This is a genomic window from Calditrichia bacterium, assembly GCA_020634975.1.
GTDB lineage: Bacteria > Calditrichota > Calditrichia > RBG-13-44-9 > J075 > JACKAQ01.
Genome location: JACKAQ010000003.1, coordinates 346,028 through 403,698, shown reverse-complemented (window position 1 = coordinate 403,698; position 57,671 = coordinate 346,028). Strand labels below are relative to the sequence as shown.

General features: G+C 47.7%; 50 protein-coding genes, 2 tRNA genes and 2 pseudogenes (2 of these 54 running past the window's edge). 33 read left to right on the top strand and 21 right to left on the bottom strand.

The features are described from left to right. The 6 genes from H6629_19330 to H6629_19305 form a co-directional block, all read right to left on the bottom strand. Window positions 1-353, bottom strand: the beginning of a protein-coding gene (locus H6629_19330) for an AMP-binding protein (GenBank protein MCB9069930.1). It extends 931 nt beyond the left edge of the window; only the first 353 of its 1,284 coding nucleotides appear in the window; its start codon is at window positions 351-353; the stop codon falls past the left edge of the window. Next, window positions 353-901: a hypothetical protein gene (locus tag H6629_19325; protein ID MCB9069929.1), complete on the bottom strand. Its 549-nt coding sequence runs from the start codon at window positions 899-901 to the stop codon at window positions 353-355. Before H6629_19325 ends, H6629_19330 begins: the two co-directional genes overlap by 1 nt. A 12-nt stretch (window positions 902-913) precedes the next feature. Further along, a complete protein-coding gene (locus H6629_19320) occupies window positions 914-1,627 on the bottom strand; it encodes a hypothetical protein (protein ID MCB9069928.1) in 714 nt (237 codons plus the stop codon). A gap of 281 nt (window positions 1,628-1,908) precedes the next feature. Then, entirely contained in the window at window positions 1,909-2,961 is a 1,053-nt protein-coding gene (locus tag H6629_19315; protein MCB9069927.1) for an alkaline phosphatase, read from the bottom strand. 219 nt (window positions 2,962-3,180) lie between these two features. Then, on the bottom strand, window positions 3,181-3,657 hold the full coding sequence (locus H6629_19310; GenBank protein ID MCB9069926.1) for a response regulator: 477 nt from the start codon (window positions 3,655-3,657) through the stop codon (window positions 3,181-3,183). Window positions 3,658-3,733: 76 nt separating this feature from the next. Next, on the bottom strand, window positions 3,734-4,564 hold the full coding sequence (locus H6629_19305; protein ID MCB9069925.1) for a hypothetical protein: 831 nt from the start codon (window positions 4,562-4,564) through the stop codon (window positions 3,734-3,736). 222 nt (window positions 4,565-4,786) lie between these two features. Here H6629_19305 and H6629_19300 point away from each other — a divergent pair, with 222 nt between their 5' ends. The 3 genes from H6629_19300 (at window position 4,787) to H6629_19290 (ending at window position 6,104) form a co-directional block, all read left to right on the top strand. Continuing rightward, a complete protein-coding gene (locus H6629_19300; protein MCB9069924.1) occupies window positions 4,787-4,990 on the top strand; it encodes a hypothetical protein in 204 nt (67 codons plus the stop codon). A gap of 369 nt (window positions 4,991-5,359) precedes the next feature. Next, on the top strand, window positions 5,360-5,764 hold the full coding sequence (locus H6629_19295) for a hypothetical protein (GenBank protein MCB9069923.1): 405 nt from the start codon (window positions 5,360-5,362) through the stop codon (window positions 5,762-5,764). A 76-nt stretch (window positions 5,765-5,840) separates the two neighbouring features. Next, window positions 5,841-6,104, top strand: coding sequence for a hypothetical protein (locus H6629_19290; GenBank protein MCB9069922.1), 264 nt, complete (start codon window positions 5,841-5,843; stop codon window positions 6,102-6,104). Window positions 6,105-6,114: 10 nt separating this feature from the next. On the opposite strand, the gene H6629_19285 is transcribed toward H6629_19290, so the two are convergent. The 4 genes from H6629_19285 to H6629_19270 all read right to left on the bottom strand — a co-directional run bounded on the left by H6629_19285 (window position 6,115) and on the right by H6629_19270 (window position 9,697). Next, the gene (locus H6629_19285) at window positions 6,115-6,405 is read right to left on the bottom strand and encodes a hypothetical protein (protein ID MCB9069921.1); all 291 of its coding nucleotides are present in this window, start codon (window positions 6,403-6,405) and stop codon (window positions 6,115-6,117) included. 395 nt (window positions 6,406-6,800) lie between these two features. Next, entirely contained in the window at window positions 6,801-7,244 is a 444-nt protein-coding gene (locus tag H6629_19280) for a cyclic nucleotide-binding domain-containing protein (GenBank protein ID MCB9069920.1), read from the bottom strand. Between the two features lie 72 nt (window positions 7,245-7,316). Next, window positions 7,317-8,036 carry a metal-dependent hydrolase gene (locus H6629_19275; protein ID MCB9069919.1) on the bottom strand — a complete coding sequence of 240 codons (720 nt, stop codon included), beginning with the start codon at window positions 8,034-8,036 and terminating at the stop codon, window positions 7,317-7,319. 467 nt (window positions 8,037-8,503) lie between these two features. Next, complete coding sequence (locus H6629_19270; GenBank protein ID MCB9069918.1) at window positions 8,504-9,697, bottom strand: amidohydrolase; 1,194 nt, start codon at window positions 9,695-9,697, stop codon at window positions 8,504-8,506. 96 nt (window positions 9,698-9,793) lie between these two features. Here H6629_19270 and H6629_19265 point away from each other — a divergent pair, with 96 nt between their 5' ends. Then, window positions 9,794-10,039: a hypothetical protein gene (locus tag H6629_19265; protein MCB9069917.1), complete on the top strand. Its 246-nt coding sequence runs from the start codon at window positions 9,794-9,796 to the stop codon at window positions 10,037-10,039. A 6-nt stretch (window positions 10,040-10,045) separates the two neighbouring features. Here H6629_19265 and H6629_19260 read toward each other — a convergent pair whose 3' ends face one another. The 3 genes from H6629_19260 to H6629_19250 form a co-directional block, all read right to left on the bottom strand. Next, the gene (locus H6629_19260; protein MCB9069916.1) at window positions 10,046-10,345 is read right to left on the bottom strand and encodes a hypothetical protein; all 300 of its coding nucleotides are present in this window, start codon (window positions 10,343-10,345) and stop codon (window positions 10,046-10,048) included. 142 nt (window positions 10,346-10,487) lie between these two features. Further along, window positions 10,488-11,618 (bottom strand): TRAP transporter substrate-binding protein DctP, encoded by a 1,131-nt coding sequence (gene dctP / locus H6629_19255; protein MCB9069915.1) that lies wholly within the window; start codon window positions 11,616-11,618, stop codon window positions 10,488-10,490. 148 nt (window positions 11,619-11,766) lie between these two features. Then, on the bottom strand, window positions 11,767-12,150 hold the full coding sequence (locus H6629_19250) for a GxxExxY protein (GenBank protein ID MCB9069914.1): 384 nt from the start codon (window positions 12,148-12,150) through the stop codon (window positions 11,767-11,769). A 188-nt stretch (window positions 12,151-12,338) separates the two neighbouring features. On the opposite strand from H6629_19250, the gene mutY reads away from it, so the two are divergent. The 5 genes from mutY to H6629_19225 all read left to right on the top strand — a co-directional run bounded on the left by mutY (window position 12,339) and on the right by H6629_19225 (window position 17,989). Beyond that, window positions 12,339-13,457, top strand: coding sequence for an A/G-specific adenine glycosylase (gene mutY / locus H6629_19245; protein ID MCB9069913.1), 1,119 nt, complete (start codon window positions 12,339-12,341; stop codon window positions 13,455-13,457). Window positions 13,458-13,584: 127 nt separating this feature from the next. Then, window positions 13,585-15,381: a VCBS repeat-containing protein gene (locus tag H6629_19240; GenBank protein ID MCB9069912.1), complete on the top strand. Its 1,797-nt coding sequence runs from the start codon at window positions 13,585-13,587 to the stop codon at window positions 15,379-15,381. 70 nt (window positions 15,382-15,451) lie between these two features. After that, window positions 15,452-15,994 carry a DUF1579 family protein gene (locus H6629_19235; protein ID MCB9069911.1) on the top strand — a complete coding sequence of 181 codons (543 nt, stop codon included), beginning with the start codon at window positions 15,452-15,454 and terminating at the stop codon, window positions 15,992-15,994. A 115-nt stretch (window positions 15,995-16,109) separates the two neighbouring features. Next, entirely contained in the window at window positions 16,110-17,048 is a 939-nt protein-coding gene (locus tag H6629_19230; protein MCB9069910.1) for a TerC family protein, read from the top strand. Window positions 17,049-17,089: 41 nt separating this feature from the next. After that, window positions 17,090-17,989, top strand: a complete 900-nt coding sequence (locus H6629_19225) for a DMT family transporter (GenBank protein ID MCB9069909.1) — start codon at window positions 17,090-17,092, stop codon at window positions 17,987-17,989. A 77-nt stretch (window positions 17,990-18,066) separates the two neighbouring features. Here the strand turns inward: H6629_19225 and H6629_19220 are convergent, their stop codons facing one another. Beyond that, window positions 18,067-18,693 carry a response regulator transcription factor gene (locus H6629_19220; GenBank protein ID MCB9069908.1) on the bottom strand — a complete coding sequence of 209 codons (627 nt, stop codon included), beginning with the start codon at window positions 18,691-18,693 and terminating at the stop codon, window positions 18,067-18,069. After that, window positions 18,690-22,181, bottom strand: a complete 3,492-nt coding sequence (locus H6629_19215) for a hypothetical protein (protein ID MCB9069907.1) — start codon at window positions 22,179-22,181, stop codon at window positions 18,690-18,692. The genes H6629_19220 and H6629_19215 overlap by 4 nt, the downstream gene beginning before the upstream one ends. A 196-nt stretch (window positions 22,182-22,377) precedes the next feature. Here H6629_19215 and H6629_19210 point away from each other — a divergent pair, with 196 nt between their 5' ends. The 5 genes from H6629_19210 (at window position 22,378) to H6629_19190 (ending at window position 24,715) form a co-directional block, all read left to right on the top strand. After that, the gene (locus tag H6629_19210; protein MCB9069906.1) at window positions 22,378-22,974 is read left to right on the top strand and encodes a hypothetical protein; all 597 of its coding nucleotides are present in this window, start codon (window positions 22,378-22,380) and stop codon (window positions 22,972-22,974) included. A gap of 43 nt (window positions 22,975-23,017) precedes the next feature. Continuing rightward, the gene (locus H6629_19205; protein ID MCB9069905.1) at window positions 23,018-24,028 is read left to right on the top strand and encodes an HPr kinase/phosphorylase; all 1,011 of its coding nucleotides are present in this window, start codon (window positions 23,018-23,020) and stop codon (window positions 24,026-24,028) included. Continuing rightward, complete coding sequence (locus H6629_19200; protein MCB9069904.1) at window positions 24,028-24,414, top strand: hypothetical protein; 387 nt, start codon at window positions 24,028-24,030, stop codon at window positions 24,412-24,414. The genes H6629_19205 and H6629_19200 overlap by 1 nt, the downstream gene beginning before the upstream one ends. A gap of 90 nt (window positions 24,415-24,504) precedes the next feature. Next, a tRNA-Gly gene (locus H6629_19195) sits at window positions 24,505-24,577 on the top strand. 49 nt (window positions 24,578-24,626) lie between these two features. Further along, a tRNA-Leu gene (locus H6629_19190) sits at window positions 24,627-24,715 on the top strand. Window positions 24,716-24,960: 245 nt separating this feature from the next. On the opposite strand, the gene H6629_19185 is transcribed toward H6629_19190, so the two are convergent. The 5 genes from H6629_19185 to H6629_19165 form a co-directional block, all read right to left on the bottom strand. Next, on the bottom strand, window positions 24,961-26,697 hold the full coding sequence (locus H6629_19185; protein MCB9069903.1) for a DUF4832 domain-containing protein: 1,737 nt from the start codon (window positions 26,695-26,697) through the stop codon (window positions 24,961-24,963). Between the two features lie 57 nt (window positions 26,698-26,754). Next, complete coding sequence (locus H6629_19180) at window positions 26,755-28,251, bottom strand: hypothetical protein (GenBank protein MCB9069902.1); 1,497 nt, start codon at window positions 28,249-28,251, stop codon at window positions 26,755-26,757. Between the two features lie 304 nt (window positions 28,252-28,555). After that, a complete protein-coding gene (locus H6629_19175) occupies window positions 28,556-30,769 on the bottom strand; it encodes a DUF4832 domain-containing protein (GenBank protein MCB9069901.1) in 2,214 nt (737 codons plus the stop codon). 587 nt (window positions 30,770-31,356) lie between these two features. Further along, entirely contained in the window at window positions 31,357-32,298 is a 942-nt protein-coding gene (locus H6629_19170) for a serine/threonine-protein phosphatase (GenBank protein MCB9069900.1), read from the bottom strand. 248 nt (window positions 32,299-32,546) lie between these two features. Beyond that, a complete protein-coding gene (locus tag H6629_19165; protein MCB9069899.1) occupies window positions 32,547-32,879 on the bottom strand; it encodes a hypothetical protein in 333 nt (110 codons plus the stop codon). Window positions 32,880-33,435: 556 nt separating this feature from the next. Here H6629_19165 and H6629_19160 point away from each other — a divergent pair. The 13 genes and pseudogenes from H6629_19160 (at window position 33,436) to H6629_19100 (ending at window position 49,671) form a co-directional block, all read left to right on the top strand. Continuing rightward, window positions 33,436-34,368: a carboxypeptidase-like regulatory domain-containing protein gene (locus tag H6629_19160; protein MCB9069898.1), complete on the top strand. Its 933-nt coding sequence runs from the start codon at window positions 33,436-33,438 to the stop codon at window positions 34,366-34,368. A 56-nt stretch (window positions 34,369-34,424) separates the two neighbouring features. Beyond that, the gene (locus H6629_19155) at window positions 34,425-36,455 is read left to right on the top strand and encodes a TonB-dependent receptor (protein MCB9069897.1); all 2,031 of its coding nucleotides are present in this window, start codon (window positions 34,425-34,427) and stop codon (window positions 36,453-36,455) included. Between the two features lie 101 nt (window positions 36,456-36,556). Then, window positions 36,557-38,230: a T9SS type A sorting domain-containing protein gene (locus tag H6629_19150; GenBank protein MCB9069896.1), complete on the top strand. Its 1,674-nt coding sequence runs from the start codon at window positions 36,557-36,559 to the stop codon at window positions 38,228-38,230. A 117-nt stretch (window positions 38,231-38,347) separates the two neighbouring features. Then, entirely contained in the window at window positions 38,348-39,550 is a 1,203-nt protein-coding gene (locus tag H6629_19145) for a glycoside hydrolase family 88 protein (GenBank protein ID MCB9069895.1), read from the top strand. Window positions 39,551-39,562: 12 nt separating this feature from the next. Next, window positions 39,563-40,999, top strand: a complete 1,437-nt coding sequence (locus H6629_19140) for a glycoside hydrolase family 28 protein (GenBank protein ID MCB9069894.1) — start codon at window positions 39,563-39,565, stop codon at window positions 40,997-40,999. Window positions 41,000-41,103: 104 nt separating this feature from the next. Further along, window positions 41,104-42,402 carry a pectate lyase gene (locus H6629_19135; protein MCB9069893.1) on the top strand — a complete coding sequence of 433 codons (1,299 nt, stop codon included), beginning with the start codon at window positions 41,104-41,106 and terminating at the stop codon, window positions 42,400-42,402. 183 nt (window positions 42,403-42,585) lie between these two features. Further along, window positions 42,586-43,302 (top strand): pectate lyase, encoded by a 717-nt coding sequence (locus tag H6629_19130; protein ID MCB9069892.1) that lies wholly within the window; start codon window positions 42,586-42,588, stop codon window positions 43,300-43,302. Between the two features lie 481 nt (window positions 43,303-43,783). After that, on the top strand, window positions 43,784-44,446 hold the full coding sequence (locus H6629_19125; protein MCB9069891.1) for a T9SS type A sorting domain-containing protein: 663 nt from the start codon (window positions 43,784-43,786) through the stop codon (window positions 44,444-44,446). Window positions 44,447-44,662: 216 nt separating this feature from the next. Next, on the top strand, window positions 44,663-45,799 hold the full coding sequence (locus H6629_19120; GenBank protein MCB9069890.1) for a pectin esterase: 1,137 nt from the start codon (window positions 44,663-44,665) through the stop codon (window positions 45,797-45,799). Window positions 45,800-45,823: 24 nt separating this feature from the next. Next, complete coding sequence (locus tag H6629_19115; protein ID MCB9069889.1) at window positions 45,824-47,092, top strand: DUF4861 domain-containing protein; 1,269 nt, start codon at window positions 45,824-45,826, stop codon at window positions 47,090-47,092. Between the two features lie 17 nt (window positions 47,093-47,109). Continuing rightward, window positions 47,110-48,086: pseudogene (locus tag H6629_19110) on the top strand (alpha/beta hydrolase). A 58-nt stretch (window positions 48,087-48,144) separates the two neighbouring features. Further along, a complete protein-coding gene (gene kduD / locus H6629_19105) occupies window positions 48,145-48,906 on the top strand; it encodes a 2-dehydro-3-deoxy-D-gluconate 5-dehydrogenase KduD (GenBank protein ID MCB9069888.1) in 762 nt (253 codons plus the stop codon). Window positions 48,907-48,918: 12 nt separating this feature from the next. Beyond that, a pseudogene (locus H6629_19100) lies at window positions 48,919-49,671 on the top strand (rhamnogalacturonan acetylesterase). On the opposite strand, the gene H6629_19095 reads toward H6629_19100, so the two are convergent. Next, window positions 49,668-50,906 carry a hypothetical protein gene (locus H6629_19095; GenBank protein MCB9069887.1) on the bottom strand — a complete coding sequence of 413 codons (1,239 nt, stop codon included), beginning with the start codon at window positions 50,904-50,906 and terminating at the stop codon, window positions 49,668-49,670. The pseudogene H6629_19100 and the gene H6629_19095 overlap by 4 nt on opposite strands. A 340-nt stretch (window positions 50,907-51,246) precedes the next feature. On the opposite strand from H6629_19095, the gene kduI reads away from it, so the two are divergent. The 6 genes from kduI to H6629_19065 form a co-directional block, all read left to right on the top strand. Continuing rightward, window positions 51,247-52,077 (top strand): 5-dehydro-4-deoxy-D-glucuronate isomerase, encoded by an 831-nt coding sequence (kduI, locus tag H6629_19090; GenBank protein ID MCB9069886.1) that lies wholly within the window; start codon window positions 51,247-51,249, stop codon window positions 52,075-52,077. Between the two features lie 89 nt (window positions 52,078-52,166). After that, the gene (locus H6629_19085; protein MCB9069885.1) at window positions 52,167-53,099 is read left to right on the top strand and encodes a TRAP transporter substrate-binding protein; all 933 of its coding nucleotides are present in this window, start codon (window positions 52,167-52,169) and stop codon (window positions 53,097-53,099) included. A gap of 2 nt (window positions 53,100-53,101) precedes the next feature. Then, entirely contained in the window at window positions 53,102-53,599 is a 498-nt protein-coding gene (locus H6629_19080) for a TRAP transporter small permease (GenBank protein ID MCB9069884.1), read from the top strand. 9 nt (window positions 53,600-53,608) lie between these two features. Then, window positions 53,609-54,904: a TRAP transporter large permease gene (locus H6629_19075; protein ID MCB9069883.1), complete on the top strand. Its 1,296-nt coding sequence runs from the start codon at window positions 53,609-53,611 to the stop codon at window positions 54,902-54,904. Window positions 54,905-55,034: 130 nt separating this feature from the next. Then, entirely contained in the window at window positions 55,035-56,447 is a 1,413-nt protein-coding gene (gene uxaC / locus H6629_19070; protein ID MCB9069882.1) for a glucuronate isomerase, read from the top strand. 50 nt (window positions 56,448-56,497) lie between these two features. Continuing rightward, window positions 56,498-57,671 carry the 5' portion of an altronate dehydratase gene (locus H6629_19065; GenBank protein ID MCB9069881.1) on the top strand. Its footprint extends 326 nt past the window's final position, so 1,174 of the gene's 1,500 nt are visible here — the first part of the coding sequence; it begins with the start codon at window positions 56,498-56,500; its stop codon lies beyond the right edge, outside the window.

Below are 57,671 nucleotides of genomic sequence, written 5' to 3'. Positions count from 1 at the left end.
ATGGTGTCCCAACTATTGAGCATCCACGCCCAGCTTTCGGGCGTATCCAGCCAGCGCAGCGGAACGCCGGTAGTGGCGCTGGTTTGGCAAAAACGGGTGTAGCTGTTAATCGGAAAAGTGAGGTTGGTGCCGTACGGCGGGTGGGCAATTTGATCTGCCACCAGTTCCGTTTTTCGGGTGAACGGAAATTTTTCGAGAAAATCTTCGATGGTTGCGGGTAGCGATAAACAACCCGCTTCCCGGAATTTGGATTGGTAAAACCGGTTTTCCCGCATCACCAGCGTGAGCATTTGCCGCAAATCCCGGAGTTGGCGAAAGCGCAGTTGCTCGTGCAAGTTGGCATCCGGATACATCAGCTGCCGCTCCGGTTCATCGTTTGTTGCTGATGAACGGCAGCTTTCGCAGGAGCGGGTCCAGGTTTATATTTTACAACCAGATAGCCGCCAAACGCAGCCAACAAAATGCCGAGGATAAATTGCCAGCGCAAACCGGAAAACCCGCCTGCCGGGGGATGTAAAATCATCGCTGCGATGGCATTGACAATCGGTGCGCCGGCAAATACCAGCGACATTACCACTGCCGGCGTGCCTTTCGCGCCGAACGCCAGCAGTACACAAAACGCGCCAATCGCCCCGACAATCCCTGCCAGTAAAGACCAGCCCATGCCTTTTACGGGAAAACTCCAACTGACATCATTCGCAAGCATCACCAAAATCGGTCCGATGATCGCTGTCAGCATATAGGCAATTCCCACAAACAAAAAAGCTTTATAACGACCGTTCACCGGATCCGCCATGCCAATTTGCCCGCTGTGTAAAAACACGCCGTACAAGCCCCACGAAAAAATAGTCATCACTACAAAAACCAGCCAGGTCATGCCGGATGAGGACGGTTCTGCCATAATATACTCCATTTATTTTTTGCCGTAGCCACCCAGCCAATCGCCATAAACGGGATTGGGGAGCATGAAAAATGTCACACCCCAGTTTGGATGATTCCGGTAATGTTCAACAAGTGCTGCGCTGGAAGTTGCCGAAACGGCTTCGTAATCGTCCATATCGCCAAGCTGGTCGCCGATAAGCGCCAGAATTTTGCGGGTGCCGTTGCCGTCGCAACGGCCGCTGCCGTTGATCACTTCCTGCCGGCGGATTTCTTTGGTATCTTTTTTGTCGATTTGGCAGAGCAGCACATCGCCATCGCCCCACAAATTTTCTTTTTTGAGATTTGCGATTGTCGATGCCTCAAAAACAGCTTTCCGGTTGGTGATAAACGCAACATGCGCCCGATCCAGCGTGCGAACGCTGTCCAAAAATGCTTTGACACCGGGAACCGGCGGGCAGGTGCCCTGATTCACCCAATCCGCCCAAAAATACGGATAGCTTTTTCCGTGGCGAATTAAAGTGTCTTCATAGCTGGCATTGGTGAGCACTGTTTCGTCAATATCCAAAACCACAGCCCAGTTTTCATTCGTAAGGGAAGCCTGTTGTTTTACCGATTCCCAGGCTTTTTGGTAAACAATGTTACAAATAGCTTCGTATTCCGCCGATTGCAGCACCCATTTCAATTCGCGCGGCAAAGTTTTTTCGGCAATCGGGAGCATCGGCGCTTCCGGTTGTGTGACTTGCACCACCGGAGCCAATTGTTTTGGGGAGCGCAATTGCTCAAAAAAATGTCAAAACCAGCATTGAGAAAATGCCAAATCGTTGCGTCAGATGTTTTGTTTTCATAACTGTTCCGGGGAAAATGGTTTATTTTTTATTTCAGCGCATCATTGATTTTGAGTAGAAATTCGGAGATTCCTGAATTTGCAGAAAAGACACTTGATCGGTCATTCCTGCGAAGGCAGGAATCCCCCGAAGGTCACGAAAGTTTATCGCAGATACCCAAATACCAATTGAATTAACACATCTATTTTTTAACACTCGGGAAATCAGAAAAATTCCAGATCTTGGCAAATATTTGAGGGATGGCGGTATTGTCGTAAACCCCGCTGAATTTGGCAGCATTCGGTCCAAACGCAAAAATCGGGACGGGAACGCCGGTATGACCGCCGGTTGTCCAATCGGTTTTCAGTTCGCCGCCGGTAAAGCTGCCGCCTTCGATGGTCAATCCGCCGGTTTCATGATCGGCCGTTACAACCACCAGCGTGTGTTTGTCTTTCATCGCAAATTGAATTCCGGCTTCGACAGCTTCGTCAAACGAAAGCATTTCCCGAACGGTGTACTCCTGGTTGTTATCGTGAGCGCCCCAATCAATTTGGCTGCCTTCAACCATCAGGAAAAAGCCTTTGTTGTTTTTGCTGAGTAATTCGAGTGATTTTTCAGTCAATTCTTTGAGCGTCGGTTCCGGGCGTTCGTTTTTGAGCGAAACATCGGCGAACAATCCGAGCACTTTTCCGCTGTTGATGGCGGCTAGGGCTTCCCGGGTTTGCACAACGGAATAACCGGCTTGCTGCGCTTCGACCAGCAAATTGCGCTCGTCTTCGCGACGGCTTTCTGCACTGTCTTTGGGAACAAAAAAACTTTTTCCGGCACCCAACAGCACATCCACACCGGATTGCACCAGTTGATCAGCGATTTCCGGTTCTTTTTTGCGATAATCAACATGCGATGCAAAACAGGCTGGCGTTGCATGAGTAATGGAAGATGTTGCAACCAGTCCGGTAGATTTACCGGCAGTTTGGGCCAATTCCAGAATTGTCGTCATTGCGACGGAATCCGGGTTCATGCCGATCATGCCGTTCTTTGTTTTTACGCCGGAAGCCAGCGCAGTTGCACCAGCAGCTGAATCCGTTATGAGATTGTCTGAAGAATTGGTGTGAACGATACCGGTAACAGGCATCCGCTCAACGTGCAGTCGTCCGTTTGCGCCGTATTTATAGATGCGTCCGGCGGTGATTTGCGCAATGCCCATGCCATCGCCGATAAAGAAAATAATATTTTTGATCTCGCCGTCGGGCATCAACGGATAAGTTTTTCCGTAATTGGCATCATTATTAATAGGTATTATTTGCGAATTGGAATTGCAGGACAATATCAATAATACACAAACAAAAACATTCAATTGAACAAACCGGCGTAAAAGGAAAGGTTTCTTTCTCATTAACGGCTCCATAAAAAATTGATTAAAGTATTAAATAAACAGCGTCTTAGAGGTCTTTCGTAAACGGGAAGTACCGGGCTAAACAAAGGTTTTGACAATCTCTTTGTGAATGCCCTGCAACTCGGAATAGGCGCGATTAATCTCATCGATTTTCTGTTGCAACTTGTTCATCAGCGTCTTTTTCTCCAACCCGTTGCGGAGGATAATCAGCAGATCGTCGTTTTCCCACGGCTTTTCGATGTATTGATACAACCCGACTTCGTTGATCGCTTTGATGGCGTTTTCTTTATCCGCATATCCGGTTAAAATGATGCGGGGAATTTCCGGCTTCACATCGCGCACTTTTCCCAAAAAAGAAATGCCGTCCATTTCGGGCATCAGGTAATCGGAAATGACAATATCCACCGGATTTTTTTTGATAAAATCCAGCGCTTCTTTTGCGGATGTAAAGGTATGCACCTCGTACTCGGTTTCCAGCATCAAAAATGAACTCAGGCTGGTTAGCACCATTTCTTCGTCGTCAACTAAAACCACGTTTGCGGTTTCTGATTGCATTACTGTTCTCCTGTCATGCTTCGAATAGCTTTGAATTTAATACGTAATTGCCCGCTTAACAAGCCGATTGATAAGCTCAACAGTCCGGTTGATGAACGGGCAAAACCACCCGGAACGTAGCGCCTTTTCCGGGTTCGCTGGTTACGGAAATGCTGCCGCAATGCGCTTCAACAATTTGTTTGACCAACGCGAGCCCCAATCCCATACCTGCACCAATGCCTTTGGTGGTGTACCCTAATTCAAAAATCTGGTCCTGGTTTTCGGGTGCAATGCCTTTTCCGGTATCGCGAATGTCGATAATTACCGTATCATTTTCACAAAATGTATCAATAAAAATGTCGCCTTTACCCGTGATTGCCTGACTGGCATTGACCAAAATATTCAGGAAAACCTGGCTGATTTGATTGGGATTACAGCCTACGGGGGGAATTTGGCCAAAGTTACGATGTATTTCAACCCGGTTTTTGATCTCGTGTTGCAGCAGCGGCAGCGTATCCGCGATCAACGCATTTAAATCGATGTCCAGACGTTTGTCCACATCCTGACGGGCGTAGCTGCGAACGCCATTTACAATATTTACAATACGTTGCGATGCGGTTTTGTTCACCGCATTCAACTGATCCATGGTTTCAAGCAGCTTTTTTAGCTCCGTTTCATTTGGCGATTGACCGGATTCATCCAGCACCATTTTCCGGATTTTTGCGAGACAGCGGATGAATAAATCGTTATTGCTGCGCAACGCGCCCAATGGCGTGTTTATCTCGTGGGCAATCCCGGCGGTGAGGCGTCCCAACAGCACAAATTTATCCAGTTCCGCTAACTGATCCAGCGCAACAGCCAGCTTGTTTTCCAAATCGGATTTATTCTGTTCCAGAACATCGATTTGTTTTTTGAGTGAATCGGTCAAATGGCTAAACCTGATGTTTTAGGTGTTTTATCGCTTATTTTTTATCCCGTCAATATATGAAATGTCGTTAAATAAACACCTGTTTGTTGCAATTTTAAATGACATTTCGAAAAATTTTATAATACATGTTTGCCCGATTTGAATCAATACATTTTCCAAAAATTTGATCCGCGTTGAAAACGCCTGCTGTGAACGCATTTTTTCAAAAAGCGCCCGATTTGCTTGATTGTTGCCATCATTCCCGATGCAAACTGGAATCCCGACATCAAAACCCGTATTTGCATTTTGCAAACCGGATTCCCGACATCAAAACCCGTATTTGCGTTTTGCAAACTGGATTCCCGATATCAAAACCCGTATTTGCGTTTTGCAAACTGGATTCCTGATATCAAAACCCGTATTTGCGTTTTGAAACTGGATTCCTGATATCAAAACCCGTATTTGCACTTTGCAAACTGGATTCCCGATATCAAAACCCGTATTTTCGTTTTGCAAAACGGATTCTCGACATCAAAACCCGTATTTGCACTTTGCAAACTGGATTTTAGACATCTGAAATGGAGTATGCATATTTGACAGTAGAGGCAATTCATGAATTGCCTCTACCATCTTTTTCCTTTTCACTTTTTCTTTTGCCTTTTTCTTTTCCATCGCCAGCTCTCAATAAACCCCTAACCTACTCTAGTGACTTTTTCTTTTTACATTGCATTTTTTTAAATGTATTATCTTATCAGTGAGCAAGGAAATAGAGTTGCAAAAGTATTGGCTTACCCGTAATATTTTCATACAATTTTGGTGAACACCGGACTGCGTCAGGCAAAATATATTGTTAATGGATATAGCCGTAAAACCAATTTTATGTTTGGCAGCGCTGTTGCCAAAGTAAACGAAAAACCGGGATTCGGAGCTACAATGAAGCATTCTTCCCTTCTGTTTTTATTGGCTTTAGCCGCCCTGCTGCTCTGGCAGTGCAGCAAAAATACCAGCGAACCGCCCTTGCCCGCGGGACCGGACACCACCAGCCACAGCTTTACCTGGACACTCGACACGATTGGCACGCGCAGCTCCTATTTGCTGGATGTTGCGATTGTGAACGAAAACGACATCTGGGCGGTGGGGAAATTCACACAGCAGAAACAGACACCGTTGACAGCCTGGGTAACTGGGTGCCACCTTATAACGCGTATACTGGAATGGTAGTGAATGGGAGTTCCAACGGATATTTGTAAATTTTCGTGGACAGCCGACCTGGGTAGCTTTACAAGGTGTATTTGCCTTGAAAGATGGAAATGTTATCTTTTCCAGTGGTTTACCTTATCTTCCGGAAGCTAATGGTTGGAAACTCTATCATCTTTGGGATATGGGTGTTTTAGATGATGAAGATGGTAGCGTCTATCGGATATGGGGAACTTCCCTGTCCAATCTTTATTTTGCCGGAAGTAAAGGCACCATTGTTCACTACAACGGCAGCAGTTGGCAGAAGCTGGACAGTGTACGGAAGCCACCATTCAGGATATCTGGGGAGCGCAAGACCCAATAAGCAATGAATATTATATCCTTTGTGCTGTTGCCAATACTACCTCATCGGGCGATCGGAAGATTGTCAGAATTTTTAACAATGGTATGGTGGACACGTTGAATTGGAAACCAGAACGACGCGCATTATCAATCTGGTTTAATGAACCCAATACTATTTTTGCCTCTGGTGATGGTGTGTTTTTCGCCACCAACAGGAACCCTGGCAACTTGATGAAACTCTTCCATCCTATACCAAAGAACGGATTCGCGGAACAGATATCAACGACATCTTCGTGGTCGGTCACTTCGGTCTGGTGGGTCATTTTAATGGACTGAACTGGCGGCATTACCTGAGGTTGCTGCAGCGCTTTATTATAGCTGTAGCTACAAAAATCAAACAATGGCTGCGGTGGGTGAACGAAACGCCCGTGGCGTTATTTTACGGATGCAAAGGTAACCCACTCTCATAAATCTATGAAACGTAGTATCCAATTCGGAAGATCACCTCCAATTTCTGGTTGGGGTGAAAATAATGAGCGGCAGTGTTAGCCCCACTGCCGCTCCGTTACACCTCGTTCCAGGCTCCTGCCTGGAACACCTTTATCCGGTTTAAGGTAAATTCTGTTTTGCAATTCAAAAAATAACCGGCAGTTTTGGACGAGAGTATAACGATAAGGTTTTCCCCGCTCAAAGTTTAACGATTATCAACGTTACCATTTTACCGCTGAACCGATGGGCTGGGGCGCAAATTTTCCATCAACATCCTCAGCCGTTGCACCACCGATTTGAACACATCCTGAGTGATTTGGGTGTGATCTGCCAGCAGATCAAAAAAATCTTCGCGGTCGATGCGCAGCAGCTTGCAATCGGAAAGCGCCGTTGCTGTGGAAACACGCGGCGCAGTGTCCAGTAATGCCCATGCACCAAAGGCCTCTTTCGGGTTGTTTACGGTAATTTCCTGCCCGTTGCGATGCTGGCGAACCTGCCCCTCCAAAACCAGATACAGCGCGTTGGATGGTTCGTTTTCATGATAAATGATGTCATCTGCGGCGGTGGTTACCTCCTCTGCAATGGCCGCGAGATAGGCGAGGTTTTCGGTGGAAACATCCGAAAACACTTCAACATTTTGCAAAAAAATCACTTTTTCAATAACTGTCAGCATCGTCGTGTGTTACTCCTGAAATAAATAGTTGCCCTGCATCAGAACATTGATCCGAAATTACATGCTATCGAATTACCGCAGTTGTATAAACCAACTGTTTGCCGGCAGCAGCCGTTCCTTAAATGTGGCAATCAATGCCGGATTAAAAATGGTATCTACAAACGGTTGTGCCGGAGGCAGCAAAAAAAAGCCGACCAATATGATCGAATAAACGATAACCGTGCCGGGAATATTGTCCGATTGCCATAATTTCACCGCAGAACCGAATGAACGCTTGATTTTTTGATTGGCCAAATCGACACTGTAAATTTCGTCCAAAATAAGGTGAACCAGATAGCCAATCATCACAAAAAAACCGGTCATCCATGCGCTAAGCGACGGAAAATAAAGCACTTCCGAAAATACAAAAATAATGATAAAACCAAATAAAACCCCCGCCGGGATAGAGTGAAAAATGCCCCGGTGAACGGTAAAACGTTTAAAAATGCCAAACCCGATAAAATAGACAACGATAAACGCTGCCAGCCATGCCAGCATCATTTCCGCAATAAACAAAATCGTTGATAATCGGAACACCGTCATAAATGCGATAATTACCGCAATAACACTGAACATGGCTTTTACAATAATTGAATTATCAGAATCCAGATCGGGCAACAAACCACCGACAGAGCCGAGCGCAAAATTGAGCAACGCTTCTTCGCCACTCAGCACGCCCACACCGAAAAGTGCCGTTGCAGCAATCCCGCTGATGGTTGATGCCGTAATTAAATGCGTGTTAAAATTTGCCATATCACCCGTAACACCTGTTCGTCATCCATTACGAAAAACCGGCATCTTTAAACTATTGGAAATCAATGGCTTAGTGAATAGTGTGTATAATGCCGGCGCCATTTTCCCGAACACCTTTCCCGCAACTATTTAACAAAGAAATCGCACAAATCCAAATGACAAAAGCGCAGAAAACGGTTGCCATAAATTACGTTTTGCATCTCGACAGCGGCGGTATTATATTAAAAACTGTTTGTATGAAAAAAAATCATCAAAAACCATAAAAGGAGATCGTAATGGGAAAACAATTAGCTGCCCGTGAAAAACGCGCCCGTCGCAAGCGTTATGTGAAGCGTAAAAAAGCTGAAGTGCGTCAGGTAATCGCAGCAAAAAAGAAGTAAGCTGTTGTTGATTGCAGCGCCGGGATACTGGAACGCAACTGTCGTTTCAGTATCCGGTAAGCTGCTGATATTGTTTAACTTGCCCGTTCAATTCCCTACAGACAAATGTATCAGTTGACAAACGAAAAACGCCATGCCGTTTTTCAACGATTCCGCAGGTATATCAAATGTGCCTTCGTGCAGGCTGGCGGTTGTGCGTTCCGTTCGGACACCAACACGAACCATGCTGCCGGGCACGTGATTTAAATAATAACTGAAATCATCGCCGCCGGGCGTGCGGAATTCGGTGTTCATTTCCGCAGCCAGCCAAAAATGGTTTTCGACATTGCGGATTAGTTGACCGGTGAGTTCGGGGTCGTTATAAATAGCCGGTGCACCATTTTTAACGCGAAGCTCAATCTCGCAACGATTTTCCGCAGCGAGGCTGTCGAGATAGGGACGGAACCGCGCCAAAAACTTTTCCTGTTTTTCCGGATTCGCGAAACGCAACGTGCCGGTCATGTTCAGTTCGCGCGGGATAATATTGTAACCCTGCCCGGAGTGAATTTCGGTGAAAGTGAGAATGACCGGCGAGTCCCGCAAATCCATTCCGCGATAGATCATGCTGTAGCCATCCTGAATAATGCGGCTGGCGATCCACAGCAAATCCGCCGTTTCGTTCGGTCGCGCGGAATGTCCGCCGGCACCGCTCAGTTTGATGTCCACCCGGTCGCTGCGCATGTTCACCCAACCGGATGCCAGCCCAAACGTGCCCAACGGCAATCGCGGTTCCAGATGCATGCCGAGCGCCAGTTTGACGCCGTCCAGCACATTTTTTTCAATCATTTTCGGAGCGCCGCTGTCCGATGGTTCTTCCGCCGGTTGAAACACAAATCGCAAATTGTGCGGCAGTTTCACCCCGGATTTGTGGATGGCTAACAGCGTTCCCAACACCATCGCTGTGTGTCCGTCGTGTCCGCAGGCGTGACAAACACCGGCATTTTGGGAGCGATACGGCTGATCAATTTCATCCTGAATGGGCAGCGCATCCACATCCGCCCGCAACATGATAAACGGTGCGTCCGGCTGAAATTCGAGATCCACCACCAGCGATGTGTCCAGCGGTTTGCGCATAGCGGTGATGCCGTGTTCGCGCAGTTTGCGTTCAATCCGCCCGATGGTTTCGTGTTCCTGCCAGCTCAGCTCGGGAAAGCGGTGCAGCTCTTCGCGGAACGCGACGATTTCGGGGTATAAATCTTCCACAATGTTGGCAATTGCGGTCATTTCTGTCTGATTTTGCATGATTTCGATCCTGTTTTATCTTGTTCGATGACGGATTCAAATTTAAATTGCCCGTTCAAATTACGCACTGAAAAAAATAAATGATGGTAGAATTTGATGGAAAACCGGAATCTGGTTGGCAGGCGATACGAAGATTTTTTGCGGCACGACATTGTGATAAATTTGACGGACGAAGAGCGGCTGTGGCGGGCGATTTACGCTGATCCGCGATTTAATTCGCTGGTTGAGCGGCGCACAACGATTCGACGGAAAACGGATATTCCCGAAGATAATTCAACGCCGCTGTTCCATGCGGAAAGCAGTTTTGTATTCACCGATGATGCCGGAGATGATTGGCAATAGGGCAGGTTATTCGCGCAAACCATAGCGGAAGGCGATTATTTCCAGTTCGCGGTTGAATTGCAGCATATCGTCCTGATCGTCGCAAAGCATGGTAATTTCGATCACGTTGCCATCGCTGGCCTGGGTAATGACCGGCGGTTCGGCAATCGCATCCAGATATTTCTGCATAAATTCCTGGACAGCCGCTTCCACTCTGGCGCGATTATCCAGCACACGGGCGCATTCAAAAATAATTTTCGCAGCAAACGGTTCCGCAGGAATCAGGTCAGACCGGTTGCGCCCCAATAGTCGATTCAACATTTTCATCTATTTAAAAGCTCCTTCGCTCCAAGCTAACGTTAATCCCTAATAAAATAATCGCTTTTTCAGATTTTCGGTGACAACCATCACGTAATCAAAAAGAATTCGTTCGTTTTGCGGGAATATGCAAAATTTTTGCATATTTTGGCTATAATTCACCCAAATCTGAATAATACACTTTTTCGGAAATCGCAGACCATTTGGCGATTTGCTTCCGGAAATTTTGATACGATTGGTAAACTTTTTGGCTGAACGGGTCATTTTCCAGCACTTCGGCAATGGCTTCATCGGAAAATTTTTTCAATCCGGCGAGCACGTCATCGGGAAATTTGAGGAGCTTTGTGTCAAATTCCGTCAATATTTTTTGGAGATATTGGTTGTTCTTCGATTCAAATTCCGCCAGTATCCAGCTGTTTGCCCGCATTGCCGCTGCGCGGATGATGTTTTGCAAATCCGTTGGCAAGCCATCAAACGCGGTTTTGTTGACAAACATTTCCAGCACAGCCGATGGTTCCTGCCAGCCCGGATAATAATAGTATGCGGCAACTTTTGGAAATCCCATCAAATAATCGTGATATGGCCCGATCCATTCGGTTGCGTCGATGACATTCCGCTCCAGATTGGTGAAAATCTCGCCGCCGGCAGAGAGCACGGCAGAGCCGCCGGCTTTGCTGATGACTTTTCCGCCCAAACCGGGGATGCGCATTTTCAATCCTTTAATGTCCGCCATCGAATCGATTTTTTTGCGAAACCAGCCGCCCATTTGTACGCCGGTGTTGCCGCAGGGGAACGGCACCAGATTGAATTGGGCATAAAGTTCTTCCCAAAGCTGCATCCCGCCGCCGGCGATCAGCCAGGCGTTCATTTGCTGGGCATTCATCCCGAACGGAACGGCACAGAAAAATTGTGCTGCCGGCGATTTTCCAGCCCAATAATACGCCGCACCGTGACCCATTTCCGCTGCGCCCTGGCTCACGGAGTCGAACGCTTCCAGTGGCGGAACGAGTTCGCCGCCGCCGTAAACGCGGATTTTCAGCCGTCCGCCGGACATTTCGTCGACCCATTTTGCAAACAGATCCGCGCCTTCGCCGAGCGCCGGAAATTTTGGCGGCCAGGTTGTTACCATTTTCCAGTGATAGGTTTTGCCGGTTTGCACCGCGGGTGCGCCGTTTGCTGCGGTTTCTTCTTTGTTGCCGCAGGCTGCCAATATTCCGGCGCTGCCGGCTGCGGTAACAACGGCTGCTTTTTTGATAAAATCGCGACGATTAATATTGGACATTGCAGACCTCCGGCAGTTGCTATTTTTTTGTTTTTTTCCTACGAAATATACGAAAGAAACGAAATAAAATTTAATGCTACATACTCAATGTTCCGGTTTTCAATTTACTCGATATCCAATTTTTGAGATTTGTATAGTAATGATACTTTCATGGCTGCTTTATTTGATTTAAAAAGTATGCTGCCTTGTTTTCCGCCATAACAAATCTTTCATATTCGAGTTTTGGGTAATGTCCGAAATTTATGAGTAATCCCAATTTCATTTCTGTCGCATTCAAATAGTTTAAGATTTGTGCTCTGTGTTCATCAACTAAAGTTGAAACAGATTTTATCTCCAAAATTATTTTATCATAACAAATAAAATCGGGTTTAAACAATTGTTTTAATTCATGATTACGATATGTTAATTTTACCTCTTGTTGGGATCTAAAAGGGATATTTTTTACCTTAAACTCAATTTCCAGACATTCCTGATAGACGGCTTCTAAAAAGCCACAGCCTTTTTCTTTGTAAACATTAAAGCATGCACCCATAATTGCATAACTTTCATCAGGATAGATTATTCCGGGCAACTTTAACGCCTTTTCGTTTCTTTCGTGCTTTTCGTAGGGTAACTCTTTTGAATTCAGATAATTAAACAAAGATGAGGCAAATCCGCAAGTGCAGGTGCCGGAAAAAATTTCGCTTGAAATGCAATCGGAACGAAGATAAACTGTGCACCATGAAAAAAACGGCGTCAGAAATTACATTTGATGAAACACAGCGACAGCAATTCCGGCAGCAATTGCTGGATTGGTACGCTGCTGAACAACGCGATTTGCCCTGGCGAAGCAGCGGATTGCCGTATCAGATTTGGGTGTCCGAAGCGATGTTGCAGCAAACGCAGGTTGCTACAGTGATCCCGTATTTTTATCGTTTCTTGGCGGCGTTTCCCAATATTGCGTCACTTGCGGATGCGGAGCCGCAGCAGGTGCTCAAATTGTGGGAAGGATTGGGCTATTATTCCCGTGCCCGGAATTTGCAAAAAGCAGCGCAGCAAATGGTCGAAAAATTTGGCGGGGAAATTCCGGCGGATTACGAAGCGTTCCGGCAATTGCCGGGCGTTGGTCCGTACATCGCGGCGGCGGTGCAGAGCATCGCGTTTGACCAACCGTATGCAGTTGTCGATGGCAATGTGAAGCGTGTTTTGGCGCGATTGCTGGGCATCGACGCGCCGGTGAATGACCCAAAATCGCTGATAATTTTCCAGCAATTTGCGGATGAACTGCTCGAAAAATCCCGTCCCGGCGATTACAATCAGGCGATGATGGAGCTTGGTGCGCTGATTTGCCGACCGAAACAGCCGCTCTGCGGCAACTGTCCGGTTCGCGAAAACTGTTTCGCTGTTGCGAAAAATATGCAGCCGGAATTGCCAAAACGACTGGTTCGCGAAGCAACGCCGGTGCAACACTGGCTGATCGCTATCGTTGAAAAAAACGATGCGGTGCTGCTCGTTCGTCGCCCGGAAAATGGTTTGCTCGGCGGTTTGTGGGAGTTCCCGACTGTCGAAAACGTTTCCGGAACGATGGATGAAAAAACGGTTATCCAAAGTATTCGTGATGTTTGTGGTGTATCTGTTTCTGGCATCGAATCACTGGAACCGGTTCGCCACGCATTTACCCATTTCAAAATTATATGCCATGTGTTTCGCTGCGAATACGTTTCCGGAGATATCGCGGTTGCCAATTCCCGCGATTTTGTTTGGGTGAAATGGTCGCAAATCAGCGATTATCCGCTCCCGAAAACCCACCACAAAATTCTCGATCAACTTGGCGATCGCCAAACCCGCCTTTCGATATGACAGGTGATCATATTTACCCCGAATTTCCTCAAAATCAGCAAAAATATCTCCACAATTGGGTATGTTCCGACAACGCCGGAAACCGTAGTTTGGTGCAGTAACTTTAACCAAACTATGGAGGTTAGCTATGTTTTTTCTTTTACTGATTCAGCGATTACAGTTGTCTTGCGCGATTGCAATCATTGGCATTTGTTCGTCGTTGGCAGTTGCGCAGTCGTTTGAGCCATTGTCCGGGCTGGAATATCCTTTTGTGGGGAACGGTCCCGGTGGATATCAGGGTGCCAGTTTTGTGGATTACGATGGCGATGGCGATCTGGATGTGTTTATCGGCGTGGTTGGGTTGTTTCGCAACGATGGCGGCGTTTTTGTGCAATTGACAAATTCCGGCATCGGCGGCAGCGTCGGGCATAGCTGGGCGGATTACGATAACGATGGCGATCTCGACCTGTTCACCGTTGGTGCTTTTGGCTTCCTTTATCACAACAACGGCGATGATACGTTTTCCAAAAAATATGCCGGCGCATTGATCGATTCGGTTTTGCATCGGGCGTGGTCGTGTGCATGGGCGGATATTAATAATGACGGGTTTGTTGATATTGCCACCAATCATCCGGCCGGATTTATCCCGCCAACCAACAATCCGACGATAAACCATTTATTGCTAAATGACGGCGCACCGGCATTTTCGTTTACAGAGCTGGATTCCAACCTGATTTCCAACGGTTTTCAGCCATACACGGTGGGCAGTTGGAGCGATTACGATCAGGATGGCGATATCGATTATTTCATCGGTTCCGGTCCGGCGAACGGAACAGTTGCACCGGATTTTCTCTACAAAAACTTGTTTGTCGAATCGGGGATGATCGATTTTGAGCGAATCACCACCTCGCCGATTGCGACAGATAATCAGGACGGACAGCTCTGGAACTGGATCGATTTCGACAACGATGGCGATCTCGATGCTTATTTGACCAACTGGGCAGGCGCAACCAATCGCTTTTATCGCAACGATGGCGGCACATTTACGCGATTTTCCGGTATCCCGATGGTCACCGATCCCGGCGCATCGTTGGCATCCATTTGGGGCGATTTTGATAACGATGGCGATCTCGATTGTTATGTTGGCAACGATAACAGCGTGGCGGATCGTTACTATCGCAACAATGGCGACGGCACGTTTACCGACATCGATACGCTGGCATTTCAGGGTTCATCCACCCGTCGCAGCGGTGCGGCCGGCGATTTTGATAACGATGGCGATCTCGATTTGCTGCTCTCCGGACCCACGGCAAATATGCAATTGTTTCGCAATAATGTGGGAAATAGCAACGGCTGGATCAGCGTGAAATGCGTTGGCACGCGCTCCAATCGTGCGGCGATCGGAACAAAAGTTCGCGCCAAAGCGACGATCAACGGCAATGCCGTTTGGCAGCTTCGCGAAATTTCTTCCCAAAATTCGTTCAATTCGCAAAACGATTTGCGGGTGCATTTCGGCTTTGGCGATGCCGCTCAAATCGATTCGCTGCGCATCGAATGGCCGTCCGGTATCGTGCAGGAAATGGGTACGCTGAGCGTCAACCAATTCATGGAAATTACCGAAGACAGCACGCTGACCGGATTACCCGGTGAAAACGGCGGCGTTGCCCAACGGTTTGTGTTGGAACAAAATTATCCCAATCCGTTCAATCCGGAAACGGCAATTCGCTATCAATTGACCGTCAACAGCGATGTGCAACTGGCAATTTACGACCTGCTCGGTCAGCAGGTGAAAACGTTGGTCAGCGAATCGCAACCTGCTGGAAGTTACGAAATACAGTGGAATGGAACGGGTCAATCCGGGAAAAATGTTGCCAGCGGCGTGTATTTATATCGGTTGGAAACCGCAGGTTTTTCCGCCACCCGCAAATTGGTGTTGATGCGGTAAAACGAAAATTATGATAGTAAACCGGGAGTTCTTTGCTCCCGGTTTGTTGTAAAATGTAAAGGAGAAAAAAGTGCACAAACTGTTAATTTTATTGATGTTCGCAATCTTGCAATTTGCTGCGGCACAGAACTCCCAAAAACCGTGTTCCGCACCGGAAGCACGCCAATTCGATTTTTGGATAGGGGAGTGGGAACTCACCTGGCCGGGCGGGCAGGGCGGTACGCCGGAAGGGCAAACCGGGCGCGGTGTCAACCACGTTGTTCAATATTTGGGCGAATGCGTTATTTTTGAAAATTTTAGTTTTGCAGATAGCTCGTTTATCGGCAAAAGCTGGTCGGTTTACAATTCGCAAAAGCAGCTGTGGCAGCAAACCTGGGTGGACAATAGCGGCGGTTATCTGCTGTTTACCGGCGGATTTGCCGATGGAAAAATGGAGCTGCGAACAGCGCCTTTTCAACGCAATGGTGTCACTTATGTTTCACGGATGGTGTTTCGGAACATCGCTGCGAACAGTTTCGATTGGGATTGGCAACGCTCCGCCGATAACGGTGAAACATGGCAGGATGTGTGGAATATTCACTATCAGCGGAAGACAGAATCAGCCGGAAAATGAACCATTTTCCCACAGCGTTTTACCGAATATTGCCACAAAATCCCTGATTTTCCTTTGTTGTGCTAACAATAATTCGTAATTTCCTCACCGCATTTGGAAAAATCATGGAGCTTAAATGCCCGATTCGTTAACGTTGTGGCTGATTTTCATCGCTGTTGTTGTGTTCATGCTTGCGTTGGATCTCGGCGTTTTTCATAAAAATCCCCATAAAATTTCTGTAAAAGAAGCGGCGATCTGGAGTTGTGTCTGGATCGGCGTTTCGCTGTTGTTCAATCTCGGATTATATTTTTACGCCGGATCGGAACTGGCGTTAAAATTTCTAGCCGGTTACCTCATTGAAAAATCCCTGAGCGTGGATAATATTTTTGTTTTTGTGATGCTGTTTTCCTATTTCAGCGTATCGCCGCCCCAAGCACGGCATCCTTTTTGGGGAATTATCGGCGCTGTGGTGATGCGCGGACTGCTGATTGTTGCCGGTGTTGCCCTCATCAACCAGTTTCACTGGATCATTTATTTATTCGGTATTTTCCTCATTTTTACCGGTTACAAAATGGCGTTCGGCAAAGAAGATTCGGTTGATCCCAACAAAAACCCGGTGCTCACTTTTCTGGAAAACCAGAAATGGCTGCCGGTTGTCAATATTTTTGAAGAAGGTAAATTTTTTGCCCGTCACAACGGGCAGTGGGTTGCCACACCCATGTTTGTGGTGCTGATTGTGGTGGAAACCACCGATGTAATGTTTGCCCTCGACTCCATCCCGGCGATTTTGAGTATCACAACCGATACATTTATTGTGCTCAGTTCCAATATTTTTGCGATCCTCGGACTGCGGGCGCTGTATTTTGTGCTCGCGGGAATCATGGATATTTTTCATTATTTGAAATATGGGCTGGCAATTATCCTATCGTTTGTCGGGCTGAAAATGCTCATTTCCGATATTTTTCATATTCCGGTTGGCTGGGCGTTGGCGGTAATCGGCGTGATTTTGCTGGCATCCATTCTACTGTCTCTGCATCACAATAAAAATGCGAAGGCAGCCAACTTGCAATCCTGATACGCTGTTCTCTCAACCTTTTCCATAGAAAAACCTCATACATGAATAATCGTAATATATTGGGAATATTGCTCTTAGCTTCACTTTGGGGACCGTCGTTTTTGTTCATTAAAGTAGCGGTGCACGAAATTCCGCCATTAACGATGGCGGCTGCGCGGGTGACGATTGCCGCGCTGATTTTGCTGGTTGTGCTGCGGCTGCGCAAACGCGCTCTGCCCAAGGGGCGGCACATGTGGCTGAAATTTACCATCGCCGGATTGTTCGGCAACGCGATGCCGTTTGTGCTGTTCAACTGGGGTGAATTGTATATCGATAGCGCGCTGGCAGCAATTCTCAACGGCACAACGCCGCTGTTTACGCTGGTAATTGCCCATTTTTTTACGGATGACGACCGGCTTTCCACCCGGAAAATTATTGGCGCAATTATCGGATTCGGCGGATTATTGGTGCTGGTTGCACCGTCGCTGTTCGGCGGCGTTGAGGCGACAACTTTGGGATTGCTGGCGGTGTTGTTGGCGGCATTTTGTTACGGCGTGAACATTGTTTTCACCCGAACATATTTGCGCGGTTTACCCGGATTGGTCGCTCCGGCAGCCCAATTGTCGATGGCATCAGTGTTATTGATTCCGGTTGCGTTGCTGGTGGATCAACCGTATCAACTGGCGTTTCCCTCATTGCCGGCGGTGTCGTCACTGTTCGCACTGGCGATCATCGGAACGGGGCTGGCGTTCATCGTTTATTACCGATTGCTGGAAACCACGCCCGCCAGTTCGATGGCCATGGTTACCTACCTGATTCCGGTTTTCGGGATTTTTTTAGGTGTGGTTGTGTTGAATGAAACGCTCAGCTGGAACGCCTACGTTGGCTGTTCACTGATTTTGATCGGTGTGATGGTGGTGAATAACATTATCCGGTTTCCCGGCAAAACGGTGAACGTTTGATGTGGTGGGATTCCATTTTTACACGAAAGGATACCATTTTTATACAAGGGAGGCAATTCGTGAATTGCCTCTACGGATCACACCAATTTTTCCCGGATCGCTTTGGCAACCGCCTGCGCGTTGGACGAAACGTGCAATTTTTTGTAAATATTTTTGATGTGCGTGTGCACCGTCCCCCGGGAAATGCACAGCGAATCCGCGATCATTTTGTAACTTTCCCCTTTACACAATTGCGATAAAATTTCCGTTTCGCGACGGGTGAGCGGATCGTTGGCGCGTGACGCATTTTTGCGAAATGACCGGATTACGCGGCGGGCGATAGGTGCACTCATCGGCGCGCCGCCGTTGTGGATTTCTTCAATCGATTTGAGCAGTTTTCCCGGTGAAGTGGTTTTTACCAAATAGCCACTGGCACCCGCGCAAAGCGCCTCAAAAATCATCGCATCGCTTTCGTGGATGGTAACCATCAAAATATCCAGCTCCGGTAAAATTCCCCTAAGTTGTGGTATTGCGGAAATTCCGCTCATTCCCGGCAGCTCGATATCCAGCAGCAACACGTCCGGCATCAGCTCGCCGATGCGCTCAATCGCGCTTTCGCAATCGCGAAAAACACCGGTGCAGGCCAATCCCGGCGATCCGCTGATCAGCAAAGCAAGCGCTTCGCGGATGTCGTCGTCATCTTCCACAATCGCCACGTAAATCATGAATTTCTCCTTTGCGATTCTGTTGCGCCGTCGTCTGGCAACGGATGGTTGTGCTGGTTTAACGCGAGCACCAATCCCTGCCCAGGCTGCGAAAATATTTTCAGAATTCCGCCGATCAATTCGGCTCTTTTTTTCATGTTTGAAAATCCGTTGCCCCGTTGAAAATCCACAGTTTCCATTCCTGCGCCGTCGTCCGCCAGCCGGATTTCGTATCCGCTTTCTGTGATCCCAAATGATAGCAACACTTCGTCGCAATTGGCGTGTTTCAGCGCATTTGTCAACGCTTCTTTGAACAGCAAAACAAGGTTTCGGCGCTCGTCCATCGGCAGTTGCAGATGCTCCAAATCCTGCGCTATGCCGTTTACGGAGAGCCGCACATCGGTATCTTCGAACAGTGATTCGGCAAATTGCCGGAGATGAATCGCCACATCGTAAAGTGTATCTTTTTCAGGATTTAGCGACCAAATAAAATCGCGAGTGTCCGTTCCCAAACGAGTGGCGGAGTCGGTAATTTTTTGCAGATAGCGCAACAAATGGCGCGATTGCCGTTCCGGCAGATCCGCAACATCGGCGCTGTTCGCAGACTGCGACATTGCAAACGGACGCGGTGCCGATAGTTCCCGGCGAATCAGTTCGCCGAACAGCGTAATTTTGGCAACCTGATGCCCCAATTGGTCGTGATAATCGCGGGCCGTTTGCTCACGAACGTGATATCTTTCGGCTTCGCGGACAGCCGCGATCACTTCCGCCTGCCGCACTTTTTGGCGAACCCGCCAGTGGTGAAATAGCCCGGCAATCAGCGAAATCAATACGAAAGCCAACCCGTAAAACCAGGTTGTTTGCCAATATGGCGGCGCAACAGTAATGCGCAATTCCTGTATTTTCGGGTGCCATTTGCCAGCCGGATTTGCTGCGTTTAGTTGCAAAACATATTCACCCGGCGGCAGCAGCGGAAAGCTGATTTGCCGGTTTGCATCGGTTATTTGCCAGCCGTTTTCCTGTTCGTTCAGACGATACCGCACCTGGTTTTTTTGCGGCAAACGGTAATCGGGCACAGCCACATCCAGTTGCAGGGAATGGTCCTCGTATGCCATTTCCAGCACACGATTGCTGCGAATTTCCTGCAATCGTAATTGCCCGATTGGCTGCTGGTTTATGGACACATTTACGATCATCACGGGGAAAGTAAGCTCATCATTATCAATATGTTGCGGGTCGAATCGGTTCAATCCGTTGATGCCACCGAACAGCATCTCGCCGGCGGCTGTTTTGGCAAAAACACCCGGCGAAAAAATATTGCTTTGCAGCCCGTCTTCCAGCGAAAAATTGCGGATTTCCAGCGTTTCAGGATTTAACCGCGATAAACCTTTTTGCGTACTCACCCACAAATTTGCGGCATCATCCGCCAGAATTCCGCAAATCACGCCATTTGGTAATCCGTGCCGTTCGTCGACGGTTTTAAAAATTCCGGTTTTCGGATCAAACAGGTTCAGCCCGTTGCTGGTGCCGACCCACAGCGATTGTTGCCCGTCGTTTTCCACCGCGTGAATGGCATACACATAATTATTGCTGATCGACTGCGGATCATTCAGCCGATGCCGGTAGTTGCGGAACGTGCCGCTTTCCGGCAAAAATTTGCTCAGCCCGCCGTAGCTGCCCACCCAAATGGTGCCGTCCGGTGATTGAAAAATGGTCAAAACAGTCGGGTGGGGGAGGCTGCCGCTATCGCCATCGGCGCGGAAGTGTTGCCAATTGTTTTGCGGAAAATTGGACGATTCCATGCGGCTCAGCCCGTTTCCGGTCCCCACCCAAATTGCCGGTTGGCTGGAAATAGTATCCACCAAAATGGCATTTACATAATTGCTGCCAATGCTGTTGGGATTGTTTCTATCTGATTGGAAATGCTGAATTTGTCGCGGTTGTTTTTGAGAAATATCCCAAACAAATAAACCGTTACTTGCGCTGCCGATCCACAGTTGCTGTTGATTGTTCGCGCGCTGTTCCGCCAATGCGGAGATGCCGAATTTTTCGGAGAACCCCGGAACATCGAGTTGTTCCACCGGATCGCCGGGAATCGAAACCGGCAGTTGTGATTTCTGAAAATCGGTGTTTGGTGTCGGAGTAATCCGGTTCAAACCATTGTTGGTACCCACCCAAATGTTGCCGGAATTGTCACACAAAACCGAAGTTACCGCCGCGCCGGATAGCGTTTGCTCATTCCCGGGCAATTGGGAATATTGCAAAAATTGTTGCTGTCCCGGCACAATTTTACACAAATCGCTTTGATAAATGCCAAACCACAGCACGCCGGATTGATCCTCCAGCGCCGTGAGAACATTGTTTCCCGGTAAGCCGAACGGATTGGCGGGATCGTGCGTTTCATTCAAAAAATAGCCGTTGATGCGATGCTGTGGCGTCAAATACGAAAGTCCGTTGCCGGTGCCCACCCAAATCGTGCCGCTTTTATCTTCGTGAATAAAATTGATGTAATTGCCTGTAATCGAGTGCGGATTATCCGGTGAATGCGTAAAATGCCGGGAAAAGCGCCCGCTGGCGCGATCGTCGAGCGCCGACACATGAATCCCGGATGGTGTGCCAATCCAGATATTGCCTAGCCGGTCTTCCATAATTTCAGTGACAAAGTTGCTGACGTTTCCCCCTTTTTCGGTGGAAAAATCTGTTACATTTTTGAATGTGATCGAACCGGCTTCCGGTGAATCGATCACGGAAATGCCGCGATTCGAGCCGACCCACACAGCACCGGAGCGATCGCGATACACTTTGCGAACATATCGTCCGGCGATGCTGTTGGCATTTGCCGAATCCGGCCGGTGAACTCGCAATTTCAGGCTGTCAGAATCAGGGAAAAACTGCACCAAACCATTTCGGTCGGCAGCAAGCCACAGGCACCGTTGCCCGTTTTCGGCAGTTTCGGTGATCGACCAGATCATTGCTAACGGTGTTGCCGTGGGTCCCGATTCTTCCGGCGTGTATCGCAGGAAAGTTTCTGTTATCGGATCAAATCGATTCAGCCCGCCGCCCCAGGTTCCTGCCCAAATTTTGCCCCGACTATCTTCGAACAATGCAATAATATCATCGTATGATATCGAATGCGGGTCTGTCGGGTCATGCCGGAAAACGCGGTAGCGCGTGCCGTCGTAACGCACCAGTCCATACATGGTGCCGAACCACAAAAATCCAGACCGGTCCTGTAACATCGCATAAACCAGATTGTGTGAGATGCCGTCTTCCAGCGAAAGCCGGTCAAATTTGAGCGATGCCTGCGGCGGCTCAAGCGCAAAAAGTGTTACACAGCAACAAAAAATTGCTGTAATGCAAGTTGTTGAAAAAACTGATTTTATAAGATTGATCGTTAAAGCGATATGTTTAAAAAAGTTTTTTTGCGGTAGCACGTTTTTTTCCCGGGTGATGCCCAATTGTAAGTGAACGGAGGCGAGAAAATGGCGGTAATCCCTTAACGCCTCCATAGTATTGAGCCGTTAAAAATTAATGTAAAATAATACAAAACAACCATTTCTCAATCCATACCCAATACGGGGGATTTTTTTCTTTCAGGGTAACGAACAATCGATTTTTGCTTGTAATTTTCCAAAACTCTGGTTAAAATGATCCGCACACAACGATTCTCAATGGTTGCAATGGATGCAAATGTAAGGAACCTCAATGATCAACGAACACCAGCGTCAGCGATGGCACTTTCTGAAGAATTTTTTAAGAAATCCAATGGAAGTCGGTGCGATAGCACCCAGCTCGCAAGAGCTTGCAAAAATGATGACTGCAGATTTACACCTTCGCCCCGGCGATACGGTTATTGAACTTGGCCCCGGAACCGGAGCGCTAACAACCCAGATACGACATATTTTACCTGACACCCAGTATTACATCGGCATTGAATGCGAAGCACGATTTGTGAACATGTTACAAAAAAGTTTTCCGGATATGCGATTTGTAAAAGGTCGGGCAGAACATGCTGTCCGTTTACATCGGCAAAGTGGGTTGTCGCCGGTTCGGGCAATCATTTCCGGTATTCCGTTTGCTAACCACTGGGGCGGCGATTTGCGAACAGAAATTATTGATACGCTTGAGCAATTAATGACACCGGGTTGCGTATTCCGGACATTTCAATATGTTCATGCCTACACATTGCCACCGGCGCTGCGCTTTCGCAAAGAAATGAGTGACCGATTTGGAAATTATCGCCGCAGCCGCGTTGTTTTCCGCAATTTACCGCCAGCATTTGTGCTTACCTGGAAAAGGTAATTACATTGCAATCCCAGACAAATGGTGCATTTAAGGAGTAGTTGTGAACAGAGCAACTGAGCTTACCGTCAAAAAATTTTTTGAAGAAAATCGTCATAAGCTAAAGCTGGAATTGCTCGGCAAGATGACCGGTGAAGACCGCTTGATTGTGGAAAGCGAATTACACAGACCCGGTTTGGCCTTGGCGGGATTTATCGAATTGTTTACCTATAAACGGGTTCAGGTGCTCGGAAATACCGAAATAAGGTATCTTGCCTCGTTGGACGATGCCAGCAGAGATGTTGCGTTGGCAAATCTTTTCAAATTTCAGATACCCTGCGTTGTGGTTACCGATTCCAACGATCCGCCAGAAAGATTGCTGGAAATTGCAACCAAGCAAAAAATATGTGTATTCCGTTCCCCGCATCCGACCACTGTATTTTATCATCTTGTAAGCGATTATTTGCAGGAAATTTTTGCAGAACGAACAACATTACACGGCACATTGGTTGATGTTTTCGGAATCGGGCTTTTATTCACCGGGCGAAGCGGCATTGGTAAAAGCGAAATTGCACTGGATCTCGTCGAGCGCGGACATCGGCTGGTTTCCGATGATATGGTGTTTGTTACCAAACGCCACGAAGAAATATTGATGGGCGAAGGTCGCGATATCTCCGAACATCTAATGGAAATACGTGGCTTGGGGCTTATCGACGTAAAACGGATTTACGGCATTTGGGCGGTGCGGGTTCATAAACGCATCGAAGTTGTGATAGAATTGGTCGATTTCGATTCCAGAGCTGACTACGACAGAACCGGTTTGGATGCCCAATCTACTAAAATTCTCGATGTTGATATTCCGCTGATTGTATTGCCAATAAATCCCGGGAAAAACATTACCGTTATTGCTGAAACAATTGCGATGAACCATATGCTCAAACTTCAGGGAATAAATACGGCTCAGGAATTTAACCAACGATTGCTCGAACGGATGCGCAAAAAAGGTAACAAAAAGATAACACCCAAACATGAAGATATTAAACGGTTTGGCTCGTTGGAAAAGGATTTCGAATAATGATTACCGGAATTATCATTTGTCATGGTCAATTGGCTGCGGAGCTAAAAAATGCAGTAGAGTGTATTTTAGGCCCTGTAGAATCGCTGCTGACATTTAGTAATGATAAGTTATCACCCAGAACATTATATGACCAGATCGTTCATGCGATGGAAAACCAAACCGACAGCCCGATGATAATTATGGTTGATTTACGAGGTGGCAGTTGTTGGTCTGTTGCAAAACTGTTGACCAAAGAGTTTCAACAAATGCGTATTTTAACCGGTGTAAACCTGCCGATGCTAACGGCTTTTCTGACCAAACGACGCCAAAACGATTTACAAACTCTGGCAGAAATTATGGAAAATGATGCGCATCGGGGCATTCTGCTGGAAAATGGATTGTGATTTTTGTGGCAAAAAAATAGTGATTAAGTGTTGACAAGCGAATCTTCGAATATTATATTTTACGCGCTTCAAATAAGAGGCAAAAGCATTGCGAGAATAGCTCAGTTGGTAGAGCACAACCTTGCCAAGGTTGGGGTCGCGGGTTCGAGTCCCGTTTCTCGCTCAACATAAAACGAAGTACTCGCAAGGCTGTGAGTACTTTTTTTGTTTGTGCCCGGGTGGCGGAATTGGTAGACGCAAGGGACTTAAAATCCCTCGGACAGTTTTGTCCGTGCCGGTTCGAGTCCGGCCCCGGGTACCAGTAAAAACAAGAGCTTATGAGAATTATTAAAACTCATAAGCTCTTGTCTTTTTTAGCAATTATTCTAATATTGTGCCGTAGTCGTGCCTTACCTCATTTAGGTGAAGTATACGAAAACAAAGTATTTTATCAATCAAAATGTGGCACTACCCATACCCGTCGGGTTCCGTGGTCACAGAATGTTTGATTTCGATATCTGAATTACGCTGCCAAGGTTCTTTTGGATATGCCTTTGCCGATATAATCTACGGGGCAACTTTCGTCGAACCAATTAAGTTTGCACTAAGGGAAGTATTCCAAATATCGTGATTCGCAAATTGTATGCAACGTTTGTTAGGGCTCGTTTCTTTAGGATCATTGATCTTAAGGTAAATGTCATAGTCACCGGGAGGCACCTTGCCAAATGTGCTCATGTCCATTGAGAAGCTCAAATCACGCCATGCAGCGGTATTCGTTGCCCGGCTGTCCAGGTCCGGCAGCCAATTCCTTGCGTCGAGGTTCGTAAGCGTCGTGTAGGCGTTGCAACCGTCTTTGGCTTTCAGAATAACCCACACATTTTTTTTGTTGACGATAGGGCCAAAGCCAACGTTTTGAATCTTTCCTGCAAATCTCAGGGTGCCATTCTGTTTGACCCGTTCACTGGCTTTCGCTTCTCGCAACACCAGCCGATAACCCAACCTGTCGCGGATATATTCCATTCCGTTTCTGCCGTCATAGAGCGGGTCAAAGATTGCCGTTCGGGTCACGCCATCGTGTGGCGGCGTAAACGGTGCGGTGACATTTTCTTCTGTATACACAAAATCGCCCCACAGTTTATAAGTGCGGCGGTTCCAACTGGTATTCAAATGCGTTGTTTGCGCATACGCGGCTTCATAGAGAGCGTTCGGGAGCCTGGGGTAGATATTGTCGTCAGAACCTGGTCCAACGGATTCACCGCCATAAAAGTTATTTTGATTTCTCATCCAGGTTAACGCAGCGTTGCGATCATAATCGCCGCCAATCAATGTATAGCCCTCGGAAAGCGAGCCATTGTCGCTATACGAGTTGCCACCCGCCGAATAACTATCGTTGAACATCCCGAAACGCTGTGCCGGTGTTCCGCGTGCCGGGGCCGGCATTAAATTGGAAAAGCTATAATTGGTGCCATACTCAACGTTATGCCATGCCATGACGCCGCCCGCATGTACCAAAATTGAACGGGATGCAGGCACATAGTCCAGCAATGCTTTCAACAGCCAGTGGTAACCCTCAGCGGTTCTGGCGTATGATGACGAGTGCATTTCGCCCCACGGACCAAAGATACCCGCTTTTACGACCATGATGCAGTCTTCGAATTCGCCAAACACATCGCCAAGCTGCCAAAGGTGATATTGCACCCAGTTTTTGTCCTCATGACCGGGGATACCGCATAAATCAGATTCATTAGCAACACCTGTTTCATACCAAACCCGGCCTTGTGGCGCCCCAGGTTCGCAATCATGAATGAACTGGTCATATCCGCCGCGATTATTGTACGTATAGCCGCGCCCGTCATAACTAAATTTCACGATGGCAACTGCCCGGCTTTCTCTTACTTTTTGAAGTGCTGCCCTTACGTAATCGAGTGCTACGGGTGTTAAGGGCTGCGTTGTTCCGTAATCCGGCGGAAGCGAACCTTCCGCACTCCAGGGGCCTAAGGGCATTCTGTTGAGTGGGGCATTCGAGGAAAAATTTCGCAGGTCAAATTCCATATAAACGATACTGGCATTCACAAAGACCGTGGTGCCGCTGATAACGGCTCCCAAATCAGGAAATCCCGGCGTGCCGCTATCGACCGGAATGACATAGCTTTGGGGTCTGTAAAAGCCCCTGTCCGGATTCGGAATGTCAACCGGATTCTCCGTAAAGTTAATACTTTGTGGCACTAGATTGTCCTGAGCAGTTACAACACCGGCAACGCAGAGAACAAAGCAGAATACAAGAAATTTAATTTTGATTTTCATATGGGTTCCATATTAATTGATTTCGCAATTCAAGATTTTGTTTGAAAAATACCCTAACTACGGTTCCAAATACCAACGCGGATGTGCGTTGTTATAGGTCTGTAATGCAGTCCATTTATCACGGGACGAGGTAGCTCTGCTCACGTTATCTAAATACACGCCGTCGAATCCCATGTCAACAATCCTGTCGATGGAGGATCTGCCATCCGGAAACTGGGAATGATTATGATTGGGGCTTTTATATGGGCTGCCGCCTCTGATAATAATATCTCGCCACTCAGGATGCCACCAAATCGGGGTGGATTCACTGGCGTATTGTCCGCGGTACGCCGCCCAGAGCTGCCAATTCGGGATACTATCATCCTTAAATCTTTCGCGGGCGGGTATAAATCTGCCGTTCTCAACTGTGCCGCGGCGGAACGATCGTGTGCCGGGCTCAACCATGACCGAATCAGCATACCAGCGGTACGATTCTGTTGTGCCGATACTCAAATACGCGACAACCTGCCGCCTGCCGCCCTGGGGTTTCCATTTAAGGGCTTCAACCTCTTCCCGGGTAAGAGATTCACCGCCGTAATGCGCGTCTATATAAAATAAATCCCACTCAGAAGCCGCGAGTTCCTCGATATACGCCTTCCGACCTTCATCTTTCGTATAGCCTTTCGCCACCCAAAAAAAGTCCCATTCCGTCCCGTGCTCTGCAATGGCTTTCGCAACCACCTCAGGTGTGCCGGTCGGTTGGAATCGTCCGCCTTTAAACGGAACCAGATAACCGGCAGTGTCGGTGATATCCAGACGACTGGCGGGATTAGCTTCCCAGTCCGGCCAATTCGAGTATTTGCCGGTGCTGATCATGTAGAGATAGTTTTTCGCATCCATCATACTTTCGACATTGTTGCTGTTTATGGTGTGAGCTACACCGGCAGGTATCGGATGATGGATGATATTGTAACTGTTAGAGGACGGCGAATATATTGGCATATAACCGGGATTTCCGATCCCCGGTGATTGATACACTTCCGCACTTAAGCGCGGGTGCCAGAGAATATTATTCTCTGCGGCAATTTTCTGGTTCTCAGCAACGGCTTGCACGGTGCTTCCATTGGTGTTTGCGGTGCCTTTTATGCCTACTTTGGTCAGGTTTGCCAGCCGGGTTACCGTCGTCGGGCTGAAATTTTCAATTCCCCAGCCATCGAGCAAGTTAAGAAAATTCCAATCATATGCATTATCTGTATTTCCATCGATATGGGCATATTCCAAAGTGTCTTGCGGAACAACCTGAAAGTTTGGATTTCGGGTCTTCGCCTTGATGGCAAGCTCCATTATGAATGCCTGCATCTTGCGGGCGCGCGCTACATCGCTGACATCATCCGGGTCACCGTAATATTTTTCAACCAGCGCATTTAGCTCTGCAATGGTGGCGCCCCCCTTCGGCTTCCAGAGTGGATTTTGTTTGGGATCATTACCCGCCAGCAAGTGTTTGGGAATCCATGATGTCAGAACCGAAGCGGCTCCCATAAGCAGGCTTGTTTTTAGGAATTCTTTTCTGTTCATGATGTTTCCTTCAGGTTGTTTAACTTTAAGGGTTATTAGCCACAGAGGCACAAAGCGCACAGAGATTTTTTAAAGCATTTTTATTTCGCCAAGGATTTACGCGGATGATAGCGGATGATTCTGGGAATGATAGAACACTACTTCACTTCCCTTGTTTTCGTTGAGTGTTATTTAAAAAATTGAAATAACAATAAATTGATTTGTTCTCTCTGATATCTCTGTGGCTCTGAGGCAAAAATTGTATGAGTGCGTAACAGTGGTTGTTTAATTATTGATCATTTACTTTCGCTTCAGTCGATGGAATCTAAGGGGCAACTCTGGTTGAGCCGATCAAGTTTGCACCGAGGTCAACATTCCAACTGTTTCCCTTATTTGCAAACCGTATGGAGCGCTTGTTTGCGCTTTGTTCTTTCGGATCATTTATCTTCAGGTAAATATCATAGTTACCGGGAGGCACATCACCAAATGCGTCCATGTTAATGGAGAAGTTTACATCGCGCCATGCAGCGGTATTCGTTGCCCTGGAGTCCGGCATTGCACCATTCGGACCCGCCTCAGCAGGCTGCCAGTCATACGGGTCAATGTTTGTCAGCACCGCATTGGATACAAACCCGTTAGATTTGGATTTCAGAATGACCTTCACGGCCTTTTTGTTAAAAATAACACCCCATCCGACGTTTTGTATCTTCCCTTCAAACTTAAGGGTACCATTTTGCTTTACCCATTCACTTGCCTTTGCCTCGCGCAGCACCAGCCGGTATCCCATTCTGTCGCGGTAATATGCCAACGCGCTTTGGCCTTCATATACCGGATCATAAAGAACCTGTACTGTTTGACCACTCCATGGGTAAGTTATCTTCACAGCAATGCTTTCTCGTGTATAAGGATAATCTGCCCGCGATTTAAAACTTCCCGGACCCTGCTGCATACACATATATGTCCATTTGGAAATACTGTGTTCATAGAACATGGAAGGGAATCGTAAAATGACGTCGTTGAAAGGGTTATCTAATCTTTCGCCGACGGGAGCATAGCCGCCGTTGGTGCCGGAGGCAGGCTCATTCGCGATTTGTTCACCGCCATAGACGGACATCTTTCCGAGGAAGTTCATCACCTTAGTACGATCCCAATCAATGAAATATACGCCCCGCCACCGCGAATCATCTAACGCTTCCGGGATGGCTACAAGCCTGTTGGTTCCGGAATCATTATACCCGATAACCGGTGATACGCCGGGCCGCGTTAATGATGGATCCACGCCGTTTGGATTATATCCCGGCAAAATCGGATCATGCGCCAGCATTCTGTATCCTTCGGTCAATGAGCCATTGTCACCATAAGAATATTCGTCTGCTGACCAGCCATTCGAATCGTCGAACATACCGAAACGCGCCTCAGGCGTTCCGCGCACCGGGGTGGGGAAGCTGTCCAGTGTACCAAAGTCATACGTCGTTTTATATGTGCGGTTATACCAATCCAGGAACCCGCCAATATGCGTCATAATCGGTTTACTATCGGGAACTGCGTCCAGCAGTGCATCTAAAATGATCTTGTAGTGGCCAGGTACTTCCGCATCATAATTTGAGTGGGTTTCGCCCCATGGCCCAAATGTGCCCGAATCAAATGCCCATATAATGTCTGAGTATTCCTGGAAAATTGGCTTGAGCTGATGATAATGATACTGTACCCAATTCATATCTGTAAACCCGGGCACGGTACACATTCTGAATATTGGCGAAGATCCTCTCCATGTTCCCGCGACTGGTTTAGCAATGTGAGCCGCACGATTTTCAGGCGCGACAGGTTTATCATAGTCTGCCTTATAATAGTATTTTTCGTTGGCGGATGCGGGACCGTCGTCTTCATAGTTAAGATTATCAGCAGTCCAGACAAAGTGGTTCCAGCCTTTTGGATCATAGCAAACGCGTATGTGCGCGACACTGTTGGTTTTGGATCGTATGAATTCAAGCTGATTTCTGATGAAATCAAGCCCGTAGGGTGTTATGGGTCCGTCCACGCCTACTCGCGTATGGTCAGCGGGATTGCCCGGGGAGCTATCGCACCATGCATTCGACGAGAATTCATTCAGGACAAGGTAGAACTGAACGATGCGGGGTTCGACAGGGACGTTGCAATACTCAAACCCTACACCTTCCGGACCCAAATACATCGGCGGGGTCATTTCGTAAGCCATCTCAAAGGGTTGGCCTAAAATGGTATTGGCGCTTGCCGGAACTGTCATATACCCCCAATAATTTGAACCGCCCGGTTTATCAGGGATAAAGGCTCCCCGGCCGGCAGCGTCGTCATTGCCTCTTTCGAAACCTCTGTCCGGATTCGGGATATCTACAGGATTCTCTGTATAGTTAAGCACCTGTAACACCAGCGGGGCTACTTCCTTATCATCCGCACCATTCGATTTTTCGGGAATCTCCCCCGCAAATGTGGCACACAAAAAGCTTGTCAAAATCAGACCGGCGATTGAAATGATACTGTTTGCTCGAAATGCTTTTTTCATAACCTAATCCTCAACTGATACAATATTTTATAAAACAGATTTGCCAATCATATCGAAGGTTTTCAATATAATTGATTAACCCAACAACACGGTTTATGCCGAAGGCATCCCTTCGGGACCGTCTCTCACTGTTTATCAGCCAGTTAAGAAATTCATTCAAAAAATTTATTCAATGGAAACTCTTGACAAAAGTCGAGTTCATAGGTCTTATGATAAAAAAGGTACTGAGAACAGCCCAAATCCGCAATAATTATTAGGCAAATTGTCAAAAACAACATTTGCTTATGCATAAAAAAAGCCCATACTACCATTTTACAAAGGTTAGGATGAGCTGTCATATGCATGTCGCTTCAAACTATTCGATTTGTCCGCGAGCGGCTCAAAAAACAACACCCGGCTGATCGAAATATTCAGTTTTTCATTCTGCAATTTCTTCTTTTGATAATCCCCATCTCAACTGTTGACAGGCATTTTCCGTATTTGAAATTCTCATTGATTATGCTTCACCATTTTTAGGCGAAGCATACGAAAATAAAGAATTTATCCAATCAAAATGTCGCACTACCGAAAAAGAATACTTATGCTAATCATAAACATCTGATTAACAAAATTGACTGATCATCATTTTGTTTACCGAATAAAGCTAACTTATTATTTATTTTTTCATAAATTTGGGACAATTCATCATGTCTGTTATTAAGAATAATCTGTTTTACTTTTTCCATCCCAAAGTCTTCATCTTTTTTATCTGTCGTCTCTGTAATTCCATCCGTTAACAATATGAATAAATCATTCTTGTTACATACAGTGCTGTTTGTTGTATAAATACAGTCTTTTGTCGCGGCAATTGGAAGGTGCTTTATTATCAATTCATCAAAATTGTTCGAATCATTTGCAAGTTTTAAAATCGGAAGATGACCTGCTGTTGAATATTCTACCGTATTATTTGAATTAAATTTCAAGAATGCACACGTAAGAAACATTGTTTTCTTTTTTAAATTGTAAATTGTCCGGCTGGTTTCAGTTAAAATTGAACTGAGCTGTTCATCTTTGTTTAATAAAACACGGATCGTGCTCTTAAACATCCCCATCATCGAACCTGCCGCAACGCCATGACCCGATACATCTGCAATATAACAGGTATGAGAAGTCCCATTTTCGAAATAGTCAACTAAATCGCCGCCGACTTCATCAGTAGGATTAGTTACGCCAAATATTTCAAAACGGTCATTGACGATTTCAAGTTTTGGAACAAGGTTCGAATGAAGATCCTGCGCAAGGTCCATTTCAGCCTGAAGTCGAAAATTTCTTAATCCCTCTTTATTTATAAATATAACAAACAGTATATATCCCAGAAAAATTGTCACTAAAATTCCAACGGCATCAAAAAATGCTCTTTGGGGAAATTCGGAAAGCGGTAAGTGCCCGGCTCCTCGCCAGATGCTTATGCCAACGACGATCTGAAATAAGATAGTAAAAGGAAGGAATTTAAGATTTCTTGTAAAAGTATAAACGTAGAAATGCTGCAACAATCCCTGAATAAATTACATTAAAAAAAAGCAGCAGTTCTGAAAATGAACCTAATGAAAGCAGATCGATGATAAATCCGAATCCTGAGAACAGGAAGAATATCGCCGAGACAAATATTAGATATCTTCTAAAAGGTATATATTTCCAGAATTTGCTTTTGGGCAAAGAGTTATTTTTTATCAATTGAGTCTTCTAAATAAATTCAGAGATTCGTCATTTACTATTAAAATGCAGGTTAGAATCATTGTTAATACATTGTTTTTTTTTGAACCTGTGATAAGAAGATAAATAAATACATCTGCAAAGGAAACTTTTCTTTGATAAAAAACTGCTGATATTGAGTTCTAACCCAAAATTGAATTAAAACGATGCCGGTTATTTTGCGCCTTTGCTGCGGGTGCGGAGTTGTATTCCATTTATTTTTTCTGAACATCATCCAGCTGTTTTTGCACTGCTCGAACGTCTTCTGGTCATCGCTGCTCAGTGCTTCATCTATTTGTTGTTGGATTGCTGCACGTTCATCATACAGCTTGCGCAAATCATCCTGCATCAAATCAAAAATGCTCAACTGTTCCCGCATTTTTTACCCTTTTCAGCTAATTGAGACTATCCCGCAAATGGAATTTATTGTAAACAACTGATTGAAAAAAGAATTTAACCGAACTCGCTTACCAACAGAATAAATCTAACATAATTGAAAACAAAAATAATTCAGAATCAACCCCAAAATTTATTCCATTGATATTTATTGAAATAAATTAACCCGCCTTAACCGCAACCATTCGCCAATATTTCCAATTGAAACTATCGTTTTATGTGTAAAATCATCCGCCAGTTTATCATCCGCCCGATAATTTGCAATATTTTATTGACGAGTGTTGCAAAAGGTGTGCGAAAAACAACCCCGGAATATTTTGTTTGCCAATGTGCTGAAAATCAGTATAGCTAACGTTTTTTTCTACATGTTGTTAACTGTTTTGACAGTTAAACACTTTCAATCCTGCTGCAGTTTGGTTACAATTCACTGCGCGACTTGAGAAATCTGTAACTGTTATATCCTGCACCGGGTATGTTGCCCCAAAGTTACGCACTCTATTTAATTTTCAATAATTTTTAGCGTAAGGAGCAATATTAAGATGAAGCTGTCCCATCTCAATGTTCTGGTTTGTTGCATGTTCCTGTCCTCCGCGATGTTCGGGCAGGGACGTTTGATCGGTTTGGTTACCGATTCTTTGACGAATAATGAATTGATTGGTGCAAACGTGTATCTGGAGGGCACGGCACTTGGCACATCAACTGATTCCGATGGCGCATACCGGATCGACGGCATTCCAGCAGGAAGCTACCGGCTCGTTGTCAGCTATCTCGGTTATCAGGAAAAATTCAAATCGATTCAGGTGGTTGATGACGAAACCCAAACCGTTAACATCTTGTTGATTTACGATGTTGTGCAGGGCAAAGAAGTAACCATCACTGCTCAGGCAGAAGGGCAGGTTGCCGCGATCAACCAGCAAATTAATTCCAAAACAATTATGAATGTGGTTTCCGAAGAAAAAATTCAGGAATTGCCGGATGCGAACGCAGCAGAAGCTGTCGGGCGATTGCCCGGCGTTGCGATCGAGCGATCCGGCGGCGAAGCCAATAAAGTTGTGCTGCGCGGACTCGATCCCGTTTTTACCACCATCACCATCGACGGTGTGCGCGTTCCAACGACCGGCGTAGATGCGCGCGATGTAGACTTGAGTACCATATCGCAGGGGTCACTTGCGGGAATTGAATTACACAAAGCAATCACATCGGATATGGATGGCGATGGCATTGCTGGCAGCATCAATTTTGTAACTCGCAAAGCGCCGGCAAAACGCACCCTGAAATTGGATGCCCGCGGCGCATACAACGGCATCGAAGAATCATGCGGCCAATATGTCACCAGCCTCAAATATTCCGATCGGTTTATGAATGACAAAGTCGGCGTTCAACTCAGCGGGAATCTGGAACAGCGGATCCGCAGCGATGAAGAATACGACCCATCTTATAATTTTAACGCCGGGGATTTGCCTGGCTGGTAAACGATATTCAGCTGACTTACACCGACGAAGTTCGCAAACGCAACGGTGTCAGTGCATTGTTTGATTTTGATACGCCAGATGGCGGAAACATCAAATTCAGTAACGTATTTAGTCTTACCAATCGCAATTACGTCACTTACGAACGCAATTATCCCATCGAAGATAAAGAGGATTTGTTTTACACCATCCGCGACCGCGAACAGGAAATCGCCACATTTAACACATTTTTGAAAGGCGACAACAATTTTTTGGGAATGGTATTGGACTGGAACGTGGCTTACGCCAGCTCTCGCAGCAAAATGCCATACGATTACACCATGAATTTTCACGAACCGTCGCTTGCCGATCCGGTGACAAATCAGCAGATTTCCGGTATGGGCGATCCCTCGGATGACGTGCGCCAAACCGATCCGGTGAACATCATTCCCTTTGCATACAATAATTTTGAAAGAGCCTATCTTTACAACGCATTTTTCCGTGGCGAAGACGCCAAAGAAAATGAAATTACCGCGTATTTGAACTTCAGCAAACCGTATAACTTGAGTCACTCGCTCTCCGGCAATTTGAAATTTGGCGGAAAATATCGCAAAAAATCCCGCGAACGATCCTTCTCGGAAGAAGTTGGCGCGTATTATATCATGGCGTTCCCGCAGTTTGTGAAAACTGAAGACGGCTCCATCGTTCCCAAAGATTTCACCGGAACCCGTTTTGAAAACCTGCAATTGGCCGGCTCCGGTCTGGTGTTGCTGACCAATTTTCTGGAAGGCGTTGATGACCGGGATGTGTTCGACAAATACCAATTGTATCCGTTGATAAACGTGGACGCCATCAACGAGTGGTATGATCTGAACAAAAACGGTTTCGACAATATTACCAATGATGAATATGATGTGAATCGCGAACCGGATGTTCTGTTTTACGATATCGATGAACGCGTTTCCGGTGCGTATCTGATGAACACGTTGAACATCGGACAGAAATTCACCCTTATTTCCGGTATTCGCGGCGAATTTGAGGATAACAATTACAACTCGCGATATTCCCCGACAACCTTGAGCGGTTTTCCGGTACCCGCCGGCATTTATAATGATACAACCGCCTATCACAAAGAAACCGTGTGGCTGCCGAATTTTCACCTGACGTATCGTCCGTTAAGTTTTTTGGGAATCCGTTTGGCTGCCTATCGCGCATTGCAACGTCCGAACTTTAACGACCGGTTGGAAAATTACATTGCCCGGCAGGCCGGAACGTTTTATTCCGGTAATTCCATTATTTTGGGAAACCCTGATCTGAAAGCCGCAAAAGCCTGGAATTTTGAGGTCAACACATCGTTCTTCGAAGGGAAGTACGGTCTGTTTTCCGTATCCGCTTTTTATAAAGATATTAAAGATATGATTCAAGTGATCGACGGGCTTGAGTTTAAAGGGTATGACCTCCTCGATAGTTTGGAAATCAACTATAATATTCCCAATTCATTTGTGACATCCGGTTATAATTTGCGCTATCCGTACAATTCCGATAAACCCACCAAAGTGTGGGGTTTCGAATCAGAAGTGCAAACCAGTTTGCGCTATATGCCGGGAATGCCAAGGTTTCTGCGCAATATTGTGTTAAGTGGCAACGTTTCCATTGTGCGCACCGAAACGTATGTGCCCCAACAAATTTTGGTAACAGACACTATTTTTATAGGACCGATTCCCATTCCGCAATCGCGCAGGGAGTTCGTCGAAAGCAAAGTAAAGTTGACCGGACAACCCAATTACATCGGGAATTTTGCGGTGGGTTATGATTACAGAGGCTTTTCTGCACGGCTCTCAACATTTTATCAGGCTGCCAGCAATTCCTCAACCACCAACGATGCCAACAGCACAACGGCAACTTTCAGCCAACGAATCGCTTTTTCTCGCTGGGATCTGAGCCTCAAACAGCGGTTAAACCCGATGATTTCGTTCTATTTGAATTTGTATAACCTGACCGATACCAAAGAAGGCTCAAACGTAATAAACCCTAATCGCAATTTCACGCTGGAAAACTATCGTCAGCACTATGGTATTTCCGGCGATCTCGGATTTCAGTTAACCCTTTAACAATCTTTGAACAACAAGCTCCAAATTTACCGGTTGGTGCATCGTTTGTGTGTGCCAACCGCAATAAATCTTTACAGTTAAACTAAAAGGAGGTGGCTAAGATGAAAATCAAGCTACGCTGTCTGAGTATTTTGTTTGCTGCATTATGTTTACCCTTTGTGTTATCTGCCCAAACGGGCCCGCATGATATGATTATTCCCCCGTTTACTGGCAGTAATTATTTAAACGATATCATCACTGGCGATACGCTTGCCAACGGTGATCGCGTTGATTTGGAACGGGTGTACTGGCTGGAACGTGACGGCACTTATCTGGTTAATTCCGCAATCCGCAACAACGGATGGGATGTTCGTATTCGTGCCATTGACGGTGCCGGAACCCGTCCGCTCGTTTATATGACTACCAACACCAGCTCCGGTAGCTTTCCCGGTGAAATTTTCCGCGTTGTTGCAGGAAATGTATGGATAAAAGACCTCATTTTGGTTGGATATGTGGAAGCCGTTCCTGGCGAAATCGGCAACATTCCTTCCGGTTTGATCCGTGTGGATGGTGTCGGATTTGATCTCGAAATTTATGGCTCAATCTTAACCCAAACTCGCGGCCAGCACATCCGTACCGAAGGCAGCTGCCGGTTGATCCGCATTCAGGATTGCGTATTCTCAAATATGGGTGACCTCGGACGTTCCAATTTTGGTGCCGGAAAAGCCATCGATGTTCGCGGAACATCCGTCGATTCGCTGGTGATGGTCAACAATACTTTTGTGAATTTTCAGGATCGTGTAATTCGCCACCGCAGCAGCACCGGCGCAATCGGAACGCTCATTTTTGACCACAACACGTTGGTAAACGGCATGTCCTATCACGGCACATTGGCGTTGGGATGGGTTGGTAACGATGTGAAAATTACCAACAACCTGTTCCTCGATTCGTTTGTTGCCGGAAACGACACAGACGCATCCCGTCAGGCTGAATTCAACGAAAGTGGTGAATCCGATGCTTTTGGTTTGCCGCGAATGAACTGGATTTTTACCGTGCCGAATGATTCCACCAACTACGAAATCAGCGGCAACTATTACAGCGTATCCGCACCGGTTCAGGATTTTTACAATCGCCATGCAGCCGCCGGCGTTACCGGCGAAGGTGCACCGCTGACCTACCACATCAACGGAAAACTGGGTGCAGATTCCGTAACCGCGTTTACAAAAGAGTTGATCACGCCTACCAACGTGCCCGAAGTGATGATCGCCATGGCCGATTGGTATCGCGATCCCAACGGTGGGAACAAAACCAAAAACACCGCAAATTTCAATCGCGATACGGATGATTTCGATCGCCGCTCATGGGAATATATGAACGATACGCTGGATGTATCATATCCCAACACAACCGAAGCATACACCGGCGCAGACGGCGGATTTCCGGCAGGTGACCTGAACTGGTATCCGGCATTGAAAGATTTGTGGGAAGCCGGCGGCAGAGTAGGCATCGAAAACGTGCCCAACGGCATCGCGAAAGATTTCCAACTGGAGCAAAATTATCCGAATCCGTTCAACCCCTCCACAAAAATCGAATTCAGCATTGGCACAACTTCGTTGACCCAACTCAATATTTATAACGTTACCGGTCAAAAAATTGCCACGCTGGTAAACAGCAAATTGCAGCCCGGCACTTATCGGGCAACCTGGGAAGCAGCAAATATTCCGTCCGGCGTTTATTTTTACACGCTGAAAACGGATAACGGCAGCCAAACCCGCAAGATGATTTTGATGAAGTAATCCGAATTTTTGGGATGAATAAGCGATCAGCGGCGAAAACCAACAGTCGCCGCTGATCAAATTGAAATGAAATTATACCGAACAGGACATCGAAAAACCGTGAACGGGTATCTGCAAATGAAATTCTCACTGAATGGGTTAATAGCGCTCGCGCTGATAATGTTGGCAACCGGCTGCGTTGAGAAAAAAGCACCGGAAACAGCAGCACAACCGGAAAAATGGTCCGTACGGATGGCGGAATCGGTGATGCAGCGAAACCCCGAACCGTGGATGATCGATTTTCAGGAAAAACCGCGCTGGGAATACACCCAGGGTTTGGTGCTCAAATCTATTCTCGAGGTCTGGAAAGCCACCGGAGATGACAAATTTTTCAACTATGTGAAAACATATTACGATCAATTTGTTCGCGAAGATGGCAGCATTTGGCTTTACGACAGAGAGCTGTACAACATCGACCGCATCAATCCCGGCAAACCGCTGTTTGCGCTGTACGAAAAAACCGGTGATGAGAAATTCAAAAAAGCGCTGTTTGTGCTGCGCGATCAAATGAGAGAGCACCCGCGCACCAACGAGGGCGGATTTTGGCATAAAAAACGCTATCCCTACCAAATGTGGCTGGACGGGCTATATATGGCGGGACCGTTTCTGGCGCAATTTGCCAAAACGTTCGATGAGCCGGCGTTGTTTGACGATGTCGCCAATCAATTTATCTGGATGGAAAGCCACACCCGCGACGAAAAAACCGGGTTGCTGTATCACGCATGGGACGAAAGCCGCCAGCAACGCTGGGCTGATCCGGAAACGGGCGTTTCGCCGCATTTTTGGGGACGCGCAATGGGCTGGTACGCGATGGCGTTGGTGGATGTGCTCGATTTTATCCCGGAAAATCATCCGAAACGACAGGATATCATTAATATTTACAAACGTTTAGCCGAAGCGCTGGCAAAAGTGCAGGACCCGGGAACCGGAGTTTGGTTTCAGATTGTCGATTTACCAGATCGCGAAGGCAATTACCGGGAATCTTCCGCATCATCGATGTATGTTTACGCCTATTTTAAAGCGTTGCGCAACGGATACATCGACGAAAGCTACCGGAGCGTTGCCCAAAAAGGCTACGACGGTATTCTCAAACAATTTATCGAAGTGGATGAGCAGGGTTTGGTAAACATCACCAACGCCTGCGCAGTTGCCGGACTCGGCGGCGACCCATACCGGGACGGTTCGTTCGAATATTATATCAGCGAGCTTATCCGAACCAATGACACAAAGGCAGTTGGTCCATTTATTCTGGCCAATCTGGAAATTGAATCTTTAAAATAGATAAGTAAAACAATGAAAATGACACAGCTTCTCCAACGCAAACGGTTCCGAAATTTAGCTCAGGTATTTGGATTATTTTTAATGTGGATCGTCGCATTTTCTTTCACAGGATGTAATATTTCAAAATCCGAGCCAACCGTCGGTTGGGACAAACTCGACTATATTTTGGACCAGATTGTGCCGCCGACATTTGAGGACAACGATTTTTTGGTAACGGAGTTTGGCGCAACCGGCGACAGCACAACAGACAACACCGAGGCATTCCGGAAAGCAATTGCAGCTTGCAATGCCGCCGGTGGTGGCAGGGTTGTGGTTCCGCCCGGCATTTTTATGACTGGTGCCATCCATCTCAAAAGCAACGTTAATTTGCACATCAGCAAAAACGCCACGGTTCGGTTCACCAAAGATCCGGCAAAATATTTGCCGTTGGTGTTCACCCGTTTTGAAGGCATTGAGTGCTATAATTATTCACCGTTTATTTATGCGTTTGAAGCAGAAAATATTGCGATAACCGGCAGCGGAACGCTGGACGGGCAGGGTGGAACGGATAGCTGGTGGCCGTGGAAAGGTCAGGAAATATATGGTTGGCTTCCCGGAACGCCGAATGGCAATTCAACTACCGACGAACTTTACGAAATGCCGGAAAAAATGACGCCGGTAGCAGAACGTATTTTTGGTGAAGGTAAATATTTACGCACCAATTTTATTCAACCATATAAGTGCAAGAATATATTGATAGATAGCTTGACAATCATTCGTTCCCCAATGTGGGTCATTCACCCCGTTTTGAGCGAAAATGTAACCATTCAAAATGTAAAAGTGATCAGCCACGGCCCGAACAACGATGGCTGCAACCCGGAATCTTCCCGGAATGTGCTCATCAAAAATTGCTATTTTGATACGGGTGATGATTGCATCGCCATAAAATCCGGGCGAAACGCCGATGGCCGGCGGGTGAACATGCCCAGCGAAAATATTATCGTAACCGGATGTAACATGAAAGACGGGCACGGCGGCGTGGTTATTGGCAGCGAAATGAGCGGCGATGTGCGCAACGTGTTCATCGAAGATTGTGTGATGGACAGCCCAAATCTGGACCGGGCGCTGCGCATCAAAACTAATTCCCTGCGGGGTGGGGTAGTGGAAAATGTATTCATGCGAAACGTGACTGTCGGCGAGGTGAGTGACGCCGTTGTTCGCATCAATTTTTATTACGGTGAAGGCGATGTGGGCAAGTTCACACCGGTTGTTCGCAATATTTTCATTGAGAATGTTACAAGTAAAAAAAGCAAATACGCCTTTGCGTTGGATGGATATGAACGATCGCCTATCACAAATTTATATCTCACTCAATGCCGTTTTGATGGTGTTGAAGACGGCAACATTTTAAGCCATTATTTAAATTTAAATTTGAACGATGTTTACATAAACGGACAAGGACAGCATTGAAATAAGTGAATTGTGATGCGTTAGAAACGATTATTAAAACGCGGGTATCGCTAATGTTGTTTCAGTCATATCAACTCATTAAGTTCAGATTGATCATCAGCTGCATGGTATGTTTCTTTTCGATAAACCTGGATGCCCGGCAATTAGCTTTTCCCGGGGCAGAAGGGTTTGGGCAATATACCAGTGGTGGACGCGGCGGCATCGTTCTGGAAGTGACTAATTTGAACGACACTGGTGACGGTAGTTTGCGCAAGGCTATTGAATCGGAAGGCTGCCGTACCATTGTCTTTCGTGTTTCCGGTACCATCGAATTGCAATCTGCTCTGCGAATTGTTCAAGGAAATTTGACTATCGCCGGCCAAACTGCGCCTGGAGATGGTATCTGCATCAGAAATTTTCCCCTCATCATCGAAGCTGACAATGTCATTGTCCGATTCTTGCGATTGCGGCTCGGAGATGTCTATCGCCAGGAAGAAGATGCACTCACTTCAATTTTTCAAAAAAACATAATAATCGATCACTGCTCCATAAGTTGGGGGATCGATGAAACGGCAACTGTTCGGGATAACGTCAACAGTACGATGCAGTGGTGTATCATCAGCGAAAGTTTGCACCGTTCATTCCACAAAAAAGGTGATCATGGTTATGGCGGTATCTGGGGCGGAAAAGGTGCAACTTTTCATCATAACCTGATTGCACATAATGCCAGCCGAAATCCGCGTTTTCATGGCAGCCGCTATCATCATGAGCCGGATTCGGAAATTGTTGACTTCCGTAATAATGTGATTTACAACTGGGGATTCAATAGTGCATATGGCGGTGAAGGAGGGCAGCACAATCTGATTGGCAATTATTACAAATCAGGTCCGGGATCCATACATAAGAACCGAATCGTTGAACCGTGGGATTCTACCAGCAGTTGGTATATCGCAGAAAATTTTGTTACAGGTTATCCAGAAGTTTCGAAAAATAACTGGGCCGGCGGTGTACAGGGCAAATATGTCGATAACATTACGATTGCTGAAAAGCCCTTCAACGCCCCGAAAATCAGCACAGAAACTGCTGCAGAAGCTTTTGAAAAAGTGCTCGCATACGCGGGTGCGATTTATCCGAAACGCGATCCGGTTGATCAACGAATCATCTACGAAGTTCGGTCCGGCACAGCCGGATTTGGTGATAGTTACGGTCCGCAAACCGGAATAATTGATTCGCAACTTTCAGTTGGCGGATGGCCAAAATTGCATACTGCCGTTGCACCTTCTGATCAGGATCACGACGGTATGGCTGATGATTGGGAAATTAACAACCACCTCGATCCCGCAAATCCGGCTGATCGTAATGAAGATAACAATGGTGACGGATATACAAATTTGGAAAATTATTTGAACAGTTTATGTGAGTAAAAAAGGTAGTTTGAAATTATTGAAAAGTAACTTCAGCCAGTCCGTTTGTTTTTCTGTTATAGAATTCTTTCATGACAATAAATGATCTGAATGGAAAATTCAAATTGACCTATCTGGTCGACCCAAAATGACAGAGTGAAAATTGTGAAAAAATCAAAATGTTCAATATTGGATATCATATGTTTGCTATTGTTAATAATAACGCTGTTCTTTAATAATAAGATCATCGCACAAAATGCCATTCCGGAAGGTTTTGCTGGTGAAAACACACTGGGACAAAACGGTACAACAGGCGGCGCCGGCGGATCGATCGTTACTGTAAATTCAACAGCGGATTTTTTAGATTATATTTTTCAGACAGAACCTTTTATTATTCAGGTTGTGGATACGATAGAATTGACCAGCATGGCACCCTTTCGCTCCAACAAAACAGTCGTAGGGGTTGGAAATAAAGGTGTTATTACCGGCAGTGGATTGAACATGTCCAATGTTTCGAACATCATCATCCGCAATTTACTCATTGAAAACAGCAACGACGATGCGATTAATATTCAGGAAAGATCGCATCACATCTGGGTGGATCATTGCGATTTGCGCAGTTCGTTCGACGGATTGCTGGATATCAAACGCGGTTCGGATTACATCACGGTTTCGTGGAATACGTTCAGCAATCACGATAAAACCAGCCTGATTGGGCACGACGACAACAACGCCGCGCAGGATTCCGGGAAATTCCATGTAACCTATCATCACAACTGGTTCAATGATACGGTTCAGCGCCACCCTCGGGTGCGATTTTCGGCTTTGGCTCATATTTACAACAATTATTATGTCGGCAACAATTACGGCGTCGGCTCCACAATGGACGCCAATGTGCTGGTGGAAAGCAACTACTTTTGAATGTGGACAACCCGACGCTGGTGAATGTCGGTGTTTCTGCACAGGGCGATTTGGTGGAACGCAACAATATTTTTGATAATTGCGTCAACGCGCCGGAAACCCGCGGTGATGCCCCCGAACCGCCATATTTATATACGCCCGATAACGCAGCCGATGTGCCTGCGATAGTTCAGGCTGGCGCGGGCAGAGCCGGTTTTGTTAGTCCCGGGCAGCAATGGCAAGTATACGATGCCAGCGTGCTGCCGGCAGAAAATATTCCAGCGTTTCTCGAAGATAATGTGGTCACGCCGCCGGACACGACTGTTTGGGTAATCGATGATCCGGAAATCCCCGGCAACAAACTGCTCGAATTCAAAACGCCCGGCGCCAACCGGATCATGTACGGGCTCGACTGGAACATGAATCCGGCGGACGGCGCTACCGTTGCATTTCGCGTAAAGCCAATCTATCCAACTGATTACGATCGCGCATTTGAGGTGGAATATCGCGATGGTGCGCTCCGCGAACGGCTTTTGTGTTCCCCGACGGTCAGGTTGAACTTGATCGCGCGGATGTTGCCGCACCACTGGGGTATCGCACGGATGGCTGGCACACCTATCGCATCACCTTCCAAAACGGGACATCGACCGTGTATCTCGATGAGCAGCCCGTGCAGTTTTTGAGTGGAGCAACCGCCGCCGCCAATTCAACCAACGATCTGCGCTGGGGCGATGGCAGCGACGGCAACACCTACGGATTTTATCTCGACTGGTTCATTTTTGACACTTCTGGCGTTTACGCGCCCGGCGAAAGCATCATCCCGGACAGCTTGTTTGTCGATGAGCCGATTTTGAGCATCAATGACGATGATCCAAGTCAAGCTTTGCCAATAACTTACGCGCTCTCGCAGAATTACCCGAATCCGTTCAACCCGAGCACGACCATTGCATTCCAGATGCCCAAATCCGGGCATGCAACCTTGCAGATTTTCAACATGTTGGGTCAGCTTGTCGCAACGCTGGTGGACAACCAACTGCCCGCCGGGCGCGCCACAGCGTGGTGTTCAAAACCGGGGAATTTTCATCGGGCATTTATTTTTACCGCCTCCAAACCGGCGATTTTTCCCAAACGAAAAAATGATGTTCATGAAATAGAATTAACCTGAGAAAATATTTTTTACACAGCCATACGCCTGTTTCCGACGGGCGTATAGTTTTTCACTAAAAATCAGTCGCGATGAAAACTATGAAAAGCCGCTTTCGTAATCTGCTGTTTTTAATCAACTTGCTCGCTGCGATTCCACTGTTGGCGATCGGACATGCGGATATTGTTGTGGATGCCGCCGGCAACGGCGATGATGCGCACGATTACCGAAGCGCTGATGAAAGTCACCACATTTTCCTATCCGCGCGTGGTCATTTTTGTGAAAAACGGGGTGTATGCAGAGAAAATCCGCATCTCCCAAAATTACATCACGTTGCGTGGCGAAAGCCGGGACAGCACAATTATCCGGTTCAGCCAGTTGCGTTCGGATTGGGACGCGAAAACGGATTGCATCGGTCCGGCGGTCGTTAACATTCACGGCGATGATGTGGTGCTGGATAATCTCACCATCGAAAATTCGCAGCTGGAAATCGTTTCACACGCATTCGCGGTGTACGGGAAAGGCACGCGAACCGTCATCGTAAATTGCAATGTGCTAAGCAAAGGCGCGGACACGGTTTCGCTGTGGGAATACAAAAACGGGATGTATTATCATGCGAATTGCCGGTTTGAAGGCGCGGTGGATTTTGTTTGTCCGCGTGGCTGGTGTTTTATTCGCGATTCGCAATTTTACGAAGTTAAAGCCACGGCAGCGCTCTGGCACGCCGGCGGTTACGATCCCGGACAGAAATTGGTGATCCGCAATTCCGATTTCGACGGCGTGCCGGGTTTTCAGTTGGGGCGGCACCATTACGACGCCCAGTTTTATCTGCTCGATTGCCGTTTTTCGGAAAACATGGCGGATCAGCCGATCTTCCGGAAAATCTATCCCGAAGATACGCTGCGCAACAATCCGGCGTATTTTTCAGACAGGAATTATTTTTACAACAGCCAAAAATCCGGAGAATCATTCGGTTGGCTGGCGGATAATCTACACACCGCAGCGGACAGTCCGTCGCCGGAAATGATCACAGCGGCGTGGACGTTTGCCGGAAAATGGGACCCGGAAAATCGCGCGCCGATCAAGGTTGTGGCTGCGGAAATTCGCGGCACGTCGCTGATTCTCACTTTTGATGAAATCGTCAGCGTTCGCGGCACACCGGTTTTCGAGAATGCCGCCGGAAAGCCGTTTCGTATTTTTCAACAGCGATTTTTGGATATCAACAGATTAACGTTTGTTTCTGTGGAAGCGATTCTGCCGGATGACCTCGCCGGATTTATGGCGCTGGTTTCCGGCGATATCATCGCATCAACAGCATATATTACGGAACGTTCCATTGGCGCATCGTTCGCTATTCCAAAAGTTGAACAATAACGCCCACATAAAAGGATATTTATTATGAAAAAGTTGTCACTACTGTTTGCGCTGCTGCCGGCGCTGTTTTTGGGCTGCAATAGCGAATCAGCCGGTACGGCGGAAATCCAATCGGCATATCCCGGATCGGTGAACATTGCGTTAGAAAATCCCGCTGCAATTTCCCGTCAGGACGAGCTGATTTATCTGGATATCTCGAAAATCAAAGCTGCGCAGCCGACATTCAATCCCGCCGCGTTTGTGGCGTTCGCTGGAAAAACCGAGCTGCCCGGTCAGGCAATCGATGCAGATGGCGACGGCTCCCCCGAAAAAATTGCCGTGCTGGCGGATTTTACCGCGAACCAACAGCAACAACTCACCCTGTTTTTTGCGGAAACCAGCGCAAAAATGCGCGATTATCCCAAACGAACGCAGGCGGAAATTGCCCATAAATTTGGCGGATCTTTCGAAAACCGCAAATATATCGACGGGGAATTTCGCAATGTGACATCGCTGCGCGTGCCGCCCGAGCACACCGATCACTCCTATTTTATCCGATACGAGGGCCCGGGTTGGGAATCGGACAAGGTTGGCTACCGCTTTTATCTCGACTGGCGCAACGCCACCGACATTTTTGGCAAAACAACCCCGGAAATGGTGTTGCAAAATGTCGGGCTGGACGGCTTCGATTCGTATCACGAGATGAGTGATTGGGGGATGGACATCCTCAAAGTTGGCGAATCGCTGGGCATCGGTTCGATCGGCATGTGGCACGATGGCAAAGCGCATCGCGTGGCAAAAACCGACAGCCTTCGCAGCGATGTGCTCGCCAACGGCGCGATTTATTCGCAAATCCGCACGGTGTATTCCGGCTGGGAAATTGCCGGGGAAACATACAATTTGATTTCCGATTTATCGATCACCGCGGGCAGCCGTCTCACCCGCCACGATGTGCAAATTTCCGGCAATCCCGAAAATCTGTGCACGGGCATCGTCAAACATCCCGAAACGCGGCTGCTCAACAAATCCGTGAACGCCGGCAGTTGGGGCTACCTCGCCACATTTGGAAAACAGAGTTTGAACGCGGACAATTTGGGAATGGCGGTGCTCTTCCGGCAGGCGGATTTTCTGTCGTTTGAAAGCGACGACCATAGCGAAGTTGTGGTGCTCAAACCCAAAAACGGAAAGCTGCAATATTATTTTCTGGCGGCGTGGGAGCTGGAGCCGGGCGGCATTCGCACAGAATCGGAATTCATGAAATATCTGGATGATCTGGTGGAAAAAATGAATCAACCGGTGACGGTGAACTTCTGAATTTGAATCATAATTCCATAAAAAACAGTGTGTTGGTTGCGCTGCTATTGATCGGCGGATTGGCTGCGCAGTCGCGATTGTCCGTGCCGCGCGACACGTCTTTCACCGTCCGCAGCGTGTTCGAAAAGGAGCGAACGCGCTTCCCGTTCATCAAAATAGTACGGGATTCGCTGCCGGAAAATGTCACCGAAGAACGCAATGTGGTGTATCGAATCATCGGGGAACGCGAGCTGCATCTCGATATTTTTTTGCCGGAGAAAAATGAACAATCGGCGCATCCGGCAATCCTGCTGGTGCATGGCGGCGGCTGGCGATCCGGCGATAAATCGCACCTCGTTCCGATGGCGCAGCAACTTGCCGCGCGCGGTTACGTTGCCGCAACGGTCGAATACCGGCTATCGCCGGAGGCGAAATATCCCGTAGCCGTTCACGATTTAAAAGCGGCGCTTCGCTGGCTGCGCGCAAACGCGGACGAATACACCATCGATCCGGAAAAATTGCCATTTTAGGGTGCTCGTCCGGTGCGCAACTTGCGACGCTGGTCGGATTTACCAGCGGGCTGGCGATTTTCGATGACAACAGCGAAAACCGGGAATTTTCCGCTGCGGTGCAGGCGGTGGTCAATATCGATGGCATCGTAGATTTCACCTCCGAATACGTTCGCCAATTTGAGGATGATCTCCGGAAAAATCCTTCTGCCGCAGGCGCGTGGTTCGGCGGTCGCTATCACGAAAAAACGGAATTGTGGGCGGAAGCCTCGCCGCTGCGATATGTCAACGCATCTTCACCGCCGATTGTGTTTGTGAACAGCGCCATTCCGCGCTTTCATGCGGGACGCGATGAAATGATTGACCAACTCGATTCGCTCGGCATTTACAGCGAAGTACACACCCTTCCGGACACGCCGCATCCGTTCTGGCTGTTTCATCCGTGGTTTAATCCGACGGTTGAAATTGTCAGTGATTTTTTGGTTAAATCCATTAAAAACAAATGATTCGAAAGTAAAATTTAACAGAAAAAAATTAGCGGGATTTAAAATGGCTCAAAAAAATATCATCGATTTATTCCGGCTGGATGGCAAAGTGGCCATTGTCACCGGCGCGAGTCGCGGGCTGGGGCAGGGGATGGCCATCGGTTTGGCTGAAGCGGGTGCGGACATCGTGGCAGTAAGCACCAATCTCAAAAATCTCGACGAAACCGTGGCAGCAGTCCAAAAGCTCGGCAGAAAAGTGCTGCCGCTGAAATGCGACGTCGCGGATGCTGGCGATATCAAATCGGCAATCGCCGCAACGCTGTCGGCATTTAAAACCATTGATATTCTGGTGAACAACGCCGGAACCATTCGCCGCGCGCCGGCAGTTGCGTATTCCGATAACGATTGGGACGCCGTGCTCAACACCAATCTGAACGGGCTGTTCCGTTTCTGCCGCGAAGCGGGAAAAGTGATGGTCGAAAAACAGCGCGGGAAAATCATCAATATTGCCTCGCTGCTCAGTTTTTCGGGCGGAATTACCGTACCGGCGTATGCCGCCAGCAAAGGCGGTGTTGCCCAACTCACCAAAGCGCTCGCCAACGAATGGGCGAAATACAATGTGCAAATCAACGCGATTGCACCGGGCTATTTTGCCACGGACAACACAGCCGCGTTGCGGGCAAATGAAACCCGGAACGCAGAAATCAGCGCACGAATTCCCGCCGGAAAATGGGGCACGCCGGATGAATTGAAAGGCGCAGCAGTATTCCTCGCATCTAATGCATCTAATTATGTGAATGGTCATATTTTGCTGGTTGATGGCGGCTGGATGGCACGATAACCACGAAGTTATGTGAAACGATTGTTTTTACTGATATTAACGCTGTCAATTTTCGCAGTTGATTCACCCGAGGAGTCGGTGAATATTTGGCTGATTGGCGACTCCACAATGTTTGTCAAACCAGATCCTGAGCACAATCTCGAACGTGGTTGGGAACAAATGGTGCCCCGATTTTTCAGCGAAACCGTAATGATTCACAATCACGCGCGAAACGGACGCAGCACCAAAAGTTTCATCGAAGAGGGGCGCTGACAAGCTGTTCTCGATTCGCTGCAACCCGGCGATTTTGTGTTCATCCAGTTCGGTCATAACGATCAGAAAGCAAACGATCCGAAACGATTTACCGCTCCGCATACCGGTTATCGCCGCTATCTCGAAAAATTTGTCTGCGAAAGTCGCGAAAAAGAGGCAGCGCCGGTGGTGTTCAGTTCCATCGTCCGCAGGAATTTTAATGAATTTGGCACACTCATAGACACGCACGGGGGTTATCCGATGACAATGCGTATGGTTGCCAACGAAATGAATGTGTCATTCGTCGATTTGCAGTGGGAAACCGAACAACTGGTTCAACACGCGGGGCCGGAGGGTTCGAAAGCAATGTTTTTGTGGATAGCTGCGGGTAGTTCAGAAAAATTTCCGGAAGGAAAACAGGACATCACACATCTCAGTGAGAAAGGCGCAACCGAAATTGCGCGACTGGCGGTGAATGCGCTGCGAGCGATGAATCATGCACTCAGCAAATACATGATTGAGCAGCCGGATTAATCGACTGGCACGTTCAGTTTGTCAAAAATCAACAATTCGGTGGAGTAAGCGGTTTTGTCTATGCCGGTTACGCGGAACACAAGTTCAAAAAATTCAGGCACTTCCCCAAATTTCTCGATAAACTTTTTCTCCAGTTCCCGGCGCGTCACCGGATTGGTCAGGTAATTGGCAATTTCCGGCGTTCCCAACGAATGATACGATGCCAGAATGAACACCGGATTTTTCGCCGGACCGGGAATTTTCAGGGCGATAACCAGATCATCATTTGGTCCAGGAGAGTGTTCGCTGGTTTTGAAAATCTCCTCGGCTGAGGATGTGTCCGGTTGTGAGTGGATAATTTTATGTGGCGAAATTTCATAGGATATATGTGTGTTCATCAACATGTGGTTCAAAACATACAGCGTTTTAATGCTACCTAGATAAATAATATTGTATTCATCCAGCACCTGCGTACCCAGAGAGGATGATTTTCGCAGTACGATTCTCTTGTTTTTTTGCTGCAACATGGATAAAACAGGCGGCAAACTCCAGACGCTGTGATAGGGGAAATACGGTTCGTCAGCCGGTTTCAACCGCAATTCGGGATGTTCCTGCTGAAATTTGTTCAAATCATCGCCCGAATTGATTTTGCCATCGCGAATCGCCAGCAACTGAGGATACAGTTTGCTTTCCTCGTGAAAGAAAAAGTGATCGCCAATCACGATCAGGATCGGCAAATCCGATGCGAGATAATCAAACCAGATGTTGTTTTTTTCAATTGGTTTTTCGTAAACCGCCAGCTTGCTGTCAATGGATTGGTTGCGAATAAACAAATATCCGGTGAGCAATAACAGTGCGGCAATCGCCAAAATATAGTATTTGTTTTGCAGAAATTTGTCGATGAGCTGGCTTTCGCCTTCAATGTCCGCTTCACTGTGGGGAATGACCGTCAGTTTGTAATGACCTTTGGGAATCCGAAGCCGATACTTGTCGTCCTGACCCTCTTTGAGATAATAGGTTTCCAGCTTTTTACGCAGTTTGTATGTGTGCGAACGAACCGTCGTATCGAACGCCGGATTAAAATCCGAGCGCTTTTCGAAAAACTCGATAGCGATTGTGGTCTCTTTTAACCCCTTTTCCTGAACGGCAGAATCAAATAGATACTTCAGGTAATTTTGATAAATTGCCGAGCTTGAAAATTCTTTGCTGTTGATAACCTTGTCGAGATATTTTTGATGAATCTGAGGATCAATCATAATGTAATTACTGGACGACCAATTGAGAGTTGATGACAGTTTATTAATTTTAACATTAGCCAGAAAATATACCAATTCTGATGATTTTATCAAAAGTTAATATTTATCGCAACGATGAATCGATAGAGTGAACCCACTTCAAGAATTTTATACACTATTTAAAAACTATATCAAATTACCTTATACAGATATTGTTCTGCTAAAAATTAACAGTTATTAACAGTTAAAAACTTTATTTTGATGTGTATTCCATGTAATATGCTTTCGACTGAACAATTAAGCAACAAACCAAATGAGCGGATTGAAACCATTTCCGCGACAATAAATGAAAGGCAATTTTATGAACATACGCTATTTGGGGGATAAAAACAGTTGCAAAAAAATGACCACGGCAGAGCTTCGCGCATCGTATCTCTTGGACGATTTGTTTGCGCCGGGAAAAATTGTGCTGCATTACGTCGATGTGGATCGCACGATTGTCGGATCGGTGGTGCCGACAATCGAATCGCTGTCGTTGACCAGCGCGGCGGAACTGCGGGCGGACTACTTCGCCGAACGGCGGGAAATCGGTGTGATCAACATTGGCGGCAGTGGCAAAATTACAGTTGATTCGGCTGGTTATTCGCTGGCGAATAAAGATTGCCTGTACATCGGGCGCGGCAGCAAATCCATCCAATTTGCCAGCGACGATCCTGCAAATCCGGCAAAATTTTATGTGATGAGTTATCCCGCACATGCGGCGTATCCCACCAAAAAAATCACCAAAAAAGAAGCGAACATCGTTGATCTCGGCAGCGATGGCGACGCAAATAAACGCACGCTCTATCAGATGATTTGCCCCGGCGTTTGCGACAGTTGCCAGATTGTCATGGGCATTACCGAGTTGGCGGAGGGCAACGTTTGGAACACCATGCCGCCACACACCCACGAGCGCCGTTCGGAAGTGTATCTCTATTTCGATGTTGACGAAAGCGCCCGCGTATTCCATTTCATGGGCGAACCGGCAGAAACGCGGCATCTCGTACTGCGCAGCGGCGATGCGGTGATTTCGCCCAGCTGGTCGATCCACTCCGGTGCGGGCACGCGCAATTATTCGTTCATCTGGTGCATGGGCGGCGAAAATCAGGCGTTCACCGATATGGATTTCATCGAAATGGGTGATCTACGATGAACAAAACAGAGGTTCAACCGATGGCTTCGATTCAACAAACGGTTTTTCCGGTGCGATGGCTGTTGCTTTCCAACCTGCTGTTTTTTCTGATGTTGAGCGGTTGCGGCGAGCAAGGCAATGTGGTCAAATTGAAAATGGCGCACGGTTTGGCGACAAATCATCCGGTGCATCTGGCGATGGAATTCATGGCGCGAAAAGCATGGGTAATGTCCGATTCGACGCTGAAAATCGAGATTTATCCCAACGAGCAATTGGGCAACGAGAAAGAATCCATCGAGAAATTGCAGTTCGGCGCCATCGCGATGACCAAGGTATCCACCAGCATGCTGGAAACGTTTCTCGACGAATACAAGGTTTTTGCACTGCCGTATCTGTTCCGCGATTACGACCATCGTTGGCAGGTGCTCAACGGCGATATCGGCAAATCAATTCTGGCATCCGGCGAACATTTGATGCTCAAAGGATTGGCATATTACGACGCCGGTTCGCGCAGTTTTTACAGTACCGCCAAACCGATTTTGTCTCCGGACGATCTCACCGGATTGAAAATCCGTACGCAGCAGAGCCCGATGGCCATCAAGCTCATCGATGCGTTGGGCGGATCCGCAACGCCGATTTCCTGGGGCGAATTATACACATCGCTGCAACAGGGCGTTGTGGACGGCGCGGAAAATAATCCGCCGAGCTTGTTTACATCCAACCATTACGAGGTTTGCAAATTTTACAGTCTGGACGAGCACACGAGCGTGCCGGATGTCATTTTGATCAACACGGACATGTGGAACGGGCTGAGCGAATCGCACAAAAAAGTGCTGACCGCGGCGGCCGAAGCGTCGGTGGAATACCAGCGGAAATTGTGGCGGGATTTTGAGGAAGAAAGCATGCGAAAAATGACCGAAAACGGGTTGCAGGTGTTCACGCCGGACAAACAACCGTTTCAGGAGCGCGTGAAATCGCTGTGGCGCGAATTTGACGGCACGGTGATCGGCAATCTGGCAACCGATATTCAGGCGGTGGAGTAATTATGCTAAAACAATTGAAAAAAAGTTTGGACAAAGGTTTGGAAACGGTTACAGCGTTGGTAATGGGGCTGTTGGTGCTCGATGTGGTGTGGCAGGTGATCACCCGTTTTGTGCTCAAAAATCCGAGCAACTGGACCGAAGAACTGGCGACGTATCTGCTGATTTGGGTGGGTTTGCTCGGCGCGGGCGTTGCGCTGCGGCGGCGGGCGCATCTCGGGATCGATTATTTTGTGCTGCGGCTCGACCCTAAATCGCAATTCATTTCTGCGGTAATTGCGGCGCTGTTTGTCACCGGATTTGCGGTAGCGGTGCTGCTGGTTGGCGGCATCCAACTGGTTTCGCTGACCTTCAAACTCGGACAAACCGCGCCGGCAACCGGCATCAAATTGGGATATGTCTATCTCGCCGTGCCGATTTCAGGATTTTTTATCGTGATGTACGGGCTGGAAATTCTCGCCGAAGCACTGGCAAAACTCAATCAACTGAAAAAAACGGGTTAGGAATTTGATATGAATTGGCCAACAATCGTTTTGGTATCCAGTTTTGCGGTGTTGCTGATGCTCAATGTGCCCATCGCGTTTGCGATTGGCTTATCCACTCTGTTCACGATTCTCACCATCGGCGGGTTGCCCGCGCTGAAAATTGTGGCGCACACGATGGCAACCGGCATCGACAGTTTTGCGCTGCTGGCGATCCCGTTTTTCATTCTCGCCGGGTTGCTGATGGGGCGTGGCGGCATCGCGCAGCGATTGATCGACTTCGCGAATGTGATTTTTGGAAGGTTTCGCGGAGGGTTGTCGTATGTGAATGTGATGACCTGCATGCTGTTCGGCGCGATTTCCGGCTCTGCGGTTGCGGCGGTTTCCAGCGTCGGCGGATTCATGATTCCGCTGATGAACAAAGAGGGCTACGACCGCGATTTCAACGCATCGGTGACCATCACCGCCGCGACAACCGGGCTGCTCATTCCGCCGAGCAACGTGATGATCGTGTATTCGCTGGCGACCGGCGGCGCAGTGTCTATCGCGGCAATTTTCCTCGCCGGATTCATTCCCGGCATTTTGATGGGCATCGGGTTGATGATTGTCAGCGGTGTCATTTCCATCAAACGCAATTACGGAAAAGGCGTTACTTTCGGGCTGCGGGAAAGCGTGCAAAAATTTCTTGTGGCGCTGCCGCCGCTGTTTCTGGTGGTGCTGGTGTTGGGCGGTATTCTCGCCGGATTTTTCACCGCAACCGAAGCCGCAGCCATCGCTGTTGTGTATGCGTTCATCCTCTCCGTCTTTGTTTATAAAGAAGTTAAGCTCAGTGAAATTCCCCAGATTTTGCTCGATTGCGGCATCACAACCGCAGTGGTGATGTTGCTCATTGGCACATCGATGGCGATGTCTTGGGCGATGGCGTATGAAAATATCCCGCAGGATATCAGCGCGGGATTGCTCAGCCTGACCAACGATAAGTTCATGATTTTATTGATTATCAACATCTTTTTGCTGATTGTCGGCACGTTTATGGATATGACTCCGGCAATCCTGATTTTCACGCCGATTTTCCTTCCGATTATGGAAAGCCTCGGCGTTCATCCCATTCATTTCGGCATCGTGATGATCATGAATTTGTGTATCGGGATTTGCACGCCGCCGGTTGGCACCTGCCTTTTCGTGGGCTGCGGCATTGCCAAAACGACCGTCACGCAGGTGATCAAACCGCTACTGCCGTTTTTCGCTGCGATGATTGTGGTGCTGTTTATCGTCACCTATTTTCCGGCGCTGACGATGATCGTGCCGCAGTGGTTCGGGTTTTGATTCTGGATTCTGGATTCTGGATTCTGGATTCTGGCACTTGGTCAAATGGGTAAGCTTCGTAAAAAAGAAGGGCTCAGGCTGACAATATCAAAATTTTTTCCACACAATTTGAAGAAATTCAGAGGGAGTTGTGAAACCGTTAAAATTACATCCGGATCGCTTTTTTGATGCAAATCCGGCGATTCGGGATATCGCCCGCGAACTGTTTGAGGGCATCAAACATCTGCCGATTGTCAGCCCGCACGGGCACACCGAACCCGCGTGGTTCAGCGAAAATGCCGCTTTTCCAGATCCGACCGGATTGATCCTCATTCCCGATCACTACATTTTCCGGATGCTCTATTCGCAGGGAATCCCGCTGGAAAACCTCGGCATTCCCACCCGCGACGGCACGGCGGTGGAAACCGATCACCGGAAAATCTGGCAGATTTTCGCGAATCATTTTTATTTGTATGCCGGAACGCCGACGGGCATTTGGCTGGCGCACGAATTTTCGGACGTTTTTGGCGTCACCGAAAAGCTGGACAGCGAATCGGCGCAGCGCATTTACGACCAGATTGCCGGAAAATTGCAGTCGCCGGAATTTCGTCCGCGCGCGCTGTTCGATCGCTTCAATATCGAGGTGCTGTCGACAACCGACGCTGCGGAATCGGATCTAGCGCATCACAAAAAAATCCAGGAATCGGGATGGAACGGCAGGATTGTGCCGACGTTTCGCCCCGATGGCGTAACGGATTTGCGGCGACCGGACTGGCACGCCAATCTCAACGCGCTCAGTGATGTTTCCGGCATTGCGATTCATTCGTATCGCGATTTTATCCGTGCGCTGGAAAAGCAGCGGTCATTTTTCAAATCGATGGGCGCGGTTGCAACGGATCACGGCGTGGAAACGCCTTTCACGCAGGCGTTGACTGCGAACGACGCCGAACGCATTTTCGGTCGTGCGTTGGCTGGCGATGCATCTGCCGACGATGCAACCGCATTCACCGCGCACATGCTGATGGAAATGGCCCGGATGAGCTGCGACGATGGTTTGGTGATGCAAATTCACGCCGGTTCGATGCGCAATCACAACGCCGCAATTTTCAACCGATACGGGCTGGACAAAGGCGCGGATATCCCCATGCAAACCGAATACACCCGCAATTTGCACGCGCTGTTGAATACATACGGCAACAATTCCGCGTTCCGCGTGATCGTATTTACGTTGGATGAAACGACGTATTCGCGCGAGTTGGCGCCATTGGCGGGGCATTATCCGGCGATGCGACTCGGTCCGCCGTGGTGGTTTCACGATAGCATCGAAGGCATGATTCGCTTCCGGCAAATGGTTACCGAAACGGCGGGGATTTACAACACTGTCGGATTCAACGATGACACACGGGCGTTTCCATCGATTCCGGCGCGGCACGATGTCGCTCGGCGAATGGATTGCAATTTTCTGGCGGGGCTGGTTGCGCGGCACATCATTGACATGGATGATGCTGTGGCGATGAGCAGGGCGTTGACTTATGATCTGGTAAAGTCGTCGTATAATCTTTAATACACTGCCGGATTCCGGCGGGAGAAACAATGGCAAGCAACACGATTGCATTGGATATCGTAAAAATACATGAATCGGATAACGTGGTTGTCGCGGTGAAAGCGCTTGAAAAAGGGCATGCGATCACGGTGGATAACAGACAAATTTCGCTAAAAACGGATGTGCCTGCCGGTCACAAAATCGCGCTGCACGATGTGCCGGAAAATGCGAAAATAGTGAAATACGGGCACATCATCGGGCATGCGACACAACCCATCGCGGCGGGGGAGTGGGTACATTCGCACAATCTGGCAACGGATTTGAGTGGCGAATTGAATTACAGCTACCAGCCAAATCTGAATGCTGCATCGCGGAAACCGGCGAAAATCCCCACATTTTTGGGATATCGCCGGACGAATGGGCGCGTCGGCACGCGCAACGATATCTGGATCGTCAACACCGTCGGCTGTGTGAATCGCTCCGCCGAAAAAATCGCGCGAATTTGCAACGAACGTTTCGCCGGGAAAGGCATCGACGGTGTGCACACATTTGTGCATCCCTACGGCTGCAGCCAGTTGGGCGACGATCTCGGCAACACCCGCAAAATTCTGGCGGGACTGATGCGCCACCCGAACACCGGTGGCGTTTTGGTGATGGGGCTCGGCTGCGAAAATAACCAAATGGACGAGTTGCTGAAACTTGCCGGAGATATCGACGCATCGCGGCTGCGCTATTTTTATTCGCAATCGGTGATCGATGAAATTGAAACCGGCGTTGAGGCAGTCGCGGAATTGTTCGGGATCGCCAAAAACGACCGGCGCAGCGAATGCCCGGCGTCTGATCTGGTGATCGGGCTGAAATGCGGCGGTTCGGATGGATTTTCGGGCATCACCGCGAATCCGCTGCTCGGCAAAATCGCCGACATGCTCAGCAATTTCGGCGGCACGCCATTGCTCACGGAAGTACCGGAAATGTTCGGCGCGGAGCAGCAACTGATGAATCGCGCGGTCAACGAGGCGGTGTTTTCCCGCGTCGTCGCAATGATTAACGATTTCAAACAATATTTTATTCGCCACGGACAGCCGGTTTACGAAAATCCGTCGCCGGGCAACAAGGCGGGCGGACTGACCACGCTGGAAGACAAATCGCTGGGCGCCACCCAAAAAGGAGGTACAGCACCGGTCGCGCAGGTGCTCGATTACGGCGAAGCCGCAACGCCGCAACTGGGCGGTTTGGCGCTGCTCA

Excerpts from the sequence above, each read along its gene's own strand:
- H6629_19325 (MCB9069929.1), bottom strand. The coding sequence starts at position 901 with ATGGCAGAACCGTCCTCATCCGGCATGACCTGGCTGGTTTTTGTAGTG.
- H6629_19315 (MCB9069927.1), bottom strand. The coding sequence starts at position 2,961 with ATGCCCGACGGCGAGATCAAAAATATTATTTTCTTTATCGGCGATGGC.
- H6629_19310 (MCB9069926.1), bottom strand. The coding sequence starts at position 3,657 with ATGCAATCAGAAACCGCAAACGTGGTTTTAGTTGACGACGAAGAAATG.
- H6629_19285 (MCB9069921.1), bottom strand. The coding sequence starts at position 6,405 with ATGACCCACCAGACCGAAGTGACCGACCACGAAGATGTCGTTGATATC.
- H6629_19280 (MCB9069920.1), bottom strand. The coding sequence starts at position 7,244 with ATGCTGACAGTTATTGAAAAAGTGATTTTTTTGCAAAATGTTGAAGTG.
- H6629_19275 (MCB9069919.1), bottom strand. The coding sequence starts at position 8,036 with ATGGCAAATTTTAACACGCATTTAATTACGGCATCAACCATCAGCGGG.
- H6629_19270 (MCB9069918.1), bottom strand. The coding sequence starts at position 9,697 with ATGCAAAATCAGACAGAAATGACCGCAATTGCCAACATTGTGGAAGAT.
- H6629_19265 (MCB9069917.1), top strand. The coding sequence starts at position 9,794 with ATGGAAAACCGGAATCTGGTTGGCAGGCGATACGAAGATTTTTTGCGG.
- H6629_19260 (MCB9069916.1), bottom strand. The coding sequence starts at position 10,345 with ATGAAAATGTTGAATCGACTATTGGGGCGCAACCGGTCTGACCTGATT.
- dctP (MCB9069915.1), bottom strand. The coding sequence starts at position 11,618 with ATGTCCAATATTAATCGTCGCGATTTTATCAAAAAAGCAGCCGTTGTT.
- H6629_19250 (MCB9069914.1), bottom strand. The coding sequence starts at position 12,150 with ATGGGTGCATGCTTTAATGTTTACAAAGAAAAAGGCTGTGGCTTTTTA.
- mutY (MCB9069913.1), top strand. The coding sequence starts at position 12,339 with ATGAAAAAAACGGCGTCAGAAATTACATTTGATGAAACACAGCGACAG.
- H6629_19240 (MCB9069912.1), top strand. The coding sequence starts at position 13,585 with ATGTTTTTTCTTTTACTGATTCAGCGATTACAGTTGTCTTGCGCGATT.
- H6629_19230 (MCB9069910.1), top strand. The coding sequence starts at position 16,110 with ATGCCCGATTCGTTAACGTTGTGGCTGATTTTCATCGCTGTTGTTGTG.
- H6629_19225 (MCB9069909.1), top strand. The coding sequence starts at position 17,090 with ATGAATAATCGTAATATATTGGGAATATTGCTCTTAGCTTCACTTTGG.
- H6629_19220 (MCB9069908.1), bottom strand. The coding sequence starts at position 18,693 with ATGATTTACGTGGCGATTGTGGAAGATGACGACGACATCCGCGAAGCG.
- H6629_19215 (MCB9069907.1), bottom strand. The coding sequence starts at position 22,181 with ATGGAGGCGTTAAGGGATTACCGCCATTTTCTCGCCTCCGTTCACTTA.
- H6629_19210 (MCB9069906.1), top strand. The coding sequence starts at position 22,378 with ATGATCAACGAACACCAGCGTCAGCGATGGCACTTTCTGAAGAATTTT.
- H6629_19200 (MCB9069904.1), top strand. The coding sequence starts at position 24,028 with ATGATTACCGGAATTATCATTTGTCATGGTCAATTGGCTGCGGAGCTA.
- H6629_19185 (MCB9069903.1), bottom strand. The coding sequence starts at position 26,697 with ATGAAAATCAAAATTAAATTTCTTGTATTCTGCTTTGTTCTCTGCGTT.
- H6629_19180 (MCB9069902.1), bottom strand. The coding sequence starts at position 28,251 with ATGAACAGAAAAGAATTCCTAAAAACAAGCCTGCTTATGGGAGCCGCT.
- H6629_19175 (MCB9069901.1), bottom strand. The coding sequence starts at position 30,769 with ATGAAAAAAGCATTTCGAGCAAACAGTATCATTTCAATCGCCGGTCTG.
- H6629_19165 (MCB9069899.1), bottom strand. The coding sequence starts at position 32,879 with ATGCGGGAACAGTTGAGCATTTTTGATTTGATGCAGGATGATTTGCGC.
- H6629_19160 (MCB9069898.1), top strand. The coding sequence starts at position 33,436 with ATGAAGCTGTCCCATCTCAATGTTCTGGTTTGTTGCATGTTCCTGTCC.
- H6629_19150 (MCB9069896.1), top strand. The coding sequence starts at position 36,557 with ATGAAAATCAAGCTACGCTGTCTGAGTATTTTGTTTGCTGCATTATGT.
- H6629_19145 (MCB9069895.1), top strand. The coding sequence starts at position 38,348 with ATGAAATTCTCACTGAATGGGTTAATAGCGCTCGCGCTGATAATGTTG.
- H6629_19140 (MCB9069894.1), top strand. The coding sequence starts at position 39,563 with ATGAAAATGACACAGCTTCTCCAACGCAAACGGTTCCGAAATTTAGCT.
- H6629_19135 (MCB9069893.1), top strand. The coding sequence starts at position 41,104 with ATGGTATGTTTCTTTTCGATAAACCTGGATGCCCGGCAATTAGCTTTT.
- H6629_19120 (MCB9069890.1), top strand. The coding sequence starts at position 44,663 with ATGAAAGTCACCACATTTTCCTATCCGCGCGTGGTCATTTTTGTGAAA.
- H6629_19115 (MCB9069889.1), top strand. The coding sequence starts at position 45,824 with ATGAAAAAGTTGTCACTACTGTTTGCGCTGCTGCCGGCGCTGTTTTTG.
- H6629_19095 (MCB9069887.1), bottom strand. The coding sequence starts at position 50,906 with ATGATTGATCCTCAGATTCATCAAAAATATCTCGACAAGGTTATCAAC.
- kduI (MCB9069886.1), top strand. The coding sequence starts at position 51,247 with ATGAACATACGCTATTTGGGGGATAAAAACAGTTGCAAAAAAATGACC.
- H6629_19085 (MCB9069885.1), top strand. The coding sequence starts at position 52,167 with ATGTTGAGCGGTTGCGGCGAGCAAGGCAATGTGGTCAAATTGAAAATG.
- H6629_19080 (MCB9069884.1), top strand. The coding sequence starts at position 53,102 with ATGCTAAAACAATTGAAAAAAAGTTTGGACAAAGGTTTGGAAACGGTT.
- H6629_19075 (MCB9069883.1), top strand. The coding sequence starts at position 53,609 with ATGAATTGGCCAACAATCGTTTTGGTATCCAGTTTTGCGGTGTTGCTG.